The 54285-nt window shown below is 64.5% G+C and carries 60 protein-coding genes and 2 tRNA genes (1 of these 62 running past the window's edge); 18 read left to right on the forward strand and 44 right to left on the reverse strand.

Annotation, left to right across the window (positions count from 1 at the left end):
* Positions 1-2: 2 nt before the first annotated feature.
* Positions 3-1334: an OmpA family protein gene (locus tag ACO2Q4_RS11725; RefSeq protein ID WP_423319453.1), complete on the forward strand. Its 1332-nt coding sequence runs from the start codon at positions 3-5 to the stop codon at positions 1332-1334.
* A 58-nt stretch (positions 1335-1392) separates the two neighbouring features.
* Here the strand turns inward: ACO2Q4_RS11725 and phoB are convergent, their stop codons facing one another.
* The 17 genes from phoB to ACO2Q4_RS11810 form a co-directional block, all read right to left on the reverse strand.
* Positions 1393-2082 (reverse strand): phosphate regulon transcriptional regulator PhoB, encoded by a 690-nt coding sequence (gene phoB / locus ACO2Q4_RS11730; RefSeq protein WP_311758914.1) that lies wholly within the window; start codon positions 2080-2082, stop codon positions 1393-1395.
* A gap of 3 nt (positions 2083-2085) precedes the next feature.
* Positions 2086-2808 carry a phosphate signaling complex protein PhoU gene (gene phoU / locus ACO2Q4_RS11735; protein ID WP_395133780.1) on the reverse strand — a complete coding sequence of 241 codons (723 nt, stop codon included), beginning with the start codon at positions 2806-2808 and terminating at the stop codon, positions 2086-2088.
* A gap of 19 nt (positions 2809-2827) precedes the next feature.
* Positions 2828-3625: a phosphate ABC transporter ATP-binding protein PstB gene (gene pstB / locus ACO2Q4_RS11740; protein ID WP_311758912.1), complete on the reverse strand. Its 798-nt coding sequence runs from the start codon at positions 3623-3625 to the stop codon at positions 2828-2830.
* 20 nt (positions 3626-3645) lie between these two features.
* On the reverse strand, positions 3646-5001 hold the full coding sequence (gene pstA, locus ACO2Q4_RS11745) for a phosphate ABC transporter permease PstA (protein ID WP_311758911.1): 1356 nt from the start codon (positions 4999-5001) through the stop codon (positions 3646-3648).
* Positions 4998-6188, reverse strand: coding sequence for a phosphate ABC transporter permease subunit PstC (gene pstC, locus ACO2Q4_RS11750; protein WP_311758910.1), 1191 nt, complete (start codon positions 6186-6188; stop codon positions 4998-5000). Before pstC ends, pstA begins: the two co-directional genes overlap by 4 nt.
* A gap of 68 nt (positions 6189-6256) precedes the next feature.
* Positions 6257-7285, reverse strand: coding sequence for a substrate-binding domain-containing protein (locus tag ACO2Q4_RS11755; protein WP_311758909.1), 1029 nt, complete (start codon positions 7283-7285; stop codon positions 6257-6259).
* 147 nt (positions 7286-7432) lie between these two features.
* On the reverse strand, positions 7433-8533 hold the full coding sequence (gene aroC, locus ACO2Q4_RS11760) for a chorismate synthase (protein WP_423319457.1): 1101 nt from the start codon (positions 8531-8533) through the stop codon (positions 7433-7435).
* Between the two features lie 97 nt (positions 8534-8630).
* The gene (locus tag ACO2Q4_RS11765) at positions 8631-8798 is read right to left on the reverse strand and encodes a hypothetical protein (protein WP_311758907.1); all 168 of its coding nucleotides are present in this window, start codon (positions 8796-8798) and stop codon (positions 8631-8633) included.
* A gap of 426 nt (positions 8799-9224) precedes the next feature.
* Positions 9225-9593 (reverse strand): COG4315 family predicted lipoprotein, encoded by a 369-nt coding sequence (locus ACO2Q4_RS11770; protein WP_395133774.1) that lies wholly within the window; start codon positions 9591-9593, stop codon positions 9225-9227.
* A 256-nt stretch (positions 9594-9849) separates the two neighbouring features.
* The gene (carB, locus tag ACO2Q4_RS11775; protein WP_311758905.1) at positions 9850-13182 is read right to left on the reverse strand and encodes a carbamoyl-phosphate synthase large subunit; all 3333 of its coding nucleotides are present in this window, start codon (positions 13180-13182) and stop codon (positions 9850-9852) included.
* 201 nt (positions 13183-13383) lie between these two features.
* Positions 13384-13953 carry a hypothetical protein gene (locus ACO2Q4_RS11780; RefSeq protein WP_311758904.1) on the reverse strand — a complete coding sequence of 190 codons (570 nt, stop codon included), beginning with the start codon at positions 13951-13953 and terminating at the stop codon, positions 13384-13386.
* 174 nt (positions 13954-14127) lie between these two features.
* Positions 14128-14847, reverse strand: coding sequence for a sulfate/molybdate ABC transporter ATP-binding protein (locus ACO2Q4_RS11785; RefSeq protein WP_311758903.1), 720 nt, complete (start codon positions 14845-14847; stop codon positions 14128-14130).
* Between the two features lie 7 nt (positions 14848-14854).
* Positions 14855-15754: a sulfate ABC transporter permease subunit CysW gene (cysW, locus tag ACO2Q4_RS11790; RefSeq protein WP_311758902.1), complete on the reverse strand. Its 900-nt coding sequence runs from the start codon at positions 15752-15754 to the stop codon at positions 14855-14857.
* Positions 15747-16589, reverse strand: coding sequence for a sulfate ABC transporter permease subunit CysT (cysT, locus tag ACO2Q4_RS11795; protein ID WP_311758901.1), 843 nt, complete (start codon positions 16587-16589; stop codon positions 15747-15749). Before cysT ends, cysW begins: the two co-directional genes overlap by 8 nt.
* Positions 16590-16592: 3 nt before the next feature.
* Positions 16593-17738, reverse strand: a complete 1146-nt coding sequence (locus ACO2Q4_RS11800; protein ID WP_423319461.1) for a sulfate ABC transporter substrate-binding protein — start codon at positions 17736-17738, stop codon at positions 16593-16595.
* A gap of 265 nt (positions 17739-18003) precedes the next feature.
* Positions 18004-18366 carry a cell division protein ZapA gene (locus ACO2Q4_RS11805; RefSeq protein WP_311758899.1) on the reverse strand — a complete coding sequence of 121 codons (363 nt, stop codon included), beginning with the start codon at positions 18364-18366 and terminating at the stop codon, positions 18004-18006.
* Between the two features lie 3 nt (positions 18367-18369).
* Complete coding sequence (locus tag ACO2Q4_RS11810; protein WP_395133767.1) at positions 18370-18954, reverse strand: hypothetical protein; 585 nt, start codon at positions 18952-18954, stop codon at positions 18370-18372.
* A 255-nt stretch (positions 18955-19209) separates the two neighbouring features.
* On the opposite strand from ACO2Q4_RS11810, the gene hisB reads away from it, so the two are divergent.
* Positions 19210-19797 (forward strand): imidazoleglycerol-phosphate dehydratase HisB, encoded by a 588-nt coding sequence (hisB, locus tag ACO2Q4_RS11815; protein ID WP_423319463.1) that lies wholly within the window; start codon positions 19210-19212, stop codon positions 19795-19797.
* Positions 19797-20426: an imidazole glycerol phosphate synthase subunit HisH gene (gene hisH / locus ACO2Q4_RS11820; RefSeq protein WP_423319465.1), complete on the forward strand. Its 630-nt coding sequence runs from the start codon at positions 19797-19799 to the stop codon at positions 20424-20426. Before hisB ends, hisH begins: the two co-directional genes overlap by 1 nt.
* Before the next feature lie 85 nt (positions 20427-20511).
* Here the strand turns inward: hisH and ACO2Q4_RS11825 are convergent, their stop codons facing one another.
* On the reverse strand, positions 20512-20898 hold the full coding sequence (locus ACO2Q4_RS11825) for a DUF2147 domain-containing protein (RefSeq protein WP_423319467.1): 387 nt from the start codon (positions 20896-20898) through the stop codon (positions 20512-20514).
* A 167-nt stretch (positions 20899-21065) separates the two neighbouring features.
* On the opposite strand from ACO2Q4_RS11825, the gene hisA reads away from it, so the two are divergent.
* Genes hisA through ACO2Q4_RS11845 form a run of 4 tightly spaced genes read left to right on the forward strand, consistent with a single transcriptional unit; the run spans position 21066 to position 23365 of the window.
* Positions 21066-21782, forward strand: a complete 717-nt coding sequence (gene hisA, locus ACO2Q4_RS11830; protein ID WP_311758894.1) for a 1-(5-phosphoribosyl)-5-[(5-phosphoribosylamino)methylideneamino]imidazole-4-carboxamide isomerase — start codon at positions 21066-21068, stop codon at positions 21780-21782.
* 14 nt (positions 21783-21796) lie between these two features.
* A complete protein-coding gene (gene hisF, locus ACO2Q4_RS11835) occupies positions 21797-22558 on the forward strand; it encodes an imidazole glycerol phosphate synthase subunit HisF (RefSeq protein ID WP_311758893.1) in 762 nt (253 codons plus the stop codon).
* Complete coding sequence (locus ACO2Q4_RS11840) at positions 22555-22866, forward strand: phosphoribosyl-ATP diphosphatase (protein ID WP_311758892.1); 312 nt, start codon at positions 22555-22557, stop codon at positions 22864-22866. Before hisF ends, ACO2Q4_RS11840 begins: the two co-directional genes overlap by 4 nt.
* A gap of 4 nt (positions 22867-22870) precedes the next feature.
* Positions 22871-23365 (forward strand): MgtC/SapB family protein, encoded by a 495-nt coding sequence (locus tag ACO2Q4_RS11845; RefSeq protein ID WP_423319470.1) that lies wholly within the window; start codon positions 22871-22873, stop codon positions 23363-23365.
* 13 nt (positions 23366-23378) lie between these two features.
* Here the strand turns inward: ACO2Q4_RS11845 and rnd are convergent, their stop codons facing one another.
* The 3 genes from rnd to ACO2Q4_RS11860 form a co-directional block, all read right to left on the reverse strand.
* Positions 23379-24551, reverse strand: coding sequence for a ribonuclease D (gene rnd / locus ACO2Q4_RS11850; RefSeq protein ID WP_311759059.1), 1173 nt, complete (start codon positions 24549-24551; stop codon positions 23379-23381).
* A 127-nt stretch (positions 24552-24678) separates the two neighbouring features.
* Positions 24679-25809, reverse strand: a complete 1131-nt coding sequence (tgt, locus tag ACO2Q4_RS11855) for a tRNA guanosine(34) transglycosylase Tgt (protein WP_423319472.1) — start codon at positions 25807-25809, stop codon at positions 24679-24681.
* Between the two features lie 44 nt (positions 25810-25853).
* Entirely contained in the window at positions 25854-26612 is a 759-nt protein-coding gene (locus ACO2Q4_RS11860) for a GNAT family N-acetyltransferase (protein WP_423319474.1), read from the reverse strand.
* A 110-nt stretch (positions 26613-26722) separates the two neighbouring features.
* Between ACO2Q4_RS11860 and msrB the strand changes: the two genes are divergently transcribed.
* Positions 26723-27115, forward strand: a complete 393-nt coding sequence (msrB, locus tag ACO2Q4_RS11865; protein WP_311758888.1) for a peptide-methionine (R)-S-oxide reductase MsrB — start codon at positions 26723-26725, stop codon at positions 27113-27115.
* A 49-nt stretch (positions 27116-27164) separates the two neighbouring features.
* Here msrB and ACO2Q4_RS11870 read toward each other — a convergent pair whose 3' ends face one another.
* Complete coding sequence (locus tag ACO2Q4_RS11870) at positions 27165-27620, reverse strand: outer membrane protein assembly factor BamE (RefSeq protein ID WP_311758887.1); 456 nt, start codon at positions 27618-27620, stop codon at positions 27165-27167.
* Positions 27621-27734: 114 nt separating this feature from the next.
* Here ACO2Q4_RS11870 and ACO2Q4_RS11875 point away from each other — a divergent pair, with 114 nt between their 5' ends.
* Positions 27735-28250: a YceD family protein gene (locus ACO2Q4_RS11875; protein ID WP_311758886.1), complete on the forward strand. Its 516-nt coding sequence runs from the start codon at positions 27735-27737 to the stop codon at positions 28248-28250.
* A 9-nt stretch (positions 28251-28259) separates the two neighbouring features.
* Here the strand turns inward: ACO2Q4_RS11875 and betA are convergent, their stop codons facing one another.
* The 3 genes from betA to betI all read right to left on the reverse strand — a co-directional run bounded on the left by betA (position 28260) and on the right by betI (position 31990).
* Positions 28260-29912: a choline dehydrogenase gene (gene betA / locus ACO2Q4_RS11880; RefSeq protein ID WP_423319476.1), complete on the reverse strand. Its 1653-nt coding sequence runs from the start codon at positions 29910-29912 to the stop codon at positions 28260-28262.
* Positions 29913-29978: 66 nt separating this feature from the next.
* Positions 29979-31424 (reverse strand): betaine-aldehyde dehydrogenase, encoded by a 1446-nt coding sequence (gene betB, locus ACO2Q4_RS11885; protein ID WP_423319478.1) that lies wholly within the window; start codon positions 31422-31424, stop codon positions 29979-29981.
* Positions 31421-31990 (reverse strand): choline-binding transcriptional repressor BetI, encoded by a 570-nt coding sequence (gene betI / locus ACO2Q4_RS11890; protein ID WP_311758883.1) that lies wholly within the window; start codon positions 31988-31990, stop codon positions 31421-31423. The genes betB and betI overlap by 4 nt, the downstream gene beginning before the upstream one ends.
* A gap of 118 nt (positions 31991-32108) precedes the next feature.
* Between betI and ACO2Q4_RS11895 the strand changes: the two genes are divergently transcribed.
* The 4 genes from ACO2Q4_RS11895 (at position 32109) to ACO2Q4_RS11910 (ending at position 35697) form a co-directional block, all read left to right on the forward strand.
* Entirely contained in the window at positions 32109-33062 is a 954-nt protein-coding gene (locus tag ACO2Q4_RS11895) for a choline ABC transporter substrate-binding protein (RefSeq protein ID WP_423319480.1), read from the forward strand.
* 175 nt (positions 33063-33237) lie between these two features.
* Positions 33238-34089 carry a choline ABC transporter permease subunit gene (gene choW, locus ACO2Q4_RS11900; RefSeq protein WP_311758881.1) on the forward strand — a complete coding sequence of 284 codons (852 nt, stop codon included), beginning with the start codon at positions 33238-33240 and terminating at the stop codon, positions 34087-34089.
* Positions 34082-35125 (forward strand): choline ABC transporter ATP-binding protein, encoded by a 1044-nt coding sequence (gene choV, locus ACO2Q4_RS11905; RefSeq protein WP_395133745.1) that lies wholly within the window; start codon positions 34082-34084, stop codon positions 35123-35125. The genes choW and choV overlap by 8 nt, the downstream gene beginning before the upstream one ends.
* A gap of 347 nt (positions 35126-35472) precedes the next feature.
* Positions 35473-35697, forward strand: a complete 225-nt coding sequence (locus ACO2Q4_RS11910; protein ID WP_311758879.1) for a hypothetical protein — start codon at positions 35473-35475, stop codon at positions 35695-35697.
* Between the two features lie 6 nt (positions 35698-35703).
* On the opposite strand, the gene ACO2Q4_RS11915 is transcribed toward ACO2Q4_RS11910, so the two are convergent.
* The gene (locus ACO2Q4_RS11915) at positions 35704-36618 is read right to left on the reverse strand and encodes a DMT family transporter (RefSeq protein ID WP_423319483.1); all 915 of its coding nucleotides are present in this window, start codon (positions 36616-36618) and stop codon (positions 35704-35706) included.
* A gap of 40 nt (positions 36619-36658) precedes the next feature.
* Positions 36659-37255 (reverse strand): LysE/ArgO family amino acid transporter, encoded by a 597-nt coding sequence (locus ACO2Q4_RS11920; protein ID WP_311758877.1) that lies wholly within the window; start codon positions 37253-37255, stop codon positions 36659-36661.
* 83 nt (positions 37256-37338) lie between these two features.
* Between ACO2Q4_RS11920 and ACO2Q4_RS11925 the strand changes: the two genes are divergently transcribed.
* The gene (locus tag ACO2Q4_RS11925) at positions 37339-38199 is read left to right on the forward strand and encodes a LysR family transcriptional regulator ArgP (protein ID WP_423319485.1); all 861 of its coding nucleotides are present in this window, start codon (positions 37339-37341) and stop codon (positions 38197-38199) included.
* A gap of 39 nt (positions 38200-38238) precedes the next feature.
* Here ACO2Q4_RS11925 and ACO2Q4_RS11930 read toward each other — a convergent pair whose 3' ends face one another.
* From ACO2Q4_RS11930 to ACO2Q4_RS11975, 10 genes are all read right to left on the reverse strand, one after another.
* Positions 38239-38979 (reverse strand): YebC/PmpR family DNA-binding transcriptional regulator, encoded by a 741-nt coding sequence (locus ACO2Q4_RS11930; RefSeq protein ID WP_395133739.1) that lies wholly within the window; start codon positions 38977-38979, stop codon positions 38239-38241.
* 68 nt (positions 38980-39047) lie between these two features.
* On the reverse strand, positions 39048-39293 hold the full coding sequence (locus ACO2Q4_RS11935; protein ID WP_311758874.1) for a ribbon-helix-helix domain-containing protein: 246 nt from the start codon (positions 39291-39293) through the stop codon (positions 39048-39050).
* Positions 39286-39495 carry a DUF4169 family protein gene (locus ACO2Q4_RS11940; protein ID WP_395133737.1) on the reverse strand — a complete coding sequence of 70 codons (210 nt, stop codon included), beginning with the start codon at positions 39493-39495 and terminating at the stop codon, positions 39286-39288. The genes ACO2Q4_RS11935 and ACO2Q4_RS11940 overlap by 8 nt, the downstream gene beginning before the upstream one ends.
* Position 39496: 1 nt before the next feature.
* Positions 39497-40891 carry a class II fumarate hydratase gene (gene fumC, locus ACO2Q4_RS11945; protein WP_311758872.1) on the reverse strand — a complete coding sequence of 465 codons (1395 nt, stop codon included), beginning with the start codon at positions 40889-40891 and terminating at the stop codon, positions 39497-39499.
* A gap of 83 nt (positions 40892-40974) precedes the next feature.
* Entirely contained in the window at positions 40975-41529 is a 555-nt protein-coding gene (locus ACO2Q4_RS11950; RefSeq protein ID WP_311758871.1) for a class I SAM-dependent methyltransferase, read from the reverse strand.
* A 65-nt stretch (positions 41530-41594) separates the two neighbouring features.
* Positions 41595-42074, reverse strand: coding sequence for an SspB family protein (locus ACO2Q4_RS11955; protein WP_311758870.1), 480 nt, complete (start codon positions 42072-42074; stop codon positions 41595-41597).
* A gap of 194 nt (positions 42075-42268) precedes the next feature.
* A tRNA-Asp gene (locus ACO2Q4_RS11960) sits at positions 42269-42345 on the reverse strand.
* A gap of 27 nt (positions 42346-42372) precedes the next feature.
* A tRNA-Asp gene (locus ACO2Q4_RS11965) sits at positions 42373-42449 on the reverse strand.
* 170 nt (positions 42450-42619) lie between these two features.
* Entirely contained in the window at positions 42620-43381 is a 762-nt protein-coding gene (locus ACO2Q4_RS11970; protein WP_311758869.1) for a PRC-barrel domain-containing protein, read from the reverse strand.
* A 164-nt stretch (positions 43382-43545) separates the two neighbouring features.
* Positions 43546-44664, reverse strand: coding sequence for an anhydro-N-acetylmuramic acid kinase (locus ACO2Q4_RS11975; protein ID WP_423319490.1), 1119 nt, complete (start codon positions 44662-44664; stop codon positions 43546-43548).
* A 56-nt stretch (positions 44665-44720) separates the two neighbouring features.
* On the opposite strand from ACO2Q4_RS11975, the gene tyrS reads away from it, so the two are divergent.
* The gene (gene tyrS / locus ACO2Q4_RS11980) at positions 44721-45965 is read left to right on the forward strand and encodes a tyrosine--tRNA ligase (protein ID WP_423319492.1); all 1245 of its coding nucleotides are present in this window, start codon (positions 44721-44723) and stop codon (positions 45963-45965) included.
* A 31-nt stretch (positions 45966-45996) separates the two neighbouring features.
* Here the strand turns inward: tyrS and ACO2Q4_RS11985 are convergent, their stop codons facing one another.
* From ACO2Q4_RS11985 to ACO2Q4_RS11995, 3 genes are all read right to left on the reverse strand, one after another.
* On the reverse strand, positions 45997-46566 hold the full coding sequence (locus ACO2Q4_RS11985) for a DUF2585 domain-containing protein (protein ID WP_311758866.1): 570 nt from the start codon (positions 46564-46566) through the stop codon (positions 45997-45999).
* Positions 46567-46675: 109 nt separating this feature from the next.
* The gene (locus tag ACO2Q4_RS11990) at positions 46676-47233 is read right to left on the reverse strand and encodes a peptidylprolyl isomerase (RefSeq protein WP_423319625.1); all 558 of its coding nucleotides are present in this window, start codon (positions 47231-47233) and stop codon (positions 46676-46678) included.
* Positions 47234-47258: 25 nt separating this feature from the next.
* Positions 47259-47768 carry a peptidylprolyl isomerase gene (locus ACO2Q4_RS11995; protein WP_311758864.1) on the reverse strand — a complete coding sequence of 170 codons (510 nt, stop codon included), beginning with the start codon at positions 47766-47768 and terminating at the stop codon, positions 47259-47261.
* 164 nt (positions 47769-47932) lie between these two features.
* On the opposite strand from ACO2Q4_RS11995, the gene ACO2Q4_RS12000 reads away from it, so the two are divergent.
* The 3 genes from ACO2Q4_RS12000 (at position 47933) to ftsY (ending at position 51704) form a co-directional block, all read left to right on the forward strand.
* On the forward strand, positions 47933-49129 hold the full coding sequence (locus ACO2Q4_RS12000) for a phosphoglycerate kinase (RefSeq protein ID WP_423319494.1): 1197 nt from the start codon (positions 47933-47935) through the stop codon (positions 49127-49129).
* A gap of 402 nt (positions 49130-49531) precedes the next feature.
* Positions 49532-50461: a class I fructose-bisphosphate aldolase gene (locus ACO2Q4_RS12005; RefSeq protein ID WP_423319496.1), complete on the forward strand. Its 930-nt coding sequence runs from the start codon at positions 49532-49534 to the stop codon at positions 50459-50461.
* 136 nt (positions 50462-50597) lie between these two features.
* Positions 50598-51704: a signal recognition particle-docking protein FtsY gene (gene ftsY, locus ACO2Q4_RS12010; RefSeq protein WP_423319498.1), complete on the forward strand. Its 1107-nt coding sequence runs from the start codon at positions 50598-50600 to the stop codon at positions 51702-51704.
* A gap of 57 nt (positions 51705-51761) precedes the next feature.
* On the opposite strand, the gene ACO2Q4_RS12015 is transcribed toward ftsY, so the two are convergent.
* The 4 genes in view from ACO2Q4_RS12015 to hisS are tightly spaced (at most 51 nt apart) and all read right to left on the reverse strand, a layout consistent with a single transcriptional unit that may run on beyond the window.
* Positions 51762-52136, reverse strand: a complete 375-nt coding sequence (locus ACO2Q4_RS12015) for a hypothetical protein (RefSeq protein WP_311758860.1) — start codon at positions 52134-52136, stop codon at positions 51762-51764.
* Positions 52137-52187: 51 nt separating this feature from the next.
* Positions 52188-52865 (reverse strand): ATP phosphoribosyltransferase, encoded by a 678-nt coding sequence (gene hisG / locus ACO2Q4_RS12020; RefSeq protein WP_423319500.1) that lies wholly within the window; start codon positions 52863-52865, stop codon positions 52188-52190.
* Positions 52862-53929 carry an ATP phosphoribosyltransferase regulatory subunit gene (locus ACO2Q4_RS12025; RefSeq protein ID WP_311758858.1) on the reverse strand — a complete coding sequence of 356 codons (1068 nt, stop codon included), beginning with the start codon at positions 53927-53929 and terminating at the stop codon, positions 52862-52864. The genes hisG and ACO2Q4_RS12025 overlap by 4 nt, the downstream gene beginning before the upstream one ends.
* Positions 53926-54285, reverse strand: partial view of a histidine--tRNA ligase gene (gene hisS / locus ACO2Q4_RS12030; RefSeq protein WP_311758857.1) — the 3' portion only. Its footprint extends 1125 nt past the window's final position; 360 of the gene's 1485 nt are visible here — the last part of the coding sequence; its start codon lies off the right edge, out of view — the gene reads right to left on this strand; its stop codon occupies positions 53926-53928. Before hisS ends, ACO2Q4_RS12025 begins: the two co-directional genes overlap by 4 nt.

Consider the following 54285-nt stretch of genomic DNA (forward strand, 5'->3'; position numbering starts at 1 on the left):
AGATGTTCCGCAAGATCCAGACGGGTGAGGGCAAGGCCGCCCTGCCCGCGCCCGAGGCCCGTCACACGCCTCCGAACGCATTGGCCCGCCAGGCTGCGGAACGCAACCGCGCACCCGCCGCAGCCGCTCTCACCGCGGCCGCCGCAGGCAACCAGGCGCGTGGCGAGGTCAGGGAACGCCGGATTACGCAGGAGAACGCACGCCGCTCGAACCAGGATTTCCATAACCGGATCGAGGACGGGATGCAGGCCCGCGATGCACGCCGCAATGAGCAGATCCGCCGCAATCTGGACCGTCGGGAACAGGAATTGCGGCAGGACGAACGTCGGGTGGACCGGCGCGAACGCCAGCTGGATCGTCGCGACGACTACCGTGACGACCGCTACTATCGCGACAACCGCTATTATGACGACGATTACTGGAACGACCGTGACGACGATGATGATGACGACCACGGCAGCGACATCGCCAAGCTGCTTCTGGCGGGCGTCGCAGGCTATGCCGTCGGCAGCATGTTGAGCGGCAACCGCCAGGTTGCCCTGAACACCGGCGACCGGGCCGTGCTGACCCTGCCTGACGGCAGCCAGCAGATCGTGCGCGATGACAATGCGCTGCTGTATCAGCCGGGTTCGGACGTGCAGACCGAGACCTTCAACGACGGTTCGACCCGGACCACGGTGCTGCGAGCGGACGGCAGCCGTGTGGTGACGATCCGCGACGCGGACACGAATGTCCTGCAACGCACGCTGATCCGTCCGGACGGCACGGCCACGCGGCTGATGGACAACACCAATGTCCGCCCCGTCCAGGTTTCGACCCTGCCGGCGCCGCAGCCTGTGGAATACAGCAGTCAGCCCTGGAACGAGGATGACCTGCGGACCGCGCTTCTGCGCGAATCCGGAACGGACCGTCGCTTTACCCTGGGCCAGATCCGCGACATCCCCGAGGTCCGCTCGCTGGTTGCGCCGGTCAACGTGCCCGACGTGACCTTCGACACCGGCTCGGCTGCGCTGTCCTCGGACCAGGCCGAGCAACTGGCAACGCTCGGCAAGGTGATCCGCGACTCGATCGATCAGAACCCGAACGAGGTCTACATGATCGAGGGCTATACCGACGCCGTCGGCTCGAATGCCGCGAACCTTGCCCTGTCGGACCGCCGCGCCGAATCCGTCGCGCTGGCCCTGACAGAGTATTACCAGGTGCCGCCGGAAAACATGGTGGTGCAGGGCTATGGTGAAGAGTTCCTGCTGGTTCCGACCGAAGGCGACACCCGCGACAACCGCCGCGTCGCCATCCGCCGGATCACCGACCTGCTGGAACAAAGCGGGTCGTGACGGCATGCGAAAAGACCGCGGGCGTTCAGCCCGCGGTCTTCAGGGTTTCCCCGGTCTTTCAACCTAGCGCATAGCCGGTTCCCCGGACGGTGCGCACGGGATTGTCCCCCCCGTTCACCATCAGCGCCTTGCGCAAACGCCCGACATGCACGTCGATCGTGCGCGTGTCGACATAGATGTCCCGTCCCCAGACCCGGTCCAGAAGCTGCTCGCGCGTCCAGACGCGGCCGGGCTTTTCCATCAGCGTCGACAGAAGCCGAAATTCGGTCGGGCCAAGGTGCAGCGCGGTTCCGGCGCGAAAGACGCGATGCTCGCCCGCATCCAGAATAATATCCGCAAAGCTCAGCCTTTCGCCCATCGAGGCGGGCCGCGTGCGGCGCAGCTGCGTGCGCAGGCGGGCCATCAGCTCGACCACCGAATAGGGCTTGATGACATAGTCATCGGCGCCGGTTTCCAGCCCCCGGACGCGGTCGACCTCTTCCGAGCGGGCCGACAGCATGATGATCGGGATCTGGCGGGTGTTGGGATCCGCCTTGACGCGGCGGCAGACCTCGATCCCGCTGACATTCGGCAGCATCCAGTCCAGGACGATCAGATCAGGCTGTTCCTCGGCGACAAGAAGCATCGCCTCGTCGCCATTCTCGGCCAGAACGACCGAGAAGCCCTCTGCCTCGAGATTGTATTTCAGGACTTCCCGCTGCGCGCCCTCGTCCTCGACCACCAGAACGCAGGGTTGTGCCTGAGCCATGTCTCAGTCCTCTCCCTCGTTCAGGGTGGCGCGGGTGACGCTTTCGCTTTTCGGGCGCGCGTCATCGGGCAGCTCGCCCGTCGCGAGGTAGATCACCTGCTCGGCAATGCCGGTGGCATGGTCGCCCATGCGTTCGATGTTCTTGGCGATGAAATGCAGGTGCATGCAGGCCGTGATGTTGCGCGGGTCTTCCATCATGTAGGTCAGGAATTCGCGGAACAGCGCGTTATACATCTGGTCGACTTCAAGGTCGCGCTTGCGCACGTCCGCGGCCAGTTCCGGGTCGCGCTGGATATAGGCGTCCAGGGCGTCCTTCATCATGCCCTCGACCGTGCCCGACATGCGGCGCAGCGCCATGCCCGAGCTTTCGACCGCGGGCATGTGGACCAGCACATGGCTGCGCTTGGCGATGTTCTTGGCGTAATCGCCGACCCGCTCGAGGATGGCCGAGATCTTGATCACGGTCAGCGCGGTGCGCAGGTCGGTCGCGCGAGGCGCGCGCAGGGCGATCAGGCGGGCGGCCTCTTCGTTGATCTGGTGCTCCAGCGCGTCGATCGCGGCATCGCGGCGGCGCACTTCCTCGGCCAGTTCCTCGTCGCGGGTTTCAAGCGCGATGGCGGCGTCGTGGATGGCAGTCTCGACCATGCCGCCCATCTTGACGACCAGCGCCTGGACGGTCTCCAGATCGCGGTCGAATGCCGACATGATATGGCGTTCGCTGTTCATGATAATATCCTTTTCCGGCTCAGCCGATGCGGCCAGAGATATAGCTTTCCGTGCGCGGATCGCGCGGCCGGGTGAAAATGTCATCGGTGTCGCCGTATTCGACCAGGTTGCCCAGGTGGAAGAACGCGGTCTTCTGGCTGACGCGCGCGGCCTGCTGCATCGAGTGGGTGACGATCACCACCGAATATTCCGAGCGAAGCTGGTCGATCAGATCCTCAACCTGGCTGGTGGCAATCGGGTCAAGGGCTGAACAGGGTTCGTCCATCAGCAGCACTTCCGGCTGGGTGGCCACGGCACGCGCGATGCAAAGACGTTGCTGTTGGCCGCCGGAAAGGCCGGTGCCGGGTTCGTTCAGGCGGTCCTTGACTTCATTCCACAGCGCGGCGCCGCGCAGCGACTTCTCGACGATCTCGTCAAGCTCGGCCCGGTTGCGGGCCAGGCCGTGGATGCGCGGGCCATAGGCCACGTTCTCATAGATCGATTTCGGAAAGGGGTTCGGCTTCTGGAAGACCATGCCGATCCGGGCGCGCAGCTGCACCGGGTCGACGCGCTTGTCGTAGATATCCTCGCCGTCCAGCGTGATCTTGCCTTCGACCCGGCTGCTGTCGATGGTGTCGTTCATCCGGTTCAGGCAGCGCAGGAAGGTCGACTTGCCGCAGCCCGAGGGTCCGATGAAGGCCGTGACCGTCTTGTCGAGGATGTCGACATCCACGTCCTTGATGGCCTGCTTTTCACCGTAATAGACCTGCACCTTGCGGGCGGAAATCTTGATATCGGTCTGCTGCACGGCGCGCTCCAGAATTCTCATGTCGTTCATATTGGCAACTCCTTCTGGATTTACCACCGCCGCTCGAACTTGCGACGCAGGAAGATGGCGAAAAGGTTCATGCAAAGCAGGAAGATCAGCAGCACGATGATCGCGCCCGATGCCCGCTCCATGAAGGCGGGGTCGGCGCGCTGGGTCCAGTTGTAGACCTGGACCGGCAGGGCCGATGCGGGATCGAAAAGCCCTGCGGGCGGGGCCGCCGGGAAGTTCTTGACGAAGGCGACCATGCCGATCAGCAGCAGGGGCGCGGTTTCACCCAGCGCCTGTGCCAGCCCCAGGATGACGCCGGTCAGGATGCCGGGCGTCGCCAGCGGCAGGACGTGGTGAAAGACCGACTGCATCTTCGAGGCCCCGACCCCCAGCGCCGCGTCGCGGATCGAGGGGGGGACCGACTTCAGTGCCGCGCGGGCGGGAATGATGATGCGCGGCAGCGTCATCAGCACCAGCACCAGCCCGCCCACGATCGGCGCCGATTGCGGCAGGTGGGCAAAGTTGATGAAGGCGGCAAGGCCAAGGATACCGAAGACGATCGAGGGCACCGCCGCAAGGTTCGAGATGTTCACCTCGATGATGTCGGTCAGGCGGTTCTTCGGCGCGAATTCCTCAAGATAGATCGCGGCGGCCGTGCCGATCGGGACGGCAAGGAAAAGCACCACCAGCATCATGTAAAGCGAGCCGAGAATGGCCACGCCCACGCCTGCGGCCTCGGGGCGCTGGTCCGATGCGTCGGGATTGGTCAGGAATGACCAGTTCCACTTGGTCGCCAGCATCCCCTTGTCCTTCAGCGCCTCGGCCAGTTGCAGCTGCGCCGGCGAGGTATTGCTGTCACGTGCGGCCGACTCCATCGTCACCCGGCCCTTGTAGAAGCCGTCGACGCGGCCGTTCACCAGGACGCGCGCCTGGATGGTCTGGCCGATCAGTTCCGGGTCGGCCAGCACCTGCGCGCGCAGCTGGGCCGAGGCCTCTTTTGAAATCAGGTTCGAAACATCCTTGTCGGCGATCCCCTCGATCGCGATGCCGTTCTGCGCGATGACTGCCTGAAGCGACTGGTCAAGGATCTTGCCATAGGCCAGCGTCAGGACTTTCTTGATCTCTTCGGGGTCGCGGTTGCCTGACTTGTCAAGCTGCGCCGCGTCCAGCGTGACGGGGATCGTCAGATAGGTCTGGCGGAACGCGCCGATGCCACCGCCGAAGATGGTGAACAGCAGCACCACCAGCGCCAGAAGCGAGATGATGATCGCGCCAAGCCCATAGGCCCGGAAACGCGCTTCGGCGGCATTGCGCTTGCGGGTGCGGGCGTCCGGGACCAGCAGCGAGGCCCTGGGTTGGGAAGCCGGGGCGCCGGCCGAAATGGTGGCGTCACTCATTCGTATTGCTCCCGGTATTTGCGCACGATGTAGAGCGCGAAGATGTTCAGCCCCAGCGTCAGGACGAACAGGGTCAGGCCAAGCGCAAAGGCGACCAGCGTTTCAGGCGCGGCGAAGTCGGTGTCGCCGGTCAGCTGGCTGACGATCTTGACGGTAATGGTGGTCATCGCCTCGAACGGGTTCAGCCCCATCTGGGCCGAGGCGCCTGCCCCCAGCACCACGATCATCGTCTCGCCGATGGCGCGGCTGGCGGCCAAAAGGATCGCGCCCACGATGCCCGGAAGGGCTGCGGGCAGGACGACCTTGCGCACGGTCTCGGACTTGGTCGAACCAAGGCCAAGCGCGCCGTCGCGCAGCGATTGCGGGACGGCGTTGATGATGTCATCGGAAAGCGAGCTGACGAACGGGATCAGCATGATCCCCATGACCAGTCCCGCGGTCATCACCGACGACCCCGAACTGCCCAGCCCCAGCGGCTGCGCGAAATAGTCGCGAAGCAGCGGTCCGACGATGGTCAGCGCGAAAAGGCCATAGACGATGGTCGGGATCCCGGCCAGCACCTCGATCAGCGGCTTCACGATGCCGCGCATGCGGGGCGTCGCGTATTCGGACATGTAGACCGCCGCGAAAAGCCCGATCGGGATTGAGACGGCCAGCGCGATCATCGAGATGTAAAGCGTGCCCCAAAGCAGCGGCAACATCCCCAGTTGCGACCCACCGCCAAAGCGCGGCGACCAGGTCGTGCCGAAGAAGAAATCGCTCCACGAATATTGGCGGAAGAATTGCCCCGTCTCGAACAGCATCGACAGGACGATGCCGGCGGTGGTCAGGATCGCGATGCTGGAGCACAGGATCAGCAGGCCGCGCACAACCGCTTCAACCGCGATGCGGGCGCGGAACTCGGGCGTGCTGCGGCCCAGCGTCATCACAAGACCCGCGATGGCCAGGACCAGCGCCACGCCCGCGAGCAGCGTGCGATTCACGTCCGGTTGCGCAAATATCCATATCGCGATCAGGAACAGGGCAGGCAAAACGGTAAACAGCGCGACGTTCCAGCCGTAATAGCTGGTGCGCGAATGCAGCCGACGGGAATCGCCACCGGCCGCCGCGAGAACACGCGAACGGCCCATGAAGAATCCCGCAACTGCCATGGCCAGGACGATCAGCAGGGTCCAGGAGACAGGCATGTGAGCCTCGGGGCGTTGGGAAAGGAAGAAGGCGGCGCGAGGCGTCATCGCACCCCGCGCCGACCGGATCAGTTGGTCAGGACGGTTTCAGCCGAAACCGCAGCCTGGGTCGCGGCCAGTTCGGGGTCCGAGACAAGGCCATAGGCGGCCAGCGGCCCGTCAGGACCGGCCAGTTCGTCCGAGACGAAGAATTCCACAAATTCCTTCAGGCCCTGGATTTCACCGATATGGGCCTTCTTCACATAGAAGAACAGCGGGCGCGACACGGCGTATTCACCCGTCGAGATGCTCTCGGTCGAGGGGGTGACGCCGGCGAAGGTTGCGACCTTCAGCTTGTCGGTGTTGTTCTCGTAGAAGGACAGGCCGAAGACGCCGATGCCGTTCTTGGCCGACTGGATGCGGGCCAGGGTCTCGGTATAGTCGCCGTCGATGTCGACCGACTTGCCGTCGGTGCGCAGCGCCATGCAGGCCTCGCCGGCCTTCTCTTCGCCCAGCTCGGCCTTGAAGGCATCGGCAGCGCCCGATTCCTTGCAGCCCGCCGCGATCACCTTTTCCTCGAACACTTCACGGGTGCCGTGCTTGGTGCCCGGAACGAAGGCCAGGATGTCCTGCTCGGGCAGATCGGCGCGGATCTCGTTCCACTTGGTATAGGGGTTGGCGACGACCTTGCCGTCCTTGACGACCTGTGCGGCCAGCGCGTTGAACCAGTCCTGCGCGGTGAATTGGAAGTCGTTGCCCGAAATGTCGCTGGCAAAGACGATCCCGTCATAGCCGATGCGGACTTCCATGATGTCGGTGACGCCCGCGCCCTTGCAAGCCGCGATTTCCGATTCCTTGATCGGCCGCGACGAGTTCGCGATGTCGATGGTGTTCTCACCCACGCCCTCGCAGAATTTCTTCAGGCCGGCCGAAGAGCCACCCGATTCCACGACCGGGGTCGGGAAGTCGGTGTTCTCGCCGAAAGCCTCGGCAACGATGGTGGCATAGGGCAGAACGGTCGACGAGCCGGCGACTTGGATCTGGTCACGGGCAGAGGCGATGGTCGCCGAAGCGGCGATCATTGCAAGGGCCGAAACAGCGAGTTTCGCGGATTTCATAGGATGACTCCTGACATTTCCTGGGGGCCGTGAAGGGCCTGCGCGATCCCTAGTGTCGAGATGCGACGCTTATGCAAAGGAAGTGTGACGGCTATGTGACAATAACCCGGAAAACCGCATCGCCGCAAGAATCCCGTGGATAACCCGTCAGCCGATGGTGCCGCGGACACCACCGGTCTGGGCGCGATCCAGCATCAGGTGATCCAGGATCACGCAGGCGGTCATGGCCTCGGCGATCGGAACGGCGCGGATGCCGACGCAGGGATCGTGCCGCCCCTTGGTGATCAGCTCGATCTCCTCGCCCTTGTGGTTGATGGTCCGGCGCGGAGTCAGGATCGAGCTGGTCGGCTTCACCGCAAAGCGCAGGACAATGTCCTGCCCGGTCGAGATGCCGCCCAGGATGCCGCCCGCGTGGTTCGACAGAAAGCGCGGCCCGTCATTGCCCATGCGGATCTCGTCCGCGTTCTCGGTCCCGGTTAGCGCGGCGGCGCCCATGCCTTCGCCGATCTCGACACCCTTGACCGCGTTGATCGACATCATGGCCGCGGCCAGATCCGTGTCGAGCTTGCCATAGACCGGTGCGCCAAGGCCGGGCGGGCAACCCTGGATCAGCACCTCGATCGCGGCGCCGACGCTGTTCTGGTCCTTGCGGATGCCGTTCAGGTACTCCTCCCACGCGGGCACGGCCGTGGCATCGGGCAGGAAGAACGGATTGTTCGGGATTTCGGACGGATCGAAATTCGCCCGGTCAAGGTGAAGCGCACCCATCTGGACCATGTAGCCGGTGATCTTCAGCCCCGGCACAAGCGCCTGCAACGCCGCCTGCGCGACGCCCCCTGCCGCGACTCGTGCCGCGGTTTCGCGCGCGCTGGAGCGTCCCCCGCCGCGATAATCGCGGATCCCGTATTTCAGGTGATAGGCAATGTCGGCATGACCTGGACGGAAGGCCTGGGCAATGTCGCCATAATCCTTGCTGCGCTGGTCGGTATTCTCGATCATCAGCTGGATCGGGGTGCCGGTAGTCTTGCCCTCGAACAGGCCGGACAGGATGCGGACCTGATCCGGCTCTTGCCGCTGCGTGGTGAATTTCGAGGTTCCGGGACGCCGGCGATCCAGGAATTGCTGCACGAAGGCTTCATCCAGCGAGACACCCGGCGGGCAGCCGTCCACGGTGACGCCAAGCGCCGGTCCGTGGCTTTCGCCCCAGGTGGTGAAGGTGAAGACGCGGCCGAAACTGTTGACGCTCATGGGATCCCGAACCTTTTGGACTGCGATAGCGGCGCGAGGCGGCGCGGGCAACGGGAAATGCCGTCCTTACCCACCTGTACAAGGTCCAGACGAATCACTATTCGGCGCCAATCCCGGCTTTTATCAGTTCTTTATTCGATTTCACGTCGCGTTCACGACCGAATGTGACTATCCTGATCGCAATGAGATCGGGACGAAAGGACGCGCGGTTGCCGCAGAAGATCGGCAGGATTCGGGCAAGTTCCTTCAACCCACGGTCGTGCATTGCAGTTCCCGTTAGAAGTTTAACGAGTATTTGGTATCATCCCTTCTGCTCCGTGGCCCTGCGCGAAGGTTCTGGCGCAATGCTCGACTGCGACAGGGTTGCAGGGCATGATGCGGTGATCGATTCCTTTACGAGACAGTCGCTCTTTCGTGCTTGTGGTGGGGTGCGCTCGAGCGACGAGGGAGGGCGCGGGCCGGAGACACCCGCGCCCTTTCCCCATTCAAGCCTTTGAATCCGCGATAGTGGGCGCCATCCGATGGATGGGATGTGCCCGGTCCTTTCCGGTGAACGCCCAGGCGCCGCGCCGGTTCCCTTGCCGACACGGCAGGCAGAAGCGGCCGAAGACCCGCGTCCCCGGCCGTTCTTCATGTGCACCGGTCAGGTCAGGTGGGACGGGCCACAATCGCCGGCCAGCCCCTGCCCCCTTCAGGGTCGGGCAAGGTGCCAGACCTCCTTCACGCCATCGCCGGTAATGTCGCCGGGCGCCTTGTCCTTGATCCAGGTATAAAGCGGCTTGCCCTTGTAGGCCCATTGGGCCGAACCGTCGGCCCGCGCGATGGGGGCGAAGTCACCCTCGGCCTTTGCGTCGGATGCGGCGGGCAGCGGCGGCCAGTTCACCGCGCACTCGCCCACGCAGGCCGAGGCGCCGCCGCCGTCCTTGTCAAAAGTGTAAAGCGTCATGCCCTTGGCATCGACCAGCACCTCGCCGCTGGCGGTCTTGCCGACCATCGCGGGCTGGGCCAGCGCCGGGGCGGCAGACAGCGCCAGCGCAGCCAGGATCATCAGGGTCTTCATCGGTCATCCTCCTGAGTTGGGCGGGATTTCTGGTCCCAGCCACCCCCATCTGGCGCCGTGCCCTGCGATTGCTCCAGCCTGTCCGGACCCCTGCGCGGGGTCGTCAGACCTGATGCGCAGTGTCCCTGACCCCAAGGTCTGAAAATACCTGAGACCAAGGTCCGAAAGCGCGATTGCCCCAACGCAAGAGGCAAATGGCAAGGGGCCCCGCTTGCGCGGGGCCCCCAAGGAATTTCAATCGGATCTGGCGTGCGGATCAGGCTTGCAGCGAACGGACGCTGACCTCTCCCTCTTCGCGCGACTTGATCGCTGCCACCGCCGCGATGCTTCCGGCAGCGGTGGTGAAGTAGGGGATCTTGTCATTCAGCGCGACGGCCCGAATGTCGCGCGAGTCGGCAATGGCCTGCGCTCCCTCGGTGGTGTTCAGGACCATGACGATCTCACCGTTCTTCAGACGGTCGACAATGTTCGGGCGGCCCTCATAGACCTTGTTCACCAGTTCCGTCTCGACCCCTGCCCCGCGCAGGAATTCCGCGGTGCCGCTGGTCGCCAGCAGACGGAAGCCCATTCCGGTCAGATCGCGGGCCGCCTCGGCCAGCGCATCGGACTTGTCGGCGTCCTTGACCGAGACGAAGACCAGACCTTCGGTCGGCAGGTGCGTGCCCGCGCCCATCTGCGCCTTCAGGAAGGCGCGTGCAAAGGTGCGATCCCAGCCCATGACTTCGCCCGTCGAGCGCATCTCGGGGCCAAGCAGCGTGTCGACACCGGGGAAGCGCGCGAATGGCAGCACAGCCTCCTTGACCGAGAACCAGGGCGTGTTCGGGTCGGCCAGCGTCAGCGGGTCGGCGAAAGGCAGCGCGGTTTCCGGGCCGACATTCGCCGGATAAGCCTCGCGGGCCGGGAAGTTCGACATCGGCTCGCCCGCCATCAGGCGCGCCGCGATCGAGGCGATGGCGCTGTCGGTGGCCTTGGCCACAAAAGGCACGGTGCGCGAAGCCCGCGGGTTCACCTCGAGAACGTAGATCGTGCCGTCCTTGATCGCGAATTGCACGTTCATCAGGCCGACGACGTTCAGCGCCTTGGCCATGGCCACGGTCTGGGACTTGATCTCGGCAATGGTGGCAGCGTCCAGCGTATGCGGCGGCAGCGAGCAGGCACTGTCGCCGGAATGGACCCCGGCTTCCTCGATATGCTCCATGATGCCCGCGACATGGACGGTTTTGCCGTCGGACAGCGCGTCCACATCGACCTCGATCGCGCCGGACAGGTAGCTGTCGAGCAGCACGGGGCTGTCGCCCGACACCTTCACGGCCTCGCGGATATAGCGGTTCAGCTGATCCATGTCGCGCACGATCTCCATCGCGCGGCCGCCCAGCACGTAAGACGGGCGGATGACCAGCGGGAAGCCGATCCGGCCGGCGATCTCCAGCGCCTCGGCATCGCTGCGGGCGATGCCGTTGATCGGCTGGCGCAGATCCAGATCGTTCAGCAGCTTCTGGAACCGCTCGCGGTCCTCGGCCAGGTCGATGGCGTCGGGGCTGGTGCCCAGGATCGGGATGCCCTCGGCCTCAAGCGCGTTGGCAAGTTTCAGGGGCGTCTGGCCACCGAACTGGACGATGACCCCGTGCAGCGTGCCGTTTTCCTGCTCGATACGCAGGATCTCAAGCACATGTTCCAGCGTCAGCGGTTCGAAGTACAGCCGGTCCGAGGTGTCGTAGTCGGTCGACACGGTCTCGGGGTTGCAGTTGATCATGATCGTCTCGAAGCCGGCCTTGGTCAGCGAGAAACAGGCATGACAGCAGCAATAATCGAACTCGATCCCCTGACCGATACGGTTCGGACCACCACCAAGGATCACGACCTTCTTGCGGTCGCTGGGACGAGCCTCGTTTTCGACATCGCCCATCGCGGGCGCTTCATAGGTCGAATACATATAGGGGGTCTGCGCCTCGAATTCGGCGGCGCAGGTATCGATGCGCTTGAAGACCGGATGCAGTTCCAGCGCGCGGCGGGCATGGCGTACGGCCGTTTCCGAGCGCCCCGAAAGCGCCGCAAGGCGGGCATCGGTGAAGCCCATCATCTTCAGCTTGCGCAGCCCGTCCAGATCGGCGGGCAGGCCCGAGGCGCGGACCACGTCCTCGGCATCGACGATCTCGCGCAGGCGGGCCAGGAACCAAGGATCAAAAGCGGTCGCATGTCCGATCTCGTCATCGGTCAAGCCGTGGCGCATGGCTTGCGCGATCAGGCGCACACGGTCGGGGGTCTGGGCGCTGATCGCCTTGACGATGGCCGATTTCTCGGGCGCGCCGACGATCTCGATCTCGTCAAGACCGGTCAGCCCATTCTCCATCGAGGTCAGCGCCTTCTGCAGCGACTCGTGGAACGTCCGGCCAATCGCCATGACCTCGCCCACCGATTTCATCGCCGTGGTCAGTTCCGGCTTCGATCCGGGGAATTTCTCGAAGGCAAAGCGCGGGATCTTGGTCACGACATAGTCGATCGAGGGCTCGAATGAGGCCGGCGTCACCTTGGTGATGTCGTTGTCCAGCTCGTCCAGCGTATAGCCGACGGCCAGCTTCGCCGCGACCTTCGCAATCGGGAAGCCCGTCGCCTTCGAGGCCAGAGCCGAGCTGCGCGAGACCCGCGGGTTCATCTCGATCACGACCATGCGGCCGTCCTTGGGGTTCACCGCCCATTGCACGTTCGAGCCGCCGGTTTCCACGCCGATCTCGCGCAGCACGGCGATGCTTCCGTTCCGCATGCGCTGGTATTCGCGATCGGTCAGGGTCAACGCCGGAGCGACGGTGATCGAGTCGCCGGTATGCACGCCCATCGGATCGACGTTCTCGATCGAACAGACGATGATGGCGTTGTCGGCGCGGTCGCGGACGACCTCGAATTCGTACTCTTTCCAGCCCAGCAGCGATTCATCGACGAGCACCTGCGCCACGGGCGAGGCTTCCAGCCCCGAGCGCACGATGCGTTCGTAATCGTCGCGGTTATAGGCCACGCCGCCACCAGTGCCGCCAAGGGTAAAGGCGGGGCGGATGATCGCGGGCAGGCCGATTTCTTCAAGATCGGCCAGCGCCTGCGCGATACCCGACTGGATGTCGTATTTGCCATTGGCCAGTTTCGGTGCGGCGACGATGGTCGCGCGCGGGTTCTCCAGCCCGATGCGGTCCATCGCCTCGCGGAACAGTTTGCGGTCCTCGGCCATCTCGATGGCTGCGCGCTGCGCGCCGATCAGTTCGACACCATAACGGTTCAGCACGCCCATGTCGGCCAGTGCCAGCGCCGTGTTCAGGCCGGTCTGCCCGCCCATCGTCGGCAAAAGCGCGTCGGGGCGTTCCTTGGCGATGATCTTTTCGACAACCTCGGGGGTGATCGGTTCGATATAGGTGGCGTCCGCCATTTCCGGGTCGGTCATGATCGTCGCCGGGTTCGAGTTCACCAGGATGACCCGGTAGCCTTCTTCCCGCAGCGCCTTGCAGGCCTGGGCGCCGGAATAGTCGAATTCGCAAGCCTGCCCGATGACGATGGGGCCGGCGCCGATGATCAGGATGGATTTGATATCGGTTCTTTTCGGCATGATGTCCTCGGGCTGGCGGCTGATAAATCGTCCGGGGTTATAGCGGTGGCAAGCCAAGGCGCAAGGGCCCGAGACGGTCCTGCGCGAAATTTCCCCGCTCCGAAGCTGTCGGACGGGCTGGGGCTGGGCGACATGCCGGAGACCGGCTTCGCAGATGCGCAGCCTAGATGCGGGCCGCGCCGGACTGCAAGCGGAAAGGCGTCAGTCAAGCCCGTCATAGCGCCGGATGATCCAGCTGAGGTCATAGACCAGCCAGGCCAGCCCGATCAGCCCGACCGCACGCGAGCTGCGCGCACGCAGCGCCAGGATTGCGGCCAGCACCCCAAGCCCAAGCCGGATCGGATATTCCGGCCCGAGACCCTGCAGATGCGCCGTGCCCTTCAGCAGGGTGTCCCCCAGATCGAAGGCAAAGGACAGGCCAAACAGCCCAAAGAACAACCCGCGGCGGCGCATGAAGAAACGCTCGCTTTCGGCATGGTCGGGCAGCGCGTCAGGGTAAAGCAGCGTCGCCATCAGGAAATGCAGCGAGGCATAGGACAGCACGAAGACATAGGCGCCGAAATGCCAGGTATCGACACGACGCAGCGCGAATTCCCACCACCAGAAATGCACCGCCCCCAGCAGCAGCACCAGCGACCAGACGATCTGGGAAAACATGCCCTCGGTCCAGGCAGGTTGCTGGACGCGGCGCGACAGCCCCGACAGCACGCGGGTGATCGCAAGCCCAAGGATCAGGCTGATCAGGATCTTGAGATGGGGATAGGCATCCATGCCGCCGCTCCGGTCGCTTCCCGCGACCAGCCTAGGCAGCGGCGCGCGCCCTGCAAACAGGAAATCGACGACGCCACCCGGCAACGAGAGACCGGGACGCGTCGCCGCCTCCCGGTTTCACCGTTTTTCAAATACCCCTACGCCGTTGCGGCCGGGAGCAGAGCACAAGGCGGGTCACGCCTCGATGAATTCGCGCACAAAGGGCGTAGCCGGGCGGGCGCGAATGTCCTGCGGGCGACCGACCTGCTCGATCTTGCCCATGGACATGACCACGACCAGGTCGGCCAGTTCCATTGCCTCGTCCTGGTCATGGGTGACGAAAACGGTGGTCAGGCCGGTGGTGTCGTGGATCTCGCGCAGGCCGTGGCGCAATTCCTTGCGGACGCGGGCATCCAGCGCGCCAAAGGGTTCGTCCAGCAGCAGCATCCGCGGCTCGATCGCCAGCGCACGGGCCAGGGCGACCCGTTGGCGCTGGCCGCCCGAAAGCTGGTTCGGAAAGCGCTTGGCGATCTGCGGCAACTGGATCAGGTCCAGCAGCTTCGTCACCCGGCGCTCGATCTCGGCCTCGGGCGGGCGGGTGCGACGGGGCCGCGCACGCAGGCCATAGGCGATGTTCTCGAACACGGTCATATGGCGGAACAGCGCGTAGCTTTGAAAGACGAAGCCCGCGCGGCGTTCCTGCACGGAAAGGCCGGTCGCGTCCTGCCCGTCGAACAGCACGCGGCCCGAGGTCGGAAATTCCAGCCCGCCCAGAATGCGAAGCAGCGTCGTCTTGCCCGACCCGGATGGCCCAAGCAGCGCGACCAGCGCCCCCGAGGGGATGGCCAGACTGACCGGGCGCAGCGCATTGGTGTTGCCGAAGCTCTTGGCGATTTCGTCGATTTCGATATGCATGGGAACCTCAATGGCGACGGGTTGCGGCAAGCTGGTCGGCATGGCGCCATTCCAGCCCGGTCTTCAACACCAGCGTCAGCAACGCCAGCGCGGCCAGGACACCCGCCAGGGTGAAGGCGGCCACCGAAAGATACTCGTTATAGAGCATTTCGATGGTGATCGGCATGGTCGCGGTCTGGCCACGGATCTTGCCGGAAACGACCGCCACCGCGCCGAATTCGCCCATGGCGCGGGCATTGCACAGTAGGACACCATACAGCAGCGCCCATTTGATGTTGGGCAGCGTCACGGTCAGAAAGACCCGCCATCCCGAAGCGCCCAGCGTCAGCGCGGCCTCTTCCTCGGCACGGCCTTGCTCGATCATGACCGGGATCAGTTCGCGCGCCACAAAGGGGAAGGTCACGAAGACCGAGGCGAGAACGATCCCCGGCAGCGCAAAGATGATCGGGAAACCCGAAGCGACCAGCCAGCCGCCCAGCAGGCTGTTACTGCCGAACAGCAACACGAGCGCCAGCCCCGCCACCACCGGCGAAACCGAAAATGGCAAGTCGATCAGGGTGATCAGAAAGGCCTTGCCGCGGAAATCGAACTTGGTGATGACCCAGGCGGCGGCGACGCCGAAGACTGCGTTGACCGGGACCGAGATCCCCGCGACCAGCAGCGTCAGCTTGATCGCCGAAAGCGCCTCGGGCTGCGCGAGCGAGGCAATGGCCGCGCCTGCGCCCTTGGCCAAGGCCTCGGCAAAGACCACGGCCAGCGGCGCAAGGACCAGCACCGCAAGTCCGCCCAGCGCGACCGCGATCAGGATCCAGCGGGTCAGCGGGCTTTCCTCGGTGACCGGGCGCCATTTCGAGGCGGGACGTTCGGCTGGCCGGACGAAGGACTCGTTGAGTGTGCTGTCAAACATGACCAATCCTCCGGCGGCTCCAGATCTGGATGAGGTTGATGACGAGAAGCATCGAGAAGCTGATAAGCAGCATGGCGATGCCGATGGCTGCCGCGCCGTTATAATCGAACTCTTCAAGCTTGATGACGATCAGCAGCGGCGCGATTTCGGTCTTCATCGGCAGGTTGCCCGCGATGAAGATGACCGAACCGTATTCGCCTACCGCGCGGGCAAGCGACAGCGCAAAGCCGGTCAGCGCCGCGGGCAGCAGCAGCGGCAGGATCACCCGGCGCAGCGTATAGAGCCGACCCGCCCCCAAGGTTGCCGAGGCCTCCTCGACCTCGCTCTCGATCTCGGCGATGACGGGCTGGACCGTGCGGGTGACGAAGGGCAGCCCGACGAAGATCAGCGCGATCAGGATGCCCCATTCGGTATAGGCGATCTTCTGGCCCAGCGATTTCGCGATGCTGCCAAATGCGCCGTTGGGGGCGTAAAGGGCGGTCAATGCAATCCCCGCAACCGCGGTCGGCAGGGCAAAGGGCAGGTCCACCACCGCATCGACGATACGGCGGCCGGGGAATTCGTAACGGGCCAGCACCCAGGCCAGCAGCGTTCCGAAGACCAGGTTGAAGACCGCTGCGACAAAGGCCAGGCGGAAGGACAGGTATAGCGCCGCCCAGACCCGCGGCGTGTTGACCGTGGCCCAGACGCCTTCGGGGCCATAGCTGATGCCCTTGGCCAGCAGCGCCCCGATCGGCAGGATCACGATCAGCGACAGCATGGTCATGGTAATGCCCATGCCGAGCCCGAAGCCCGGCATGGGGGATTTCTGCGAGCGAAGAAGCGCCAGCGCCATCCGTTACATCCCCGTATAGATCTGGTCGAAGATGCCGCCGTCACCGAAATGCTCGGGCTGGGCTTTCTGCCAGCCGCCGAAATCGGCAATGGTGACGAGGTCCAGTTTCGGGAAGCGCTTCACATCCTCGGGGTTCGCGGCGCTGTCGTCCCATGCACGGTAGAAGTGCTTGAAGGCCAGCGCCTGCCCTTCGGGAGAATACAGGAAGTTCAGATAGCCTTCCGCCAGCGCCTTCTGTTCGTCATCCGCGATGTTCTTGTCGACCAGCGCGACCGGCGGTTCGGCCAGGATCGAGACCGAGGGGACCACGATGTCGAACTGATCGTCGCCCAGCTCGTTCAGCGCAAGATACGCCTCGTTTTCCCAAGCCAGCAGCACATCGCCGATCTCGCGTTGGGTGAAGGTCGTGGTCGAACCGCGCGCACCCGAGTCGAGCACAGGCACATGCTTGTAAAGATCGGCCACGAACTGTTTCGGGTCCTTGCCGTTCTTCTGCGCCCAGGCCCAGGCCGCCAGATAGTTCCAGCGCGCTCCGCCCGAGGTCTTCGGGTTCGGCGTGATGACCTCGATGTCATCCTTGACGAGATCGCCCCAGTCCTTGATGCCCTTGGGGTTCCCTTCGCGCACCAGGAAGACGATGGTCGAAGTATAGGGCGAGCTGTTATGCGGCAGGCGAGCCTGCCAATCCGCGGGCAGAAGGCCCTTTTCGGCGATCTTGTCGATGTCCGATGCCAGTGCCAGCGTCACGACCTGTGCCTTCAGCCCGTCGATGACCGATCGTGCCTGCGCGCCCGAACCGCCATGCGAGGCTTCGATGGTGGGGGCCTTGTGTCCCTCGGCCTCCCACTTGGCGGCGAAGGCAGCGTTCACATCGCGGTAAAGTTCGCGCGTCGGGTCATAGCTGACATTCAGCAGCGAGTTGTCGGCCTGCGCCGTACCCGAGACCACGGCCAGCCCGGCCACCGTCAGCATGACCGCGAAGGCCCGACGCCCCGTCACCCCCAGGCAACGCCGCAGCAGGCCGGGGCGCAGGGGAAAGCCTGTCAGGCGCTTGGTGCCGTCTTCGACGGTCATGCGACCGTCGAGATGCCGGCGGACGACGCGGCCGTGGGCCAGCTGAGTGTCGTTGACGCGGATGGTGCGGATCATGGCGACATTACCTCGTTATCGAATCCTTCAGGGCACGCGCCCTTAACGGCAATTACGACAGGGTTAGTCGTTAATTTCAAGAAAAAAGACGAATAAATCTGTCGTTTTTAATATAACGTTATTTCAATCACTTATTAGCGTTAATGCGACATGCGACGCAGGAAAAATCGGGCCATTGCGCCAGCCTCACCCTGGAATCGCCGCCATTTTCGCATGAAAAAACCGCGCCTGGACGGGCGCGGTTCCTTTACGATTGGTGCTGCGATCAGCCGCGAAGCTGGTCCTCCGCCTTCTGGGCCAAGGCCTCTGCGCGGGCAGCGATCTCGGCCATCCCCTCGGCCAGGCTGGGGGGCAGGATCGGGACCTCGACACGTTGTGGATTGGACTTCAGCCGCCCCAATTCGCGCTCGGCCGAGATAGCGCGATCCTCGAAGGTAGAGGTCCGGTCGGCAAGCATCAGCCCCGCCAGCAGCAGCAGGCGCGGTTCGGGCATCCGCCCGGCCTGTTGCAGGATCGCCTGCGCCTCGGTGTCGAGAAGGGCTGCGGCGCGCTTCAGAAGACGCTCTTCCCCCGGCTGACAGCTGAGCGTGTAGGATTTGTTTCCTACGGTGAATTCGACCTGTGCCATGTCTCAGCCCCTGTTCTCGTCAGCTGCCTGGGTTTCGCGCGCGTCGGACAGCGTGTCGCCGCCCAGGTCAAGATCGCCGGCATCGTCCGGAGATACCGGCGTCTCGATAACCGCAGGGGCGCTGGCCTTGGCTTGCGCGGGCTTTCGCTCGGCTGCTGTCGGCGCGCCCAGCATCCGGTCAAGCGTCCCGGCAATGTCGGACATCTGCCCGATTTCGGCTGCGCGCGCGGCGCGCAGCGAATCAAGTTCAGCCTGCAGCGCATCGCGAATGTCGTCGCGGGCCGAGGCGGGCTGCGCCGCGATCAGCGCGCGATTGGCGCTGACCAGCGCTTCGTTTGCGGCGGCAAGGCGGGCAATTTCCTCTCCGGCCGAGTCGAGCCGCTCATTCGTCGCCGCCAGCCTCTCCTCAAGCTGGGTCAATTCCTCGGCCTGCTCGTCGAAGCGCGCCGCAAGATCGGGATCCGGAGCATCCTGACCGCTGTCCGGGCCGGGCGCAGCGGCGCGATCCGCCATGCGGTCGATGAAACTGTCAAGGCGGTCCAAAGCGGCGATCAACCGCTTTTCGCTGGCATTCAGGTCGTCTTTCATCCGCCGGAATTCCTTTTCGGGTCGATCATCACACGCACAGATTTGTGACTTTTTCGCATCGCTTGCCCCTTATGACAAGGACGGGGATGCGACGACGCCGCAAATCCGCGCAATCATGCCAATAGCCGGGGTCGGGAACCCCATCCGGCGCAGCCTTGGGGCGAGTTTGCACCGATCGTGCCCCCTGCCCCTTGTCCGGCTTTTCAGTCGAAGCCTGCTTGCCTATAAGGCCATTGGTCCTGAACGGAGATCCATATGCGCCGCGCCACAATCACCCGCGACACGTCCGAGACCCAGATCGAGGTCGAGCTGAATCTGGACGGGACTGGGAAATACGACAACCAGACCGGCGTCGGCTTTTTCGACCACATGCTGGACCAGTTGTCGCGCCACGCGCTGATCGATCTGACCGTTCGCGCCAAGGGCGACCTGCATATCGACGACCACCACACGGTCGAGGATACCGGCATCGCGATCGGTCAGGCCCTCACCCGCGCTCTTGGCGACAAGAAGGGCATCCGCCGCTATGGCAGCTTTCACCTGGCCATGGATGACGCGCTGGTGCGCGCCGCGCTTGACCTGTCGGCCCGCCCCTTCCTGGTCTGGAACGTCGATTTCCCGACCCAGAAGATCGGCACCTTCGATACCGAGCTGGTGCGTGAGTTCTTTCAGGCGCTGTCGACCCACGGCGGGATCACCCTGCACGTGGACCGTCTGCACGGCGTGAACAGCCATCACCTCGCCGAAGCCGCCTTCAAGGCGGTGGCCCGCGCATTGCGCGAGGCGGTAGAGCCCGACCCGCGCATGGCAGGCGTCCTGCCTTCGACCAAAGGGGCGCTTTGATGCGCGTCGCCCTGGTCGATTACGACAGCGGAAACCTGCATTCCGCCGAAAAGGCCTTTGCCCTGATGGGACGCGAGGCCGGGGCCGATGTCATCGTGACGAGCGACCCGGCAGTGGTGGCGGCGGCCGACCGGATCGTCCTGCCGGGCGATGGTGCCTTTCCCGCCTGCCGCGCGGCGCTGGACGCGGTCCCCGGCATGGTCGAGGCGCTTTGCGATGCGGTCCTTGAGCGCGGCGTTCCGTTTATTGGCATCTGCGTCGGCATGCAGATGCTGGCGGATATCGGCCATGAATACCGCGACACCAAGGGACTGGGCTGGATCGGCGGCGAAATCGACGCCATCAAGGGTCGGGACCTGAAGGTGCCTCATATGGGGTGGAACGATCTGTCGATCCTGCACCCGCACCCTCTGCTGGAGGGGATCAGCACGGGCGACCACGCCTACTTCGTGCACAGCTGGCAGTTCCGGGTCGCGGACCCGGCGCATCTGCTGGCGACTGCGGATTATGGCGGCCCTGTCACCGCCATCGTCGGGCGCGACAATATCGCCGGCACCCAGTTCCACCCCGAAAAGTCGCAGGATGTCGGCCTGCGCCTGATCGCGAACTTCCTGCGCTGGAAACCCTGACGCTGTAGGGGTTGCTGGCGCATGGGCCGGGGGCGCTGCCCCCGGACCCCCGGGGTATTTCAGAAACGGTGAAACTGGTGGCCTGTCACTGGGCGCGGGTCCATTTCTGGGTCTTGCAGAAAATCGCGACGCAGCCGGACACATCGAGCGTCTTTCCGTTCAAGTGCATCTTTGACTTGTAGGTCTTGTCCGAGCCGGGATCCCAGATTGTGCCGCCACCGAACTTGCCGTTGCCCTGGTCGGTCATGTTCGAGACGATGTTCTTGCCGATGTTCTTCGACGGGATCTCCTTGCCGGAAGTGTCGAACGAACGGACCAGCTTGCCGCAGTATTTTCCGCCGCAGTCAAAGAACTGCACCATGCCGATCTGGCCCTGGTCGTTCGGCTGGGTCTGGAAGACCCCCTCGATGCCCTGTGCCTGCGCGGCGGTCGCGCCCGCCACGAAAAGCGCAGCGAGTATTGCTGATTTCATTCCCATATCCTCCCTTCGGCCGTCCCGGCCGTTGGCCCAGCTTCGGACGGCTTCACGTGAGCGATCAAGCCTGACGTGGCGTTGCGCCTGCTTTGCCGTCAGGCGCCCTGCCCCTTTCGATTGTCGCAGGTCTGTGGCAAAGGGGCGCCAACTACAGGAGAGACGCAATGATCCTTTATCCCGCCATCGATCTCAAGGACGGCAATTGCGTGCGCCTGCTGCGCGGCGACATGGAGGCGGCGACCGTCTTCGGTTCCGATCCCGCAGCGCAGGCGAAAGCCTTTCAGGATGCGGGTGCGCAATGGCTGCATCTGGTCGACCTGAACGGCGCCTTCGCCGGTCGCCCCGTCAATGCCGACGCGGTGGAGGCGATCCTCGCCGCCACGGATATCCCCGCCCAGCTGGGCGGCGGCATCCGTGACATGGAGACGATCGAGCATTGGCTGGACCGGGGCCTGGCCCGCGTGATCCTGGGCACCGTCGCGGTCGAGAACGCAGCCCTCGTCCGCGAAGCGGCACTGGCATTCCCCGGCAAGATCGCAGTCGGCATCGACGCCCGTGGCGGCCGTGTCGCCACCCGCGGCTGGGCCGAGGAGACCGATGTACTGGCCACCGACCTTGCGCGCCAATTTGAGGACGCTGGCGTGGCCGCAATCATCTATACCGATATCGACCGCGACGGCGCGATGCAGGGGCCGAACATCTCTGGCACCGAGACGCTTGCGCGGGCGGTCAATATTCCCGTCATTGCCTCGGGCGGGGTCAGCTCGATGCAGGACCTGCTGGCGCTGCGCGATGCGCGGGTGATTGCGGGTGCGATTTCGGGCCGGGCGCTTTACGATGGTGCGATCAACCTGGGCGAGGCGCTGCGCGCGTTGGCCTGAACGAAGGTGGCAGGATGCTGAAAACGCGGGTGATCCCTTGCCTTGACGTGGCCGATGGCCGCGTCGTCAAGGGGGTGAATTTCGTCGATCTGATCGATGCCGGCGATCCGGTCGAGGCCGCGCGCGCCTATGACGCGGCCGGCGCGGACGAGATCTGCTTTCTCGACATCCATGCCACGCATGAAAATCGCGGCACCATGTTCGACTTGGTGACGCGCACCGCCGAAGCCTGCTTCGTGCCCCTGACCGTGGGCGGCGGCGTGCGCAGCCACAAGGATGTGCGCGACCTGCTGCTGGCCGGCGCAGACAAGGTCAGCTTCAACTCGGCCGCCGTGGCCAATCCCGATGTCATCGCCGAGGCCGCCGACCGCTTCGGCAGCCAATGCATCGTCTGCGCCATCGACGCCAAGACTGTCGCCCCCGGCAAGTGGGAGATCTTCACCCATGGCGGGCGCAAGCCGACGGGCATCGACGCGGTCGAGTTCGCGCGCACAGTTGCCGCCAAGGGCGCGGGGGAAATCCTGCTGACCAGCATGGACCGGGACGGCACCAAGTCGGGTTTCAACATCCCGCTGACGCGGGCCGTGTCGGACGCGGTCAGCGTGCCCGTCATCGCTTCAGGCGGGGTTGGCGCGCTGGAACATCTGGCCGAAGGCGTGATCGAGGGGCATGCCTCGGCCGTGCTGGCCGCCTCGATCTTCCATTTCGGAACCTTCACCGTGCGCGAGGCCAAAGAGCACATGGCCGCCGCCGGCATCCCCGTGAGGCTGACATGACCGGATTGCAGCGCCTGGCCGAAACCATCGAATCCCGCAAGGGCGCCGATCCTGACACCAGCTGGACCGCCAAGCTTCTGTCCCGCGGCCCCGAGAAATGCGCCGAGAAATTCGGCGAAGAGGCCGTCGAGGCGATCATTGAGGCCGTCAAGGGCGACCGTGACAGGTTGGTTTCCGAGGCTGCGGATACGCTTTACCACCTGCTCGTCATGCTGGCGGCGCGCGACGTGACGCTGGCCGATGTCGAAAATGAACTGGATCGTCGCGAAGGACGTTCGGGGATCGAGGAAAAGGCTTCACGGAAGTGACCGCATGCTTGAGCAGCTGGCTGGGGAATTCTCGCGCCCGATGAGCCTGCCCTTTGGGGTGGTGCTGCTGCGGCTGTTCATGGCCGTGGTGCTGGGTGGAATCGTCGGCTGGGAGCGTGAGGTCAAGAGCCGCGAGGCCGGCCTGCGCACGCATATGCTGATCTCGCTGGCTGCGGCCAGCTTTACCCTGGTCGCGCTGGAGCTGGTCGACTTTTCAGACGTGAACGAGGATCGGCAGCGCACAGATCCCTTGCGGCTGATCGAGGCAGTCACAGCGGGCGTGGCCTTCTTGGCCGCCGGGTCGATCGTCATCAATCACGGCAATGTTCGCGGGATCACCACCGGTGCCTCGATGTGGCTGTGCGGGGCCATCGGCCTGTGCTGCGGGACCGGTGACCTGCGCCTTGCCATGATCGCGACGGCAATGGCGCTGGTGGTGCTTTACCTTGTCCGGGTGCTGGTCACGCCCGTCTTGCGCGGCGGGGACGATTCCGACTAGCCCGCGACTCCGACTAGCCCGCGACCGGGACCACCTTGACCGATCCGTTATGGGCGGACAGTGCGATTTCGCCTGCGGCAAGCCGCAGCGCATCCTGGCCGAACACCTCGGCCCGCCAGCCATGCAGTGCGGGCAGATCGCGCGCGCCCGAGGCGATTGCGTCAAGATCCGCGGCCGAGGCGATCAGGCGCGAGGCGACCCCCGCCTCGTCCGACTTGGCCTTCAACAGGACGCGCAGCAGTTCCGAAAGCGCGGCGTTCCCGGGGCGTCCGGGTTCGTCCGGCGCGGGTTTCGGCAGGTCCTTGGTCTCGGTCCCGACCTTGACCGCGTTCAGAATGCCATTCGCGATATCGCCGCGCCGGGCGTCGCGCAACAACAGCCGCGATTTGCCAAGATCAGCCTCGGACAGTGGCTTGGTCGAGGCCAGCTCGATCAGCGCATCGTCCTTGAACACGCGGGCGCGCGGAATGTCGCGTTCCTGCGCAAAGGTTTCGCGAAAGCGCGCCAGTTCACGGACCACCGCCAGGAACCGGGGCGAGCCCGAGCGCGTGCGGACACGCATCCATGCTTCATCCGGGCGGGTGATATAGGTTTCGGGGTTCAGCAGCACCGCCACCTCTTCCGCAAGCCAGGGGGCGCGGCCGGTCTTGTTCAGCTGCTCGACCAGGAATTCATAGATAGCCCGCAGATGGGTCACGTCGGCCAGCGCATAGGCGGCCTGTGCATCCGAAAGCGGGCGGATCGACCAGTCGGTAAAGCGAGAGGATTTGTCGAGCGGCTGGCGCGCGATTTTCTTGACCAGGGTTTCATACCCCACCTGCTCGCCAAAGCCGCAGACCATCGCGGCAATCTGGGTATCGAACAGCGGATCGGGCAGGACACCGGCGTCGTGGAAGAAGATTTCCAGATCCTGCCGCGCGGCGTGGAAAACCTTGACCGTCGCGGTATGGCGGAACAGGTCGTAAAGCGGCTCCAGCGACAGATCCCCGCCCAGCGGGTCGATCAGCACTGCGGGTCCGCCCTCGGCCTTGGTTCCCGATGCCGGCGGCAGCGCCGCCTGGATCAGGCAAAGCTTCGAATAATAGGTCCGCTCGCGCAGGAATTCCGTATCGAGTGTGACATAGGGCTGCGCCTTGGCCAATTCACAGAACTCGGCCAGTTCGGCAGTCGTCGTGATGGTGCGAATATCTTCTCGGCGGGCGGGTTTCGGGCTGGCGGACATTGATCGCTTTCGGTCATGGGCGGGGCATCCGCCGTATGTTTCCCCGGCCTTCCATCAGTGACAGGGGAAAATCAAGGCACGACGTGACGAATCACAACGGTTCTATGTCACCCTGTGCTCGCTGCGCCTCGAATTCGGCGACAAAAGCCGCCAGATCACCCGCAGCAATTGCCGCGCGCATCCCTGCCATCAACTCCTGGAAGTAATGCAGGTTATGCCATGTCAGCAGCATCCCCGAGATCATCTCTCCGGCGCGGAAAACGTGGTGGAGATAGGCGCGGGAATAGCCGGTGCAGGCCGGGCAGGTGCAATGCTCGTCCAGCGGGCGCGGGTCATCGGCATGGCGGGCGTTCTTGATGTTGACCTGGCCGCGGCGGGTCCAGGCCTGTCCGGTCCGGCCCGAGCGTGACGGCAGGACGCAATCCATCATGTCGACGCCGCGTACCACCGCGCCGACGATGTCGTCGGGCTTGCCGACGCCCATCAGATAGCGCGGCTTGTCTGCGGGCAGGAAGCCCGGCGCGTGGTCAAGCACGCCAAACATCGCCTCTTGCCCCTCGCCCACGGCAAGGCCGCCGATGGCATAGCCTTCGAAGCCGATGGCCTTCAGGGCCTCGGCCGATTCCTCGCGCAATTCGCGGTTCACCCCACCCTGCATGATCCCGAACAGCGCATGACCGGGGCGGTCGCCAAAGGCGTCGCGCGACCGCTGCGCCCAGCGCATCGACATGCGCATGGATTTCGCCACCACCTCGTCCGTTGAAGGCAAGGCCGGGCATTCGTCGAAGCACATGACGATGTCCGAACCAAGCAGTCGCTGGATTTCCATACTGGTTTCAGGCGACAGGAAGTGCTTGCTGCCGTCGACATGGCTGGCAAAGGTCACACCCTCTTCGCTCAACTTGCGCAGGCTCGACAGGCTCATCACCTGGAACCCGCCCGAATCGGTCAGGATGGGACGTTCCCAGTTCATGAATTTGTGCAAACCGCCCAAGCGGGCCACCCGCTCCGCGCCGGGGCGCAGCATCAGGTGATAGGTATTGCCCAGCAGGATGTCCGCGCCGGTCGCGCGGACCGATTCGGGCATCATCGCCTTGACCGTGGCGGCGGTGCCGACGGGCATGAAGGCGGGGGTGCGGATCTCGCCCCGCGGGGTCTGGATCACGCCCGTGCGGGCACGGCCATCGGTGGCCGAGACGGAAAACTGGAATCTGTCGCTCATGGCCGGGCCTCATAGGCGCTTTGCGCCGCCAATGCAAAGGCGGCTTATGCGCCTGCCGCGCGCAGCAGTTTCGCGCGCGCCGGGGGAATTGCCCGCACCTCGAGCCCGGTAAAGACATGCAGCGTGTCCAACTGCCGATCGACGACGGCATGGTCGCTGACCCACCCCCCCATCGCGAGGTAAGAGCGCAGCAAGGGCGGCATCGCGGCCATGGCCCGGCGCGGATCGGCCTTGCGCAGGTGCAGCGCACGGGCAAAGCGGAAGACGTTGGGCGCCTTCACCCGCGGCAGCCAGCGCTTGGGCGCAAGATGGCGTTCGCGCAGCATGGCAAAGGCATCCTCGTAGCTTTGCGTATCCGTGCCCGTGAAACTGGAGCAGCCGAACAGCATCTCGACCCCCTGCTCATCCACGTGACGGGCCAGCGCCCCCCAGGCAAGGCGCAGGATGTCGGGATCCTGGCGTTCGGGATGGATGCAGAAGCGCCCGATCTCGACCATCTTGCCCTGGAAATCGCGCAAACGTGACAGGTTGTAGTAGCGCGCTGAATAGCTGTCGCCGATCTCGGCCCCGCCCGATAGCGCAAGCATGCGGAAGCAGGCCACAAGCTGGCCGGATGCCACGTCGCGAATCAGCACATGCGTGCAGCGGCTGTCGTAATCGTCCGCGTCCAGCGCCTGCTGGACCGGGGATGGATCGCCCCGACGACCGACAAAGCACAGCCACCGCAGGCGCTGCGCTTCACGGATATCATCAAGACACTCGGCAACCAGGACTTCGTAACGGCCTTTGCGCAATGCCATCATGGCACCTCTGCCCAATCCGGAAGACCGGAGGCGGGCGACCACCCCCCGTCTTGTTCCCGTCCTCCCTGCACCTATCTTGTAACATGGGCGCAACATTATGAAGGGCAAAGATGACGGATCGCGTGATCAAATCCGATGCGGAATGGCAGGCCGAGCTTGATGCCGAAACCTATCGCGTGACGCGGCAGGCCGGTACCGAGCGCCCGTTTTCGCATCCCGGGTTCCCCAAGGGACCGGGCCATTACGAATGCGTCTGCTGCGGGGCGCGCCTGTTCGACGGCGATGCCAAGTTCGAAAGCTTCTGCGGCTGGCCCAGCTTTTCGCGCCCGGGCGGTGCAATCGACGAACACCGCGACTCCAGCCACGGTATGGTCCGGACCGAGGTGCGCTGCCATGGCTGCGACGCGCATCTGGGCCACGTCTTCCCCGATGGTCCGCCTCCGACGGGCCTGCGTTACTGTATCAACGGCGTCTCACTTCGCTTCGTTCCAGACGCCGTATGATGAAAGGGGCGCCCGATGCGGCGCCCCTTTCGCTTGATCGCATACCGCGTCAGTCGCGAAGGATATCGTCGGCGGACACCCGGCCCACGTTGCCCATAAGCTGGTGCACGACGCTCATGCTGGGAATGCCGGAATCGGTCACCCGGCGCGACAGGACCACGACCTTGCCGCGCTCAAGCCCGAAGCGTTCCACATTGGCCACCGTGCCCCCTTCGGAGAAGCTGATTGCCACGACCTGCCGGTCGATCTCGCGAGGTTCGCGGGCACCGAACGTCTCCCAGCGCGAGCCGACGTAATACCATGCCGATCCGGTCAGCAGCCCCTGCGAGCTGGGCCGGCCGATCAGCCCCTCCAATTCGGTCTGGTTGGTCTTTCCGACCACAACCTGCATAAGCTCGTCTTCTGCCGGCACATAGCCGTGATTTCGATAGATGGGCGTGCAGGCGGCAAGCACAACTGGAACAGTCAACGCGAAGCCCATGATCCGTCGCCGGGAAATCTTCATCTTTCACCTGTCCCTTACGCGCCTGTTGACGCCGCGCGACCGACTTAGCAAACTCATGCCCCGCGCTCAAGAATATCCCAGCAACGGCAGCGCGCGCATCGGAAAGGCCCCATCATGTCGCAAACTCCCCGCAGCCAGAACCGATTCCGCGTCGCGCAGCTCAATCCCCGGCAACCAACGCCGTTCGAGCTTGCCCCCGATGCCGAGGGTCGCGCCGCCATCGCAGCCGAGCTTGGGCTGAGCGCATTGCCCGCCCTGCGCCTGACCGGCGAGATCCGCCCCGCCCCCAGCGACGCCTGGGAGGTCGTGGCGCGCCTTTCGGCCAAGGTTGTCCAACCCTGCGTCGTGACCCTTGCCCCGGTCAAGACTACGCTGTCCGAACAGGTGCACCGTGTCTTTTCACCCCATGCCGCCCAGCCCGAGGGGGACGAGACCGAGATGGGCGACGAAGAAATGGAACCTCTGGGCCAGTTCATCGACGTCGAGGCGATGATGATCGAGGCCCTGTCCCTGGCCCTGCCGCTTTACCCGCGCGCGCAGGGTGCCGCGCTTGACGAGCCGGAATCCGAGACCGAGGAGGAAACCCGCAAGCCCTTCGCCGGGCTCGCGGATCTGCTGAAGAAGGAATAGGTCGGGCGTTCAGGATGGGCGCTGCTGGCTTTCCCAGTCGGCGCCTATTTCAGGACCAAGGTTCAAGGGGGCCAGCATCCCCTGCCCCAGCACATGGTCGGCCGCCTTTTCGCCAGTCATGATCGACGGTCCGTTCAGATTCCCGTTGGTGATGCGCGGAAAGATCGAGCTGTCGGCGACGCGCAGCCCTTCGACCCCGATCACCCGCAACTCGGGATCGACCACTGCCATCGGATCGTCCGCCCGCCCCATCCGCGCCGTTCCGCAGGGATGGAAGGCCGATTCAGCGTGATCGCGGATGAAGGCGTCGATCTGTTCGTCGGACACCACGCCATCGCCCGGCTGGATCTCATATCCCTTGTATTCCGTGAAGGCGGTCTGGTCGAAGATCTCGCGCGTCAGCCGCACGCAGGCGCGGAACTCTGCCCAGTCATCGGCATGGGACATGTAGTTGAAGCGGATCTCGGGCGCTTCCTTGGGGTCGGCGGAGCGCAGGCGCACTGTGCCTCGCGACTTCGATCGCATTGGCCCGACATGGACCTGGAAGCCATGCCCCTCGGCCGCGGCCTTGCCGTCATAACGTACGGCCAATGGCAGGAAATGATACTGGATGTCGGGATATTCGACGCCCGCGCGCGACCGGATGAACCCGCAGCTTTCGAACTGGTTCGAGGCGCCAAGCCCGGTCCCCGTCGCCATCCACTGCGCCCCGATCGAGCCCTTCCCCCAAAGGTTCCAGTGCTTGTACAGCGTGATCGGCTGGGTCGCGCTGTATTGCATGTAGATCTCAAGATGATCCTGCAGGTTTGCGCCGACCCCCGGCCGGTCCGCCCGGACCTCGATCCCGTTTTCGGCCAGATGCCCGGCCGGACCGATCCCGGACAGCATCAACAGCTTCGGGGTATTGATCGAGCTGGCCGAAAGAATGACTTCATGTTTCGCACGAAACACATTGACTCCGCGCGAATTTTTTACCTCCACCCCGACCGCTCGGCCATCTTCGAAGACCACACGCTGCGCCAGCCCCCGCCGAAGGCGCAGCAGCCCGGTTTCCTGCGCCGGGCGCAGATAGGCATTGGCCGCCGACCAGCGCCGCCCTTCCCAGATCGTCGCCTCCATCGCGCCAAAGCCTTCCTGACGCGCGCCGTTGTAATCCTCGGTGACGGGATAGCCCGCCTCGCGACCGGCCCGGATGAAGGCGTTGAACAGCGGGTTCTTGCGCGAGCCCCGCGTGACGTGCAGCGGCCCCTCGGTCCCGCGATAATCGCTGACCGCGCCATGCGACGTCTCCATGCGCCGGTAATAGGGCAGCACATCGGCATAGGACCAGCCGTTGGCCCCCATCTCGGCCCATGTGTCGAAATCCCGCGCATGGCCCCGCACGAAGACCATCCCGTTGATCGAGGACGAGCCCCCGATCACCTTGCCGCGAGGAGTAACCAACCGCCGCCCGCCCAGGTTCGGCTCTGGTTCAGACGAAAAGCCCCAGTCATAGCGCCGCATGTTCATGGGATAGCTCAGCGCCGCGGGCATCTGGATGAACGGCCCGACGTCAGAGCCGCCATATTCGATGATATCGACGCGCTTGCCCGCCATGACCAGCCGATAGGCCAGCGCACACCCCGCTGAACCCGCACCGACGATGACGTAATCGGGGATCATGCGCGGCCCCGCATTTTCACCGTTTTCGAAATACCCACCGCGTCCCTCGAAGCCACGCGGCGATGGTCAATAGGGCGCATCGACCGCCCCCATTCCGACATAGACGGATTTCAGCTGTGAATAGTGATCTATCGCGGCGGCCGAGTTCTCGCGCCCGATGCCCGACATCTTTACCCCGCCGAAGGGTGCCTCGACTGGCGTCAGGTTATAGGCGTTGATCCAGGTCGTGCCCGCCTGCAGTCCTGCAGCCATCCGGTGCCCGCGCGCAAGGTCGCGTGTGAACACCCCCGCCGCCAGCCCATAGGGCGTGGCATTGGCACGGGCCAGAACCTCGGACTCGGTCTCGAAGGCAAGGACCGACATGACCGGGCCAAAAATCTCTTCGCGCGCGATCCACATCGCATCCGCGACATCCGCAAAGACCGTCGGCGGCACGAAGGCACCGTCGCCGGCCCCGCCGCAGACCAACCGCGCCCCCTCTGCCTGCCCCTTGGCTATGGCGGCGCGGATCTTATCCGTCTGCGCAGCGCTAACGATGGGGCCATGCTGGGTCGTCTCGTCCAGGGGGTCGCCGATCCGCACTTCGGCGGCGCGTTCCGACAGCCGCTTCAGGAAGTCAGGCAGGATGCCCCGCTGGACAAAGACCCGCGTCCCGTTCGAACAGATCTGGCCCGAGGAGTAGAAATTCGCAAGAATCGCGGCCCCCACCGCATCCTCGACCGAGGCATCGTCAAAGACGATCAGCGGCGACTTTCCACCCAGCTCCATCGTGACATGGCGCATCCCCGCGGCAGCGGCGGCATAGACCTTCTGTCCCGTCGCGACCGAGCCGGTGAGCGAGACCTTGGCCACGCGCGGATCACTGACCAGCGCGGCGCCGACCGCACCCCGCCCCTGCACCACGTTGAAGATCCCGGCAGGCAATCCCGCCTCTGTCAGGATCTCGGCCAGCTTCAACGCGCCAAGCGGGGTCTCCTCGCTGGGCTTGAACACCATCGCATTGCCCATCGCCAGTGCCGGCGCTGCTTTCCAGCAGGCGATCTGGCTGGGATAGTTCCAAGCCCCGATGCCCGCGCAGACGCCCAGAGCCTCGCGGATGGTATAGACAAAATCGCTACCCAGCGGAATCGTCTGGCCGGTCACGGTGGGTGCAATACCGCCGAAATATTCCAGTGCATCCGCCCCCGAGGGCCAATCGGCGACGCGCGTTTCCTGGATGGGCTTGCCGGTATCCAGCGTTTCAAGCCGGGCCAGCTCCTCGGCACGTTCCCGAATGATCTGCGCGGCGCGGATCAGGACGCGTCCGCGCTCGACCGGGCGAAGGGCGGCCCAGGCGGGCTGCGCGGCAGCCGCGGCAGCCGTGGCCTCGGCGACCTGCGCCACGTCCGCTTCGCGCAACCTGGCGATCACCTCGCCGGTAAAGGGATAGAGCACGTCCAGGTCCGGTCCCCGCCCCTCGACCGGCGCGCCGTTGATGTAAAGGCTCGCGGCGGGTTGCGCGTCATGGGTCATGGCAGCACCTTTTCAAGATAGGCAAGGATCAGCCCTTCGGCTGCGTCGGCATCTGCCTCGTCCGACAGGGCCGCGCGCAGATAGACGCCGTCGATCAGCGCGCCCAGCGTGCGCGCCGTCGCCTCGGCCTCGGCCCCCACCAGCGGACGCAGCGCCACCAGCAGGTTCGAGCGCAGGCGGCGGTGATAGACGCGCAAAAGGCGCGCCGCCTCGGAATCGACAAGCGCAAGGGCATAGAAATTCAGCCAGGCCGCAATTGTCTCGCGCTCGAAATTGGCCTGTCCGAAATTCGCTCGGATCAGCGCCATCAGGCGCGAATGCGGACTGTCCACATCTTTTAGCTCGCGCGCTGTTGTCTCTCGATACTGGGTCAGGATATGCCGCATCGCGGCAAGGAAGATCCGTTCTTTCGAGCCGAAATAATGATGGGCAAGAGCCGTGGACATTCCTGCTTCGCGCGCAATCTGCGCGACCGTCACATCAAGCGATCCGGCCCGGCCGATGGTCGCTATGGTGGCGTTGATTAATGCGGCCTTTCGGATAGGCTCTGCACCAAGTCTGGGCATATGGAGACACCGGTCTTTTCAACGGCTCGATACATCTGGAGCTAGCCGTCTTTTGATTGACTCGTCAATCAATAAAAGCCTTAATTCCTTCCAACAACAATACAGGGAGAAGAACGAGATGACATTTTGTCGCACCCCCGCGCTCGTCGCTGCCGCTCTGGCGATCACCGTATCTGGCGTCGGCACCGCAATTGCGGAAGAGCCTGCATCCTGCCGCGACGTGGTGTTTTCGGACGTGGGCTGGACCGACATCTCCTCGACCACGGCGCTGGCCTCGACCACGCTTCAGGCGCTTGGCTACAAGACCGAGACCAAGATCCTGTCGCTGCCCGTGACCTATACCGCGATGGCCAAGAACGACGTCGACATCTTCCTGGGCAACTGGATGCCCAGCCAGGAGGCCGACCTGAAACCCTATCGGGATTCCGGCACGGTCGAGGTCGCGCGCACCAACCTGACCGGCGCAAAATACACGCTGGCCACCAACGAGGCCGGGGCAAAGCTGGGCATCGACGATTTCGCCAAGATCGCCGCGCAAAAGGACGCGCTGGACGGCAAGATCTATGGCATCGAGCCCGGCAATGACGGCAACCGCCTGCTGCTTGAAATGGTCGCGGGAAATAAATTCGACCTTGGCACTTTCGAGATCGTCGAAAGCTCGGAACAGGGGATGCTGGCGCAGGTCGCCCGCGCCGACGGGGCGGACAAGCCGATCGTGTTCCTGGGCTGGGAACCGCATCCCATGAATACCCAGTTCAAGATGACATATCTGGGTGGCGGCGATGACGTTTTCGGACCGGATTTCGGCGGCGCTCGCGTCGATACCAATATCCGCGCCGGCTATGCGACCGAATGCCCGAATATCGGCAAGTTCCTGCAAAACCTGGAATTCACCCTGCCTATGGAAAACGAAGTCATGGGCAAGATCCTGAATGACGGTGAAGAGCCGGCGAAAGCGGCCAAGGAATGGCTGAAGGCCAATCCCGAGGCGGCCAAGCCCTGGCTGGCAGGTGTCACCACCTTCGACGGCGGCGATGCCGTCGCGGCCCTCGACAAGGCGCTTTCGGAATGATGAAGGGCGGGCAGAAGGGATCATCCTCTGCCCGTTTCTCGTCGCGCGTGCCTGACGAATTGATCCACCTTTGCCGGGATCCCCGGATCCGCTGCGCCCCCGCCTCTGCCGTTCCCGGCAGATGCGGGACCGCAGGCGCGTCCGCATCTCCCGAACGGCAGAAAGTAATGGACGCATGGACCAACTGACCGATCTTTTGACCGGGACCAAGATCCCGGTCGGCAAGACAGCGAAAGCGATCTTCGACTGGCTGAATGCCCATGCCGCGTTCATCTTCAACGCGATCTCCAAGGGCCTCGAATGGCTGATCAACGGGATCCTTGCGGTGCTGGAGTTTCCACACCCGCTGGTCTTCACGCTGGTCATGGTGGCAATCGCCTGGGCGCTGCAGCGCAACTGGAGGGTCTGCCTGCTGATCGGTCTTGGCTTCCTGTTCATCCTGAACCAGGGCTACTGGGACGAGACGATGCAGACGCTGACGCTGGTGCTTGCGGCTTGCGTCGTCTGCATGGCGATCGGCGTGCCGATGGGCATCGCCGCGGCGCACCGGCCCCGGCTTTACGCCTGGATGCGTCCGATCCTGGACCTGATGCAGACCTTGCCGACCTTCGTCTATCTGATCCCGGCCATCGTGTTCTTCGGGATCGGCACGGTTCCGGGACTGATCGCGACCGTCATCTTCGTGCTGCCCGCTCCGATCCGGCTGACCCACCTGGGCATCAGCTCGGCCCCGCAGGCCCTTGTCGAGGCCGCGACCGCCTTTGGTGCGACGCCCCGCCAGCTTCTGTGGAAGGTCGAGCTGCCCTCGGCCGCGCCGCAGATCATGGCCGGCCTCAACCAGACCATCATGCTGTCGCTGTCGATGGTGGTGATCGCGGCCCTTGTCGGCGCATCGGGCCTTGGCGTTCCGGTCGTGCGGGCACTGAACAGCGTGAACACGGCGCTGGGTTTCGAAAGCGGTTTCATCATCGTGGTTGTCGCGATCATGCTGGACCGGATGCTACGGGTGGGGAAGCGCAATGATTGAACGCAACGCCGTCGAATTCGACAATGTGAACATCGTTTTCGGGGACGAACCCGATGCCGCCCTGCCGCTGATGGATCAGGGGTTGGAGCGGGGGCCGATCAAGGCCGAAACCGGGCAGGTCCTGGGCGTCCACAACTGCTCGCTGACCGTGCGCGAGGGCGAGATCCTGGTCCTGATGGGTCTCTCCGGTTCGGGCAAGTCGACATTGCTGCGTGCGGTCAACGGGCTCAACTCGGTCTGTCGAGGCGAGGTGCGGATCTGGGACGGAGACCACATGGCCTCGGTCACAAGGGCCGCAGAGCCGGAACTGCGGCGGCTGCGGCGCAGCCGCGTCGCCATGGTTTTCCAGCAATTCGGCCTGCTGCCCTGGCGCAGCGTGCGCGAGAATGTGGGGCTGGGCCTGGAACTGGCGGGCGTCCCCGCTGCCGAGCGCCAGAAGCGTGTCGAGGCGCAGCTTGCCACCGTGGGCCTTTCCGATTGGGCCGACCGCAAGGTGGGCGACCTGTCGGGTGGAATGCAGCAGCGCGTGGGCCTGGCCCGCGCCTTTGCGACCGAGGCGCCGATCCTGCTGATGGACGAGCCCTTTTCGGCGCTGGACCCGCTGATCCGCAACCGGCTTCAGGGCGAATTGCTGGAGTTGCAGAAGCAGGCGCAGCGCACAATCATCTTCGTCAGCCACGATCTGGACGAGGCATTCCGCATCGGCAATCGCATCGCGCTGATGGAAGGCGGGCGCATCGTCCAAATTGGCACCGCGCGTGAAATCATCGCCCAGCCCGCGAATGCCTATGTCGAGGATTTCGTCGCGCACATGAACCCGCTTGGCGTGCTGATGGCCGAAGACATGGCCGAACCCGAGGACGCCCCCGGCGCGCCCATCGACCGCCAGATGCCGATCCGGCAGGTCATGCGGATCATGACCGAAACCGGGGTCGAGATCCTGCCCCTGTCCGGCGGCGGGCGGGTGACGCAGCAAGGAATCATGCAGCGCCTGATCGATCCGGGCCCACGCGCAGGTGGTGCCGTCGAACACTAGGCTGCCAACCCCATTACGCGCCTGTCACGGCCCGTTTCGCGACAATCGCGAAACGGGCTTGCCACGAATCATTTTCCATGCCTATCAATCCCTTGTTCCGTAACCACAGCGAAAGGGCCCTGGCATGACCAATATCTCCGCCATTCCGGCTGCCTTTTCCGGCGTCACTCGACGCGACCGACGCCTTTCGCGTCGGGGCTGACGGAACGCGATCAGATCCGCCCAAGGGGCATTTTTCCGATCATTCCTGACGCTCGCCCGCCGCGCTAACACGCGTCGGTCCGCGTCCTTCTGACTTAAATCCACAATACAGGAGCCGCCCTGCCTTGCAGGCGGCGGACACAGATATGAGTGTTATATCACTGCGCCCCGCGCGGGATCTTCGCGCACCTTTGGACGAACTGATCCGTGACCACGGGCTTCTCTCGGTCACGCTCGCGCTGATGCGCGCGGCGTTGCGGCGGGGCAAAAACCGCCCTCCGCCAGCCGAGGGGCTGTCGGAATACTTGCGCCGGGATATCGGCCTTGGGCCGGGCCGGCACAAGGGACCGCGCGATTGGGACCGGCTCTGACTTCTGTCAGGCCGTCTCGGGCGGCGGGGTGACCATGCCCCGCCGCAGCCGGGCCTCTCGCCACGTGATGTAGCAGATCGCGCCAATCATCAGCGCGCCCCCGACCAGCACCCAGACATCGACCGGCTCGGCAAAGACCAGTGCGCCCAGCAGGCTGGCCCAGATCAGTTGCAGGAAGACGACCGGCTGCGTCACTGTCAGCGGCGCGGCGGCAAAGGCCCGCGTCATGGCATAATGCCCGGCCGTCGCAAAAAAGGCGGTGCAGGCCAGGACGCCGCATTGCGTCAATGTCGGCGGAACCCAATTCAGCGCGGCGACTGGCGCAAGGCCAATGCACACGGTCAAGGACATCATCCCGACGACCACGCTTGCGGGCACCTGCTCGGACAGGCGCTTTGCCAGCAGATAGGACGCCCCGAACGTGACCGAGGCGCCAAGCTGCGCCAGATGCCCCGGCTCCAGCGCGCGCAGTCCGGGCCGCAGCACCACCATGGCACCGATCAGCGCGACCAGGATGGCCAGAGCCCGGCGCCACGAGATGCGCTCGCCCATCAGCAGCGCGGCGCCGATCGTCACCACGATGGGGTTGAGAAAGCCGATGGCCGTGACCTCGGCCACGGTGATCCGCGCCATGGCAAAAAACCACAGGATCACGGCCACCGAATGCAGCGCGCCCCGCAGCGCGAACATCCCCCAGATCCGGGGGGCAAAGCCGCGACGCAGCGCAGGCAGCAGCGCCGGGATCAGGAAGATCAGCCCGAAAGCGAACCGGATGAACGCCCCCTCGGGTGCAGGCAGCGCCTGACCCAGCCAGCGGACCGAGCCATTCACGGCGACGAAGCTCAGGCCTGCGCCCAGCATCCAGAAGATGCCGGCAAGGTCCTGCCGAGAGGATGGGTTGATGGTGCTCGCGCTTGTCATGACCCAAAGCCATGACCTGTTGCCCGCGCTTGCGCAAGGCTCAGCCGGCAAGCATCAGCCCTACGGCGATGGCGATCATGACAATCCCGACACACAGGTCCAGCACCCGCCATGCGGCGGGCCGCGCAAACAGCGGCCCCAGAAGCCGCGCACCATAGCCAAGCGCAAAGAAGAACAGGACCGAACCGCTGATCGCGCCAATGGCAAAGCCCGCCCTGTCCCCGAAGCCGGTCGCGACCGATCCGATCAGCACGACCGTATCCAGCCACACATGGGGGTTCAGCCAAGTCAGCGCCGCAAGAATCGCCAGCGTCCCCCGCAGACCTGCCGAATCCGCGCCGGTGGGCATCCCCGCCCCTCCCCGCCAGGCCGCGCGCAGCGCCCGACCGCCATAGACGATCAGAAAGGCCGCCCCACCCCAGCGCATGACCTCCATCAGCCAAGGCGCGCGCGCGGCCAGCGTACCGGCGCCAAGCACACCCGCAACGATCAGCACCGCATCCGACAGGGCACAAAAGGCGCAGGTGACGAAAACATGCCGCCGCAGCAGCCCTTGTCGCAGCACGAAGGCGTTCTGGGCACCGATCGCGACGATCAGCGACATCGTGGTTGCGAACCCGGCAAGATAGGCCTGCATGATCATTCTCCTTTTGCGGCTGTCTTGCGGCATGAGGCGACATCAGGCAAATTCATAATTCTGATCATAGTTAAGATTTTCTAATGTTGGACTACCCCGCCCTTGCCGCCTTGTCCGAGATCATTCGCCGCGGTTCGTTCGAAGCCGCGGCCGCAGGACTTGGGGTCACGCCTTCGGCCGTGTCACAGCGGATCAAGGGACTTGAGGAGCGGCTTGGCCAGGTCCTGATCCATCGCGGACCACCGGCGCGCGGCACCCCGCACGGAATGCGCCTGATGCAGCATCTGGACCAGGTGCGCCTGCTCGAACAAACCCTTGGGACAGAGGGGACGGATCGCGCGGCCACGCTGCGGATCGCCGTCAATGCCGACAGCCTTGCCACCTGGTTCCCGCCGGTAATGACAGCGCTCGACGTGATTTATGATCTCGTGGTCGATGATCAGGACCATGCCCGCGACTGGCTCGGCAAGGGGCAGGTTTCGGCTGCGATCTCGTCGGACGCAGACGCGGTGCCGGGCTGTGACGTTCACGCCCTTGGACACATGCGCTATCACGCATTGGCGACGCCGGAATTTATCGCACGACATTTCCCCGACGGCGTGACCCGCACCGCGCTGAACCATGCCCCAGCGGTGATTTTCAACAGCAAGGATGCCGCCCAGACGCGTTGGGCCACCACCCTGACGGGCCGACGACCGCAGCTGTCCGGTCACCACGTTCCCGCGTCCGAAGCCTTCGCAAGGGTCGTGGAACTGGGACTGGGCTGGGGCATGATCCCCGAATGCATGTCCAACGTCACGCGTGCATCGGGCCAGCTGGCGCTGCTGGACCCGCTGCCGCTGGACATTCCGCTGTTCTGGCATGTCCAGCGCGCCATGGCTCCCGCGCTGGCCCCGCTGACGCAGGCGATACGAAAAAGGGCCGCATCGGAACTACGGCCCTGATTTCATCGTTTTTGAAATACCCCCGCCGGAGGCGGATCTTCAAAGCTGCGCCGCGACATCCTCGGGGATGTCGAAATTCCCGGTGACGTTCTGGACGTCGTCATCATCCTCCAGCGCATCCAGCAGCTTCATCAACTTCTGCGCGGTCTCAAGGTCGATTTCGGTCGGTGCCTGCGGCTTCCAGATCAGCTTGGCATGCTCGGATTCGCCAAGGCTCGCTTCCAGCGCGGTCGAGACCTCGGCCAGATCGGTGTCCGAAGTATAGATCCAGTGGCCGTCCTCGTCACTTTCGACATCCTCGGCACCGGCCTCCAGCGCGGCCATCATGACGGTATCCGCATCGCCGGCGCTGGCGGCGTACATGATCTCGCCCTTGCGGTCGAACATGAAGTTCACCGAGCCGGTCTGACCCAGATCGCCGCCATGCTTGGTGAAATAGCTGCGCACGTTCGACGCGGTGCGGTTGCGATTGTCGGTCATCGCCTCGACGATGATCGCGATGCCGTTCGGGCCATAGCCCTCATAGCGGATCTCGTCATAGTTCTCGGCATCACCGCCCTGCGACTTCTTGATCGCGCGGTCGATCACGTCCTTCGGAACCGAGCTCGACTTGGCTTCCTTGACCGCAAGGCGAAGGCGGGGGTTCTTGTCGGGATCGGGATCGCCCATCTTCGCGGCGACGGTGATTTCTTTGGCCAGTTTGGAGAACAGCTTGGAACGGAGCTTGTCCTGCTTGCCCTTCCGGTGCTGGATGTTGGCCCACTTGGAATGGCCTGCCATGGTTCTACCCAATATCTGCTGTGGATTGTTGCTCGGCTTTTAGTCACCCAGACCCGCCGCCGCAAGCACTACGCCAGCGATTGGCGTTTCAGGACTTCGGACAGGACGTAAAGGCGCAGCGCGGTGGCAAGCCCCACCTCGGGCGGGCGAGCCGCGTCTATGGCCGCGATCAGGGCCGCAGTGGTCTCTGCCCTGCCCTTCGCGATCTCGCGCAACTCCCGCCAGAACGCATCCTCCAGACTGACCGAGGTGCGATGACCGCCGATGGTGACCGAGCGTTTCACCGGGTGGGACATCGCGGGAAGGTCAGGCATCGCCATCCTCGGGCAGATCGCGCCGATGCTGGTCAAGATGGCGGCTGGCGCGGGCCTTGGCATCCTGATCGGAAAGCTTCTCGGCCTTGCTGCGGCCGAACTTGGCGGCATTCGCGTCGCCTTCGCGGCGGGCGGCGTCGCGGGCGGCGCTTTTGCGCGCCGTCCGCAGGTTGATGATCTTTCCAGATCCGGTTCCGGTCAACTCAGTCCTCCGGGCCGACCATCAGTTCCGGGCGCACGACCCGGTCGAAGGTCTCACCATCGACAAGACCCAGGGCGATCGCCTCTTCGCGCAGCGTTGTGCCGTTCTTGTGCGCCGTCTTGGCCACCTTGGTCGCATTGTCGTAACCGATCGTGGGAGCCAGCGCCGTCACCAACATCAGCGATTCTTTCATCAGCTTGTCGATCCGCGGCAGGTTGGCCTGCGTACCGACGACCATGTTGTCGGTGAAGGAACCCGCCGCATCGCCCAGAAGCTGCATCGATTGCAGCACGTTGTAAGACATCATCGGGTTATAGACGTTCAGCTCGAAATGGCCCTGCGAACCGGCGAAACCGATGGCCGCGTCATTGCCCATGACATGGGCGCAAACCATGGTCAGCGCCTCGGCTTGGGTCGGGTTGACCTTGCCCGGCATGATCGACGAACCCGGCTCGTTTTCCGGCAGGATCAGCTCGCCCAGACCCGAGCGCGGACCCGAACCCAGCAGGCGCATGTCGTTCGCAATCTTGAAAAGCGAAGCCGCGACCGTTTTCAGCGCACCCGAGAAGAAGACCATCGCGTCATGCGCGGCCAGAGCCTCGAACTTGTTCGGCGCGGTGACGAAGGGAAGCCCCGAGATCTTGGCGATTTCCGCCGCAATCGCCGTGTCCCAGCCTTTTTTGGTGTTCAGCCCGGTGCCGACGGCGGTGCCGCCCTGCGCCAGTTCATAGATGTCACCCAGCGCGAGCTTCACACGCTCGATGCCCTTGGCGACCTGATGGGCATAGCCGCCGAATTCCTGACCCAGCGTCAGCGGCGTCGCGTCCTGGGTGTGGGTGCGGCCGATCTTGATGATGTCCTTGAATTCTGCGGATTTCGCGACCAGCGCGGCGTGCAGTTTTTCAAGGCCGGGGATCAGGACGTCGCGCGCCAGCATCCCGATCGCGACATGCATCGCCGTCGGGAAGGTGTCGTTGGACGATTGGCCCATGTTCACGTGATCATTCGGGTGAACCGGCTTTTTCGAGCCCAGTTCGCCGCCAAGGATCTCGATCGCGCGGTTCGAAATGACTTCGTTCGCGTTCATGTTGGACTGGGTGCCCGAGCCGGTCTGCCAGACGACCAGCGGGAAGTTGTCGTCGAACTTGCCGGCCACGACTTCCGAGGCAGCCTGCACCATCGCGTTGCCCAGCGCCGCATCCAGGTTGCCGGTCGCCATGTTCACCTGCGCGGCCGCCTGCTTGATGATGCCCAACGCCCGGATGATCGGCACCGGCTGCTTTTCCCAGCCGATCGGGAAGTTCTGGATCGAGCGCTGCGTCTGCGCGCCCCAGTACTTGTCGGACGGAACCTGAAGCGGGCCGAAGCTGTCGGTCTCGGTGCGGAAATCGGTCATGTCATATCCCTCGCGGTTTCGCGGGCGTTCTACCGCCAGCGCACCGGATTCGCAAATGGTATGCGAATGTATGCCGTTAGCGATCACAGGTTCTGGCGAAAGACATAGACCCGCGCCGGGGGCAGGTTCGCCCAGATGCGCCGGCTTTTGCGATGCACCAGACCAAAGCGCGCCCGCACGGCTTCCGAGAGGGGCGCGACCGGACCGTAGGTGATCTGCACGAAAGGCGCGCCCGGCTTCATCATCGCAAGCGCCGCGCCGACGATCGCCGATTGCAGCTCGTCCGGCATCGGCAAGGTCGGCACACCTGAAATCACCGCATCCAGCCCCGCATGACCGACATTCACCATTTCCTGCGCAGGCAGGTTGTGAACCTCGGTCCCCGGAAAGCGCTGCCGCAAACGGTCGCAAAAGGCGGCATTCAATTCGTAAAGCTGCAATCGCTCGGGCGGCAGGCCGCGCGCCAGAATGGCCCGCGTGATCGTACCGGTTCCAGCCCCGATCTCGGCCACCGCCTGCATGTCCGGGGTGACAAGCCGCGCCATCTCGCGCGCGACGGCCTGCCCCGTGGGTGCAATGGCACGGATCTCCGAGGGGCGGCGCAGGAACTGACCAAGGAACAGCGACAGATCGGACAAGGCGGCCTCCAGCTTATTCGCCGAGACCGCCTCTAGTGTTTGCCGGTGACAGGGTTATGACGACCTTACTTGCGCCACTTGTCCAGACTGACGACCTCGGCCCCACCCTTGGGCGCGTCATCGCCGCCGTCATCGTCGTCGTCGGTATCGTCTTCGTCCTCGACGTCTTCCTCGTCATCCTCGTCATCGTCATCCTGGTTTTCGAAACGCAGGCCGAATTCGACCGAGGGATCGACGAAGGTGCGGACCGCGTCGAAGGGAATGTAAAGCGGTTCGGGTGAATTGCCGAAGTTCAGCGTGATGGTGAACCCGTTCGGCCTGACGTCAAGATTGTCGAACCAGTGCTGGATCACGATCGTCATCTCTTCGGGATAACGCTCGCGCAGCCAATCGGCCATTTCGACATCCGCATCGCGGGTATCGAAGGTGATGAAGAAATGATGTTCGCCGGGTAGACCTTCGTCGGCCACGGCCCGAAGGACGTCAGCAATCAGCCGTTGCATGGCCCGATGCATCATCCCGCCGTAATCTATTCCTCGCGCCATCGGCATCCCCCTTCGTTCTCGGGTCAGCATAGGGAATTGCGTCCCGATGAAAAGGCCCTAACACCTGTCCCACGGGGTCCGACAGGCAACTGCCCGCCACCTTTGCGGCCGATTGCACGACAGCATCACGACAGCGCAAACATCCGCCAGATGCGCCCGAAGGCATTGAATTTTCTGGATCAAAAAAGAGAAGATGGCGCGGTTGACGGGGCTCGAACCCGCGACCCCCGGCGTGACAGGCCGGTACTCTAACCAACTGAGCTACAACCGCGCATCATCTTGGCGATATTGAAAGTGTTGGCGCGGTTGACGGGGCTCGAACCCGCGACCCCCGGCGTGACAGGCCGGTACTCTAACCAACTGAGCTACAACCGCGCAGAACACTTTCTCCAGATCGCCTCTGGAGTGCGGGCGGTTTACGCACGGCGGCAGCGCGCGTCAAGGGCAGTTTTCACGAAAAATGCGGCCGCCCGAAAAACTTTACAAAAGCAAAGGGGCGCCCGTGCGGCGCCCCCTGTCTTTCATCCCATGAACGCTGGGCCAGATCACTTGCGAACGGTCTTCTCGTCAAAATCAGGCAGCGCCTTGAGTTCTTCCTTGGTGTAGTTCGTCGCAAAGAAGGTGTCGTTGCCCACGGCGGTCATGTGGATCGCATCGACGCCCAACAGCACCTTCTTGGCCCCGATGCCAAGGAAGCCGCCAATATCGGCGATATAGCCCACGACTTGCCCCGAATCATCCAGCACGATGTCATTGACCTTGGCGATGTCCTGCCATTCAGCCGGGCGCTCATCCAGTTCGGCGGGCTGGTTCCATTCGATCGACGACGGCTCGTTCGTGGTGAAGATCCGGCGGCTGGTGATCCAGGACCCCAGAAGCCCCGGATCAGCCTCCGAGATCATCGGGGGGTTCACGTCGGGCGGAGTGACCGGGGTCTGCTCCGCAGCGTCGGCCGCCGCATCTGCCGCCTGGGATGCGGCATCCTCGGCGCTGTCTGCGGCATCGGCCGCATTCTCGGCCGCGGCATCCCCCATGCCCTGCGCGGCATTGGCGGCATCGTCCGCAGCGGTGGCCGCGGCATCGGCGGCATTGTCTGCGGCATTGGCGGCCTCATCCGCGGCCTGCTCGGCGGCCGCGCCCGCCTGATCTGCGGCGGTATCGGCAGCCTGCTCGGCGCTTTCAGCCGCGGTTTTGGCGGTGTCGGCTGCCTGCTCGGCGGATTGGGCCGGAGGCGTCGGCGGCGCGACCTGCGCATAGGCCGGAGCAACAAGGGCAAGCGCCGTCGCGGCGATGACAAGGGATTTCATGGACGATGTCCTTTCCGGTTGCGTTGCGGGAAACGGCCAGCGCCGTCTGATGGCTTGGAAACGCCGCGAAATCGCGCTTCGTTCCGTTGAAAATTTGCGAAGGTGGTTCACGAAAACGTAGGAGCAACAAGGTATTGGCGAAAAATCACGGGTAAGGAGGTCGGTTAGCGCCTGCGCGGATGGCTGATGCGTCCGCCACAGACCGGAGCGGGCGCGCCCGTCGTTCCCGGCCCCGATGTCGGAAGCCCGCGCAGCACCCGCACCGCAAGCCAACCAAAGGCCTGCGCCTCAAGCATGTCACCGTCCAGTCCGGCTTCTTCGACCGGAACGACGCGGCTGGGCACGCGCGCGGACAGCGCGGCCATCATCGCCGCGTTATGCCGGCCACCGCCGCAGACCAGCACCCGTTCGGGAAGATCTGGCAACAGGGCCATGCCTGCCGCGACCGCCGCCGCCGCCGCGTGGGTCAGCGTGGCCGCCGCGTCCGCGTCCGGCAAAGCCGCGACCTTCTCCAGAAGGTCGGGAAAGGCATCGCGGTCCAGCGATTTCGGCGCGGGCCGCGCGAAATGCGGATGGCGCAGGAAATGCGCGATGACGTCTTCGTCGGGCTGGCCCCGCAGGGCCAGGTTGCCGCCTTCGTCGCGCAGGATGCCACGACGCTGCCGCATCAGGTCGTTCACCGGCGCATTGGCGGGACCGGTGTCGAAGGCGATGCAGGCCCCCGTTGCCTCTGGGGTGGGCGCGGTCGGGTCTGTCCAGGTCAGATTGCCGACGCCGCCAAGATTCAGGAAGGCGACCGGGGCGGCGGGCAGGAGCCCCTGCCCCATCGCCCATTCGGCGCAGGCCCAATGGAAAAAGGGGGCAAGGGGCGCGCCCTCTCCGCCTTGGCGCACGTCCTCGCTGCGGAAATCCCAGACGACGGGGCGATCCAACCTGCGGGCCAGCGCCGCGCCGTCGCCGGCCTGATGGGTGCCGCGCCCATGCGGATCATGCGCCAGCGTCTGGCCGTGATAGCCGACCACCTCAGCCCCGGGGAAAGCCTCGGCCAGCGCGGCATGGGCGACAACGGACAGCTCCGCCGCCTCGGCAACGTCCGGCCCGCCTGGCCATTGGCCCAGCGCCGCATGAAGCATGGCGGATTCATTGCCCGAATAGGCGCGATAGGCACTGCGCCCGAACCCCGAGACGCGGATGCCGTCCGTTTCGATCAGCGCCGCGTCCACGCCGTCCAGCGACGTGCCCGACATCATCCCCAATGCGCGAATCGTTCCGCCCGCTGTCATCGCTTTCCCTTTGCCTCATTGCCCGGTATATCCGCGCCATTCGAAAGGAAAAGCTCATGACCTACCATGCCAAATCCGACTTCCTCCATATCATGATGGAACGCGGTTATCTGGCGGACTGCACCGACCTGCAGTCGCTGGATGACGCGCTGATCGAAGGACCGGTCACGGCATATATCGGTTATGACGCCACGGCGGCCAGCCTGCATGTCGGGCACCTGCTGAACATCATGATGCTGCGCTGGTTCCAGAAGACCGGCAACCGCCCGATCACCCTGATGGGCGGCGGCACCACCAAGGTCGGCGACCCCTCCTTCCGCAGCGAGGAACGCCCGCTGCTGACCCCGGATGCGATCCAGTCGAATATCGACGGGATGGGACAGGTCTTTGCCCGCTACCTCGATTACGGGGATGGCAAGGCCAAGATGCTAAACAACGCCGAATGGCTGGACAACCTGAACTACCTTGATTTCCTGCGCGACATCGGGCGGCATTTCTCGGTCAACCGGATGCTGTCGTTTGAATCGGTGAAATCGCGGCTGGATCGCGAGCAATCGCTCAGCTTCCTTGAATTCAACTACATGATCCTGCAGGCCTACGACTTCCTTGAACTCTACCGCCGCTATGACTGCCGGCTGCAGATGGGCGGGTCCGACCAGTGGGGCAACATCATCAACGGGATCGACCTGACGCGGCGCGTGCTGGACGGGGAAATCTTCGGCCTGACCTCGCCGCTGCTAACCACCTCGGACGGGCGCAAGATGGGCAAGTCCGCGGGGGGTGCTGTCTGGCTGAACGGTTCGATGCTGTCGCCCTATGAGTTCTGGCAGTTCTGGCGCAATTCGACCGATGCCGATGTCGGGCGCTTCCTGAAGCTTTATACTGATCTGCCGGTCGATGAATGCGACCGTCTGGGCAAGCTGCAAGGGTCCGAGATCAACGCGGCCAAGATCATCCTCGCGAACGAAGTCACGACGCTGCTGCACGGCGCCGAAGCTGCCGCCAGCGCCGAGGCGACCGCACGCGATGTCTTCGAGCAAGGCGGCGCGGGCGGCGATCTGGAAATCGCGCGGGTCAGTGCCGATGCGCTGGCATCTGGTCTGTCGGTTGTTCAATTGCTGGTCCAGACCGGCATCGCGCCGTCAGGGAAAGAGGCCAAGCGCCTGATTGCCGAAGGCGGCCTGCGCCTTAACAACGAAGCCGTCAGCGACCCGCAGCTTTCCGTGGACGCGGCGCTGATCGGGGACGGGCTGAAAGTCTCGGTCGGGAAAAAGAAGCACCGGATGGTGCAGATCGGATAAGCCAAGGGCCGGGGGAAACCCCGGCCTTTTCCTATCGGACCAGCGCCGCCTGCCAGTCGCGCACCGCGTCAAGCGGCCAGAACAGCATCAGCACGTTCAGCGTCAGCCCGTCGCGGATCAGCCATGTCGTCAGGATCTCGAACCCGACCGCCAGCGCGACCGACACCCAGACCGGCAGGCGCGAGGCCAGAAAAAACCCCAGCACCATCGCCAGAATGTCCGAGACAGAGTTGATGACGCTGTCGCCATAGTAATCCAGCGAAATCGTCACCTCGCGATAGCGCTGGATGATCGCATCCGAATTCTCGATGACCTCCCAGCTCGCCTCGACCAGCGTGGCGATGGCCAGCCGCCAGCCAAAGCTGATACGCCGCGCCACCAGCCACAGGGCGGCATAGAACAGCAGCCCGTGGATGATGTGCGAGGGCGTGTACCAGTCGGTGAGGTGCTGCGAATTCTCGGAACTCATGGTCTGGCCGTGCCAGAGCTTCACATATCCGCATTTGCAGATCGGTTCGCGCCCGATCGACAAAAGCCAGCCCGCGGCTGCGAGGATGATGAGAAGCGTGACCCAATAGGGCAAGGATCTGCGGGTGAACATGACGGATGACAAAGCATCCCGCCGCGCCCGTGTCCATGTTCTTGCCGGGATTCCGCAATGAAAAAGGCCCCGCGTTGCGCGGGGCCCTGGGTCGCGGCTTGGCGCAGGATCACTCCTGAACCGTGACCTTGACCATGTAGTCGGGCTCGGCCACCGCGCCGTTTGCGGCGGGATCGCCCTTCTTCAGCGCGTTCAGCACGTCCCAGCCGTCGATCAGCTGACCGACGACCGTGTATTGCCCGTCCAGGAACTCGGCCGGTGCCAGGTCGATGAAGAACTGGCTGTTGGCGCTGTTCGGGTCCTGGGCGCGGGCCATGCCGACGGTGCCACGCTGGAAGCTGACATCGTTGAACTCGGCCGGCAGGTCGGGCATCGAGGATCCGCCCATGCCCGCGCGTGCGGTATCCGCGCCATGCTTGCCGAATTCCACATCGCCGGTCTGGGCCATGAAGCCGTCGATCACGCGGTGGAAAACCACACCGTCATAGGTGCCCGCCTTGGCCAGCGTCACCAGACGCTCGACATGTTTCGGGGCCTTGTCGGTGTAAAGGTCCAGCACGATCTTGCCCTTGGCCGCGCCGGTTGCATCGGCGACCTCGATCACAAGGTTCGGCCCCGGCCCGTCGGTCACGCCCGGCAGGCCCTCGGCATGGGCAGCGCCAGCCATCAGCAGCAGGGCCGGGACAAGCGCCTTATTCAGCATCGGCCGCCACCTTGACCGACACCATGCGGTCGGGGGACGCCGGCGGCTCGCCGCGGACGATCTTGTCGACATGCTCCATCCCCGAGATCACGCGGCCATAGACCGTGTATTGACCGTTCAGGAAATGGTTGTCGCCAAAGTTGATGAAGAACTGGCTGTTGGCCGAGTTCGGGTTCATCGAGCGCGCCGCGCCCAACGTGCCGCGGTCATGCGGCAGGCGCGAAAATTCCGCCGGCAGGTCCGGCAGGTCCGAACCACCCGTGCCCGCGCGGCCGGGATTGTAGTTGTTTTCCATATTCGCGTGTTCCACGTCGCCGGTCTGGGCCATGAAGCCCTCGATCACGCGATGGAAGGCGACATTGTCGTATTTCCCGGCACGGGCCAGTTCCTTCATGCGCTCGACATGCTTCGGGGCGACGTCGGGCAGCAGCTCGATCACCACCGGGCCGTCCTTCAGCTCGATGATGACCGTGTTTTCCGGATCCTTGATCTCGGCCATGGGGGGTCTCCTTCTGATGGCTCGGGCAACAGGAATAAGCATTTCGTGTCGCACGCACAACGCCGCCATTGCCGAGCGGTTCGTCGCCGGTGCAGGTTGACGAAAATATCAAGTTGCGTGACAACCCGCTCGGCGGCGTGAACGGCACAAGAAAGGGACATGAAATGACGGATTTCAACACGATCGACGATCTCGACCTTGACGGCAAGGTTGTGCTCACTCGCGTGGACGTGAACGTTCCGGTCGAAAATGGACAGGTTACCGACGCGACGCGGATCGAGAAGATCGTCGAAACCGTCAAGGACATCCAGGCCAAGGGCGGCATTCCCGTACTGCTGGCGCATTTCGACCGCCCCAAGGGCCAGCGCGTCGATAGCATGAGCCTGAAGATCGTAGTGCCCGCGCTGGAAAAGGCGCTGGGGCAGCATGTGAAATTCTCGGACGAGGCCATCGGCGGACCGGCAAAGCGCGCGGTTGCCGACCTGAAGCGGGGCGATGTCCTGCTGCTTGAAAACACCCGCTTCTATCCCGGTGAAGAAACGAATGACGCGACCTTTGCCGCCTCGATCGCGGCCCTGGGCCAGGTCTATGTGAACGACGCGTTTTCGGCCGCGCATCGCGCCCATGCCTCGACCGAAGGCATCGCGCGCCTGCTGCCCGCCGCCGCGGGCCGCCTGATGGAGGCAGAGCTGAAGGCGCTGGATGCGGCCCTGGGCAGCCCCCAGCGTCCGGTGGTGGCGGTGGTCGGCGGGGCCAAGGTCTCGACCAAGCTGGACCTGCTGGGCAACCTGATCGAGAAAGTCGATCACCTGATCATCGGCGGCGGCATGGCCAACACCTTCCTGGTCGCGCAGGGCATCGAGGTCGGCAAGTCGCTGGCCGAACGCGACATGGCGGGAACCGCGCGCGAGATCATTGAAAAGGCCAAGGGCGCGGGCTGCACCATCCACCTGCCGGTCGATGTCGTCGTCGCGCGCGAGTTCAAGGCAGGGGCCGACAACGCCACCGTGGCCGCAAATGCCTGCCCCGAGGATGCGATGATCCTGGACGCGGGTCCCGCGACGGTTGCGAAGATCCGCGAGGTCTTTGCCCAGTCCCGCACCCTGATCTGGAATGGCCCGCTGGGCGCATTCGAGATCGCGCCCTTCGACGCCGCGACCAATGCTGCCGCGCAAGAGGCCGCGCGCCTGACCCGCGAAGGCAAGCTGATCTCGGTCGCGGGCGGGGGCGATACCGTGGCCGCACTGAACAAGGCCGGGGTCTCGGGCGATTTCACCTTCATTTCGACTGCGGGCGGGGCCTTCCTGGAATGGATGGAAGGCAAGGATCTGCCCGGCGTCCTGGCGCTGCAAAAGCGCTGACGCATGGGTCCCGACGGACAGAGGGGGCCTTGCGGCCCCCTTTTTCGTTTCGGCTTCTAGTTCATCGCGGGAGTGCCCGTGGCGGCAGTACGCGGGGCGGGTGTGCCCGTGCTGGACGCGCCCCCTCGGTCGCGGGGGCGGTTGCCATATTGTGCCGGAACTGTTCGGGAATGCTGTCGGGGTCTTCATTGGCCGTGGATCATCTATCCCATCTCCAAGCCATTGACGGGAACGTCCTTCCGGCGGCGCCGGTTCCGCTCATGCCTTGCCAGTCGGCAGAATTTCACCGAACTGTAAACTTATCCGCTTAACCACTGAAAAGTCAGGCGCCTGTTAGCGCAACCCGAATTGCCCTTGGCGGTGGGTTTGCTAAGTGACGGCCAAACTGGATTGGAGTTTCAGATGCAGATGACCGATACTGTCCGCAAGATCCTCGCCAATTACGAAGGCGAAACCCCCGGCGTGAAGGCCCAACTGGCCCGCATGCTGATGACCGGCAAGCTTGCGGGTACCGGCAAGATGATCATCCTGCCCGTGGACCAAGGCTTCGAGCATGGCCCCGCGCGCAGCTTCGCTCCGAATCCGGCGGGCTACGACCCCCATTACCACTACCAGCTGGCGATCGACGCGGGGCTGAACGCCTATGCGGCGCCGCTGGGCATGATCGAGGCGGGTGCGGACACCTTTGCCGGCCAGATCCCGACCATCCTCAAGGTGAACTCGGCCAACTCGCTGATGTCGGACACCGCCGGCAAGAACCAGGCGATCACCGCCTCGGTCGATGACGCGCTGCGTCTGGGTTGCGCCGCCATCGGGTTCACCATCTATCCGGGTTCGGACATGGCGCTCGACATGTTCGAAGAGATCGTCGAGATGCGCAAGGAAGCCGCCGCCAAGGGCGTCGCGACCGTCATCTGGTCCTATCCGCGTGGCGAGGCGATCACCAAGGACGGCGAAACCGCGATCGACATCGCGGCCTATGCCGCCCAGATCGCGGCCCTGATCGGCGCGCATATCATCAAGATCAAGCTGTCGACCGACCACCTGATGCTGCCCGAGGCGAAAAAGGTCTACGAGGCGAAGGAAATCGACATCGCGACCCAAGCCAAGCGCGTCGAGCACTGCATGCAGGCCAGCTTCAACGGCCGCCGCATCGTCGTCTTTTCGGGCGGCGCTGCAAAAGGCGCGGACGCGGTCTTTGACGACGCCCGCGCGATCCGCGACGGTGGCGGCAACGGCTCAATCATCGGTCGCAACAGCTTCCAGCGCTCGCGCGCAGACGCGCTGGAGATGCTGGGCAAGCTGGTCGACATCTATCTGGGCAAGGCCTGATCCGTCGCCGGTGGGGCTCTGCCCCACACCTCGGGGTATTTCCCAAACGATGAAGCAGAAGGGGCGTCCGCCGGGCGCCCTTTTCCTTTGGTCCGATAAGCCCTAGGTTCTGCGCCAAAGAATGAAGGATGGGTGCATGTCGTTTTTCTCGAAGCTGCGCGACCGGCTGACGCGGTCCTCGTCGAAGATCGGCGAGGGACTGGACGATATCGTCGCCGAGGGCGGCAGTGCACAGGACGTGGCGCCGACGCCGGAACCTGCGCCCCCAACGCCGGTCGCCGACACTCCCAGCCCTGCCCCAGCAGCGCCTGTTGCCCCGACGCCAGCACCTGCGCAAGCAACGACACCCGAGGCCGCACGCCCGGGAATGTTGGGCCGGCTGTTCGGTCGCAGCGACGCGGACGAGCCGCGGCGCGAGCTGGACGACGCCATGCTGGAGGATCTCGAAGAGATGCTGATCCAGGCCGACATGGGTGTCGAGACATCCCTGCGCGTCACCGCCAATATCGCCGAGGGCCGGATGGGTCGGCGCATCTCGTCGACCGAGCTTAAGGAACTGCTGGCGGCCGAGATCACCAGGATCATGACCCCCGTGGCCCGCCCGTTGCCCATCTATCCCAAGCGCCCGCAGGTCGTGCTGGTCGTCGGCGTCAATGGCTCTGGCAAGACCACCACCATCGGCAAGCTTGCCAGCCAGTTCAAGGCGGCGGGCAAGAATGTGGTGATCGCCGCCGGCGACACCTTCCGCGCCGCCGCGGTCGAACAATTGCAGGTCTGGGGAAAGCGCGCCGGGGTTCCGGTCATGACCGCGCCCGAGGGCTCCGATCCCGCAAGCCTGGCCTTTGACGCAATGACGCGCGCCGAGGCAGAAGGCGCGGACCTGCTGATGATCGACACTGCAGGCCGCCTGCAGAATCGTCAGGACCTGATGGAGGAACTGGCCAAGATCGTCCGCGTCATCCGCAAGAAGGATGAAACTGCGCCCCATAACACCCTTCTCGTGCTGGATGCGACCACCGGCCAGAACGCGCTGAGCCAGGTCGAGACCTTCCAGAAATTGGCAGATGTCTCGGGCCTGGTGATGACCAAGCTGGACGGAACCGCGCGCGGCGGGGTGCTGGTCGCGCTGGCCGATCGCTTCGGGCTGCCGATCCATGCGATCGGCGTCGGCGAACAGATCGACGACCTAGACGCCTTCGATGCACGCGACTTCGCCCGTGCGCTTGTCGGGCTGGGCGACTAGGCCCGGCCCTTCACCGTTTTTCAAATACCCACTGCAACGCCGACACCTGCACTGCGATCAGGGTTTGACCAGATGGGATTCCGTCTTGGTCGTCTCCTCCGACGCGGTGCTGCCGTCATCCTCGGTCGCGGGCATGGACACGTCCTGTGGTGGGGTGAAGGGCGCGGTCAGTTCGGCCTTCTTCGTCTGTTTGTCATAAATGCAGACATAGCGATCGGCCCCGCCATCGGCCAGAGTGGTGATCAGCAGCGCGGCGCCATAGCTTTCCGAACCGAAGGGATTGACCTCCATCGCGGTCTCTCCCTCGGTCGGGGCCAGCGCGGTGCAGGCCTTTTCGACTTCGGCTCGGAACTCGGTCCAGGCTTCTTCGGACGAAGCCAGTGCAGGCGTCGCGGCAAGGGTGGCAACCAGCAGGATGGGCAGGCGCATCATCATTTCTCCCCTAACTATCGCGACCCAACGCCCTGAAAGGGCAGCGGGTTTCTAAAGACCCAGACGGCGGGCGAATTCCCGCACGCAGGCCTCGTCCCCTGCCGCGACCGAGCGCAGCAGCGTCGCCTGTGATCGCAGGATGGGTTCGCCCCCGATGATCTTCAGATGGTTCGCACGCAGCGTCTCGCCTGACGAGGTGATGTCGGCGATGGCCTCGGCTGTCAGGTTCGCCACCGTGCCTTCGGTTGCGCCCTGGCTGTCGACAAGCTGGTAATCGGCGACCTCGTGCTCCGATAGCCAGGCCCTGACAAGGCGGTGATACTTGGTCGCGATGCGCAGGCGGAAGCCGTGCTCGGCGCGGAAGTCGCGCGTGATTGTCGCCAGGTCGTCTAGGTCGTCACAATCGGCCCAGCAGGCCGGTACCGCCAGGATCAGGTCGGCATGGCCAAACCCCATGGGCGCAAGCTCTTCGACATGGCTGCGCCATCCGGCCAGCTTCTCGCGGATCAGGTCGGTGCCGGTCACGCCCAAATGGATACGCCCGGACTTAAGCTCGCGCGGGATCTCGCCAGCGGACAGCAGGACCAGAGCGACATTCTCGGCGCCCTCGACCCGACCGGCGTATTCGCGTTCTGACCCGGCCCGCGACAGGCGTACGCCACGTTCGGCGAACCAGTCGAAGGTCTGCTCCATCAGCCGCCCCTTGGACGGCACGCCCAGCCGGATCATGCCAGCCCCCCGAGTTCGAAGACAAGGCCGGGACGGATGATGCCGCCGACCGCCGGGATCGAGCGTCCTTGCGCTTGCCCAAGCACCGCAGCAAGCGCGTCATAGCGCCCGCCGGTCGCGACGGGCGGCCAGTCCGCATGACCGGCCGCGGCAAAGCTGAAGGTCATGCCGTCGTAATATTCCATCGTGTGCCGACCGTGGCTTGCATCGAAATGGATTCGTTCGATATCGATCCCGCGGCGCGACAGGTCGGCCAGATTGCGTTCCAGCCGGTCCACGGCCTCGGCAATGTCGGGGATTTCCTGCACAAGCTGGCGCAATTGCTGAAGCGCGCGGGGCGCTGGGGCCTGAACGGCGAACAACCGTCCCAGCCGGTCGACCCATTGCGGCGACAGCGGCGTCTCGGCCGCATCGGCCTGCAGCCTGTCGATGCGGGCCTGCATCTCGTCCGGAGACCGCAGGCCGGTCCAGACCGTGGGCGCTTCAGCAAAGTTGCGGGGTGAAGTTTCGGCGGAAAACCGGGCAAGAAGGCGGGCGAAACGCTTCGGCCGCCAGATATGATGCAGCAGCGCGGCGCGGCGTGCGCCCGACAGCGGCAGGGCGCGGACCGCGTCCATCAGCAGGTCCATGTCGCCCATCGTCGCCTGCAGGCCCAGCGGAGCAAGGATGCCGTGGAACAGCGCAAAGACCTCGGCATCCGCCCCTGGGTCGCGGGCAAAAAGCTCGAAGCCGGCCTGCAGGTATTCGTTGTCACGCGGATGTTCCGGCGGTAGCTCGCCGTGGTCCTGTTTGCGGAAGACCTCGCCCAGATAGCAGTATCGCGCCGGTTCCGCGCCGTTTTCCATGTGCATCTGCACAACCGGCACGGTGAAATCGGGGCGCAGCATCATTTCGCCGCGGATCGGGTCCTGCGTGACATAGGCGCGGGCGCGGATGTCCTCGCCGTAAAGCTCCAGCAGCGTTTCGGCAGGCAGCAGGATGTCGGGGGCGACTTCCTCGGCCCCGGCGGCGCGGAAGGCCGCCAGGATCTTCTGGCCAATGGCCTGTTTCGCGCGCTTGGTCATCCCAGGATGCGCCGCACTTCCGCGACAAGATCTGTGCGCGGGACTTCGGTCTGGGCGGGCTGAGCCTTCCATTCCTCGTGACTGGCCTCTGCCGCGATCTTTGCGCCCAGGATCAGATCCTTGACCTGAATCACGCCACGCGCCGCCTCGTCCCCGCCCTGGATGATCGCGACCGGAGAGTTGCGCTTGTCCGCATATTTGAGCTGGTTGCCGAAGTTCTTGGGATTGCCCAGATAGACCTCGGCCCGGATGCCCGCCGCGCGCAGCTCCGAGGCCATCGCATAGTAATCGGCCATGCGGTCGCGGTCCATGACGGTAACGACCACCGGACCCTCGTCCTCGCCCCCCATCAGGCC

This window comes from Paracoccus sp. KR1-242 (assembly GCF_049446195.1).
GTDB lineage: Bacteria > Pseudomonadota > Alphaproteobacteria > Rhodobacterales > Rhodobacteraceae > Paracoccus > Paracoccus broussonetiae.

Bases quoted from the DNA above. Each gene is read 5' to 3' on its own strand.
- ACO2Q4_RS11725 (WP_423319453.1), top strand. From the start codon at position 3: ATGTTCCGCAAGATCCAGACGGGTGAGGGCAAGGCCGCCCTGCCCGCG.
- phoB (WP_311758914.1), bottom strand. From the start codon at position 2,082: ATGGCTCAGGCACAACCCTGCGTTCTGGTGGTCGAGGACGAGGGCGCG.
- phoU (WP_395133780.1), bottom strand. From the start codon at position 2,808: ATGAACAGCGAACGCCATATCATGTCGGCATTCGACCGCGATCTGGAG.
- pstB (WP_311758912.1), bottom strand. From the start codon at position 3,625: ATGAACGACATGAGAATTCTGGAGCGCGCCGTGCAGCAGACCGATATC.
- pstA (WP_311758911.1), bottom strand. From the start codon at position 5,001: ATGAGTGACGCCACCATTTCGGCCGGCGCCCCGGCTTCCCAACCCAGG.
- pstC (WP_311758910.1), bottom strand. From the start codon at position 6,188: ATGCCTGTCTCCTGGACCCTGCTGATCGTCCTGGCCATGGCAGTTGCG.
- ACO2Q4_RS11755 (WP_311758909.1), bottom strand. From the start codon at position 7,285: ATGAAATCCGCGAAACTCGCTGTTTCGGCCCTTGCAATGATCGCCGCT.
- aroC (WP_423319457.1), bottom strand. From the start codon at position 8,533: ATGAGCGTCAACAGTTTCGGCCGCGTCTTCACCTTCACCACCTGGGGC.
- ACO2Q4_RS11765 (WP_311758907.1), bottom strand. From the start codon at position 8,798: ATGCACGACCGTGGGTTGAAGGAACTTGCCCGAATCCTGCCGATCTTC.
- ACO2Q4_RS11770 (WP_395133774.1), bottom strand. From the start codon at position 9,593: ATGAAGACCCTGATGATCCTGGCTGCGCTGGCGCTGTCTGCCGCCCCG.
- carB (WP_311758905.1), bottom strand. From the start codon at position 13,182: ATGCCGAAAAGAACCGATATCAAATCCATCCTGATCATCGGCGCCGGC.
- ACO2Q4_RS11780 (WP_311758904.1), bottom strand. From the start codon at position 13,953: ATGGATGCCTATCCCCATCTCAAGATCCTGATCAGCCTGATCCTTGGG.
- ACO2Q4_RS11785 (WP_311758903.1), bottom strand. From the start codon at position 14,847: ATGCATATCGAAATCGACGAAATCGCCAAGAGCTTCGGCAACACCAAT.
- cysW (WP_311758902.1), bottom strand. From the start codon at position 15,754: ATGTTTGACAGCACACTCAACGAGTCCTTCGTCCGGCCAGCCGAACGT.
- cysT (WP_311758901.1), bottom strand. From the start codon at position 16,589: ATGGCGCTGGCGCTTCTTCGCTCGCAGAAATCCCCCATGCCGGGCTTC.
- ACO2Q4_RS11800 (WP_423319461.1), bottom strand. From the start codon at position 17,738: ATGATCCGCACCATCCGCGTCAACGACACTCAGCTGGCCCACGGCCGC.
- ACO2Q4_RS11805 (WP_311758899.1), bottom strand. From the start codon at position 18,366: ATGGCACAGGTCGAATTCACCGTAGGAAACAAATCCTACACGCTCAGC.
- ACO2Q4_RS11810 (WP_395133767.1), bottom strand. From the start codon at position 18,954: ATGAAAGACGACCTGAATGCCAGCGAAAAGCGGTTGATCGCCGCTTTG.
- hisB (WP_423319463.1), top strand. From the start codon at position 19,210: ATGCGCCGCGCCACAATCACCCGCGACACGTCCGAGACCCAGATCGAG.
- hisH (WP_423319465.1), top strand. From the start codon at position 19,797: ATGCGCGTCGCCCTGGTCGATTACGACAGCGGAAACCTGCATTCCGCC.
- ACO2Q4_RS11825 (WP_423319467.1), bottom strand. From the start codon at position 20,898: ATGAAATCAGCAATACTCGCTGCGCTTTTCGTGGCGGGCGCGACCGCC.
- hisA (WP_311758894.1), top strand. From the start codon at position 21,066: ATGATCCTTTATCCCGCCATCGATCTCAAGGACGGCAATTGCGTGCGC.
- hisF (WP_311758893.1), top strand. From the start codon at position 21,797: ATGCTGAAAACGCGGGTGATCCCTTGCCTTGACGTGGCCGATGGCCGC.
- ACO2Q4_RS11840 (WP_311758892.1), top strand. From the start codon at position 22,555: ATGACCGGATTGCAGCGCCTGGCCGAAACCATCGAATCCCGCAAGGGC.
- ACO2Q4_RS11845 (WP_423319470.1), top strand. From the start codon at position 22,871: ATGCTTGAGCAGCTGGCTGGGGAATTCTCGCGCCCGATGAGCCTGCCC.
- tgt (WP_423319472.1), bottom strand. From the start codon at position 25,809: ATGAGCGACAGATTCCAGTTTTCCGTCTCGGCCACCGATGGCCGTGCC.
- ACO2Q4_RS11860 (WP_423319474.1), bottom strand. From the start codon at position 26,612: ATGATGGCATTGCGCAAAGGCCGTTACGAAGTCCTGGTTGCCGAGTGT.
- msrB (WP_311758888.1), top strand. From the start codon at position 26,723: ATGACGGATCGCGTGATCAAATCCGATGCGGAATGGCAGGCCGAGCTT.
- ACO2Q4_RS11870 (WP_311758887.1), bottom strand. From the start codon at position 27,620: ATGAAGATTTCCCGGCGACGGATCATGGGCTTCGCGTTGACTGTTCCA.
- ACO2Q4_RS11875 (WP_311758886.1), top strand. From the start codon at position 27,735: ATGTCGCAAACTCCCCGCAGCCAGAACCGATTCCGCGTCGCGCAGCTC.
- betA (WP_423319476.1), bottom strand. From the start codon at position 29,912: ATGATCCCCGATTACGTCATCGTCGGTGCGGGTTCAGCGGGGTGTGCG.
- betB (WP_423319478.1), bottom strand. From the start codon at position 31,424: ATGACCCATGACGCGCAACCCGCCGCGAGCCTTTACATCAACGGCGCG.
- betI (WP_311758883.1), bottom strand. From the start codon at position 31,990: ATGCCCAGACTTGGTGCAGAGCCTATCCGAAAGGCCGCATTAATCAAC.
- ACO2Q4_RS11895 (WP_423319480.1), top strand. From the start codon at position 32,109: ATGACATTTTGTCGCACCCCCGCGCTCGTCGCTGCCGCTCTGGCGATC.
- choW (WP_311758881.1), top strand. From the start codon at position 33,238: ATGGACCAACTGACCGATCTTTTGACCGGGACCAAGATCCCGGTCGGC.
- choV (WP_395133745.1), top strand. From the start codon at position 34,082: ATGATTGAACGCAACGCCGTCGAATTCGACAATGTGAACATCGTTTTC.
- ACO2Q4_RS11910 (WP_311758879.1), top strand. From the start codon at position 35,473: ATGAGTGTTATATCACTGCGCCCCGCGCGGGATCTTCGCGCACCTTTG.
- ACO2Q4_RS11915 (WP_423319483.1), bottom strand. From the start codon at position 36,618: ATGACAAGCGCGAGCACCATCAACCCATCCTCTCGGCAGGACCTTGCC.
- ACO2Q4_RS11920 (WP_311758877.1), bottom strand. From the start codon at position 37,255: ATGCAGGCCTATCTTGCCGGGTTCGCAACCACGATGTCGCTGATCGTC.
- ACO2Q4_RS11925 (WP_423319485.1), top strand. From the start codon at position 37,339: ATGTTGGACTACCCCGCCCTTGCCGCCTTGTCCGAGATCATTCGCCGC.
- ACO2Q4_RS11930 (WP_395133739.1), bottom strand. From the start codon at position 38,979: ATGGCAGGCCATTCCAAGTGGGCCAACATCCAGCACCGGAAGGGCAAG.
- ACO2Q4_RS11935 (WP_311758874.1), bottom strand. From the start codon at position 39,293: ATGCCTGACCTTCCCGCGATGTCCCACCCGGTGAAACGCTCGGTCACC.
- fumC (WP_311758872.1), bottom strand. From the start codon at position 40,891: ATGACCGATTTCCGCACCGAGACCGACAGCTTCGGCCCGCTTCAGGTT.
- ACO2Q4_RS11955 (WP_311758870.1), bottom strand. From the start codon at position 42,074: ATGGCGCGAGGAATAGATTACGGCGGGATGATGCATCGGGCCATGCAA.
- ACO2Q4_RS11970 (WP_311758869.1), bottom strand. From the start codon at position 43,381: ATGAAATCCCTTGTCATCGCCGCGACGGCGCTTGCCCTTGTTGCTCCG.
- ACO2Q4_RS11975 (WP_423319490.1), bottom strand. From the start codon at position 44,664: ATGACAGCGGGCGGAACGATTCGCGCATTGGGGATGATGTCGGGCACG.
- tyrS (WP_423319492.1), top strand. From the start codon at position 44,721: ATGACCTACCATGCCAAATCCGACTTCCTCCATATCATGATGGAACGC.
- ACO2Q4_RS11985 (WP_311758866.1), bottom strand. From the start codon at position 46,566: ATGTTCACCCGCAGATCCTTGCCCTATTGGGTCACGCTTCTCATCATC.
- ACO2Q4_RS11990 (WP_423319625.1), bottom strand. From the start codon at position 47,233: ATGGCTGGCGCTGCCCATGCCGAGGGCCTGCCGGGCGTGACCGACGGG.
- ACO2Q4_RS11995 (WP_311758864.1), bottom strand. From the start codon at position 47,768: ATGGCCGAGATCAAGGATCCGGAAAACACGGTCATCATCGAGCTGAAG.
- ACO2Q4_RS12000 (WP_423319494.1), top strand. From the start codon at position 47,933: ATGACGGATTTCAACACGATCGACGATCTCGACCTTGACGGCAAGGTT.
- ACO2Q4_RS12005 (WP_423319496.1), top strand. From the start codon at position 49,532: ATGCAGATGACCGATACTGTCCGCAAGATCCTCGCCAATTACGAAGGC.
- ftsY (WP_423319498.1), top strand. From the start codon at position 50,598: ATGTCGTTTTTCTCGAAGCTGCGCGACCGGCTGACGCGGTCCTCGTCG.
- ACO2Q4_RS12015 (WP_311758860.1), bottom strand. From the start codon at position 52,136: ATGATGCGCCTGCCCATCCTGCTGGTTGCCACCCTTGCCGCGACGCCT.
- hisG (WP_423319500.1), bottom strand. From the start codon at position 52,865: ATGATCCGGCTGGGCGTGCCGTCCAAGGGGCGGCTGATGGAGCAGACC.
- ACO2Q4_RS12025 (WP_311758858.1), bottom strand. From the start codon at position 53,929: ATGACCAAGCGCGCGAAACAGGCCATTGGCCAGAAGATCCTGGCGGCC.